The organism is Variovorax pasteuri (genome assembly GCF_051216435.1).
GTDB lineage: Bacteria > Pseudomonadota > Gammaproteobacteria > Burkholderiales > Burkholderiaceae_C > Variovorax.
Map to the genome: position 1 here is coordinate 57672 of NZ_JBPJZS010000017.1, position 40823 is coordinate 98494.

Genomic DNA, 40823 nt, shown 5'->3' on the forward strand with positions numbered 1-40823 from the left:
CCTGGCATGCGGGTGGCGGGGGCTGAGCGGCATGGCCAACCAGGTGTTCGCCAACGGCCGCGAGGTCGCCTGCAAGGCCGGCGCGGGCAAGACCATCTGCGCCACGCCCGACGTGTGCATGACGCCGCCCGAGAACCCCGCCACGCCGCCCGGCGTGCCCGTGCCGTACCCGAACACCGGCCTCGCCTCGGACACCACCGACGGCAGCCGCACGGTGCAGATATCGGGGCAGGAGGTCATGCTGAAGAACAAGTCGTACTTCAAGACCTCGACCGGCGACGAGGCCGGCTGTGCGGCCAAGAAGGGCGTGGTGTCGAGCAAGAACACGGGCAAGGTCTATTTCATCGACTGGTCGATGGACGTGAAGTTCGAGGGAGAGAACGCCGTGCGGCACCTCGACAAGACCACCAACAACCACGGCAGCCCGACCGCCAACGAGTCGATCCCGTGGCCTTTCGTCGACTCGATGGCCGACGCCGAGATCAAGGCCCTGTGCGACAAGGACCGCGCGCAGGAGAAGACCGCCTGCAAGGGCTACAAGAAGAAGGCCGGTGGCCCCGGCAAGGACGTGTGCGAGGAGGCCGGCATCGGCAGTGCGTTCACGCGCGCCAAGGGCGCGACCACCAGCCGCGCGCGCAACGCCAGCGAGGACCCGTGCTCGGCCGCGCGCCGCTGCCGGCTCGCGCCGTACGACGCCGAGCCCAGGGACGGCATCACCGGCTGCTGCCCAGCGCAGACCGGCGACCACATCGTGCCCAAGAGTTCGTTCTTCGTGAGCTCCGTGAAGAACGGCACGAAGATGCCCGGCTGGGAGAACTACGAGATCGGCAAGGCACCCTGCATGTGCACCGAGGGCGGCAGCTGCTCCGGAACGCACGGGCTGCGGCATGCGCACCACAAGACGACGGCAGGGCCAGGGGTGTCGCCCGGGGACCACCGCTCGTTCAACGCCGAGGTTGCGCACTGTGCCGCCGGTGCCAAGGAGGTGGCGCCGCAATGCAGCAAGGAATGCATCGAGGCGCAGCTCCGGCAAGGCCACAAGGGCATGGGCGACCAGCGCAAGGCCGTGAAGTACTCGCCCACCGGCAAGAACGAGATGTCGAAGTTCGCCGAGCTGAAAAAGACAATTGCCGCCGCGCTGGCCAAGTTCGGCTGGGCGGCGCGCTGACTTCAGAAGGAGTTTTCCATGGCCACCCGAGCTTCCGATACACGCGAATTCGTGCGGGGCGCCGCGCGCTTCCACGACCTGGTCTACGTCATCAGCAAGGCCCATTCGCTGGTGGCGCAGGAGATCGCGCACACCAGCCTGGTGGCCGTCGACCAGGGGCGGTGGAGCGATGCTGCCGACACCGAGTGGGACGCGAGCGCCATCGCCATCGCGCGCGGCCCCGAGGAGTGCGTGGTGCTCGTCGGCGAGGACGGCGACGTCGTCACCTACGCAGGCGGCACGACGAGCGAGGAGGCGATCGTGCCGCCGCCCGTGATGATCCGCAACGCGCGCGACATCGCCGGACGCGTATACGCCTGCGGCATGAAGCGCCAGGTGTTCCAGCGGCTCGACGGGCAATGGGTGGACCGCAGCGCGCCGCGCGCCGGCGACACGGAGAAGTACGGCTTCGAGGCCATCGACGGCTTTGCCAGGGACGAGATCTACGCCGTGGGCTGGGGCGGCGAGCTGTGGCAGTACGACGCCGCGGCGTGGGTGCAGCGCGCGAGCCCCACCAACGTGATCCTCACGGCCGTGTGCTGCGCGGGCGACGGCGTCGTCTATGCGGCGGGGCAGGGCGGCGTGATGCTGCGCGGGCGCCACGACGCATGGTCGCTGGTGCAGTGGCAGGACGAAGTCTCCGCCGACCTGTGGGACCTGTGCTGGTTCCAGGACCGGCTCTACGTGGCGACCATGTCCGCGCTCTACACGCTGGACCGCAACGTGCTGGTGCCGGTGGATTTCGGCGGCACCGGCCCGGCCACCTGCTACAGCCTCTCGGTGGCCGAGGGCGTGCTGTGGTCGGTGGGGCGCGCGCATGTGGCGTCGTTCGACGGCACCGCATGGCGCACCTTCGACTGAGCCGGGACCGCACGTCATGAGCGCCATGGCCGATCCGTCCGCTTCCGCATCCGTTTCAGCGTCCGTCTCTGCGTCTGTTCCGGTGGTCGTGTCGCGCCACGCCGAGGAGGCTGCCCTGCTCTGCGGCCAGCGCTTCTTCCTCGTGCGCGCGGGGCACGTCAGGCTGCACCATCTGCGCCGGCTCGACGACCGGCTGGCTGCGCACCTCGACGGGCTCTGCGTGGCGGGCGATGCCGGGCGCCGCGCCACCGACGAGGCGTTGGCGAACCTGGGCCCGGGCGAGGTCTTCGCCTCGTTCGCGCTGGCGCTCGACAACCGCGACGACCGCCGCATCGCGCGCGTGCTGGCGCTGGCCGAGGCCGTGCCCGACGCGCGCGATGCGGCGGCGCTGGCGGTCGGCTGGGTCTCGGCGCAGTCGCTGCGCGGCATCGTCGGCGAGCTGCTGGCGTCGCGCGAGCCGCTGCGCCGCGCCATCGGCATCGCCGCCTGCGACTTTCACCGCGTCGACCCGGGCGGCATGCTGGCCGAAGCGATGGCCGATGCCAGCGCGCCGCTGCGCGCGCAGGCCTTGCAGGCCGCGGGCGACTGCGCACGGCAGGACCTGGCGGCGGGCTGCATCGCCGCGCTCGCGGACGAAGACGCCGCCTGCCGCTTCTGGGCCGCGCGCTCGGCGGTGCTGCTGGGAGAGCGCCACAAGCCCGTGCCCGCGCTGCTGGAGGTGGTGCGCGAACCTGGCGGACCGTGTCGGACGCAGGCGCTGGCGCTGCTGTCGAAGCTCGCGGGCGCTGCGCGCGCCGCACCGCTGCTGCGCACGCTGCTCGCGCACCCGGAGGGCATGCGCGACGCGGTCCGCGCGGTGGGCGCCATCGGCGACGTGCAGGCCGTGCCGTGGCTCATCGAGCGAATGGCCGAGCCTGCGTTCGCGCGGCTGGCGGGCGAAGCCTTCACGACCATCACCGGCGTCGATCTCGCATGGAACGACCTGGAGTGCAAGCCGTCGCAGGACATGCGCGCCGCGGACGCGGACGACCCCGAGGCCGCGGAAGTGGCCATGGACGAAGACGAGGGCCTGCCATGGCCCGACCCCGGCCGGCTGCTGCATTGGTGGGAGGCCAATGCCTCGCGCTACCCCGCGGCCGGCGAGCGCTGCTTCATGGGGCAGCCGCCTTCGTGGCAGCACTGCCTGCGGGTGCTGCGCATGGGCTGCCAGCGCCAGCGCGCGGCGGCGGCGGCGTACCTGTGCCTGCTGCGGCCCGGCACGCAGCTCTTTCCGACGGGCGCGCCCGCATGGCGGCAAGAGCGCTGGCTGGCGCGGATGCCCGGGGAATGAGGCGCACCCGCCGATGGCCGCGAAGTACGTTCTCGCCGCGCTGGCACTCGTCTTCTTCGTGCTGGCCTGCGTGCGCCGCATGCAACGCCCGCGCGCGCCTGACGCCGCCGCGCGCACCTGGCTGTTCATCGCGCTCATCTTCACCGCCGTCGTCGCCTGGCTGCAATGGCATACCTCTTAAGGCGAGATTGCCAACATGCCCTACGGAATGAATACTCCTTGCGAGTTTGTTCGGGCGCATTCAGGCACAGAGCCTTCGGGGGCCGATTCATGATCCATATCGCTGTCATCACCCGGCAAGGCGCTCCGGCGGGGCAGGCCATTGCCGCGGACTTCGGGCCCAGCGGCGGCACCATCGGGCGCGCCGACACCAACACGCTGGTGCTCGACGACCCCGACCGCACCGTGTCGCGCGTGCATGCGCAGGTGCTGTGCCGTGACGGGCACTACTTCGTCATCGACCGCGGCAGCAACGCGATGCAGTGCAACGGCGTGCCGCTGGGCTCGGGCAAGGAAGCGGCGTTGACCGACGGCGCGCGGCTGGTGGTGGGCAGCTTCGAGCTCGCGGTGCGCGTGACGGCTGCCGCCGCGCCGCCGTCGCTGGCCATCCCGAACACGGTGCTTGGAGGGGGCATGGCCGCGCCAGCCGCACCTTCGAGCGACGATCCCTTTGCCGACCTGCTCGCGGGGCTGGGGTCGCCGGCGTCGCCCCCATCTCCGTCATCGCAGGCTGCGGCAACGTCCGCCGCGCACGCCGACGCGCTGCTCTTCCCCGACCCGATGGCCGGCGGCTCGCGCAACGCGCAGGCCGACAGCATCGACCCCTTCGCCAACCTGCTCGGGCCCGCGTCGTCCGCAGCGCCCTCGCGCGGCGCCGGCGCGCTCGACGACTTCTCCGACCTCGGCGCGCCGCCCGCGCACGGCAGGGCCGCGGGCATCGACGACCTGTTCGGTGGCATGGGCAGCGGCGCGGGTGGGGGCATCGGCGGCGACCCGCTCGCGCTGTCGCCGCTGGCCGATCCGCTGCTGCAGCCCAACACCGCCTCCGACGCCGACCCGCTGGCCGCGCTGCAACGCGCGGCGCCGGCCACGTCGTCCGCGCGCGCCGACCACCTGCCGATCGATCAGTTCGGATTCAACCCGCCGAAGGCCATCACCCCGCCCGCGCCTCCCGTGCCGCCCGCGCCCGTCCAGCCTGTCGCGCAGTTCGACGACATGACCGGCCAGCCGATCCGCATCGTCGGTCCCGAGGGCCCGGCCAAGGCCTTCGAGCCATCACCTCCTCCTCCTTCTTCTCCTTCTTCTTCTCCTCCTGTCTACGTGGCGCCACCGCCGCCGGTCCAGCGCCCGGCCGCGCCGCCCGCCCCGCGCACCGCCCCCGACGACGAACTGCTCGCGGCCTTCCTGCGCGGCCTCGCCAGCATGCACCAGCCGCCCGAGCTGCTCACACCGGGCCTGATGGAGCGCATCGGCGCCATGCTGCGCAGCGCCACCGAAGGCACGCTGCAGCTGCTGCTCACGCGCCAGGAGTTCAAGCGCGAGGTGCGCGCCGAGGTCACCATGATCGCGGCGCAGGCCAACAACCCGCTGAAGTTCTCGCCCACGGTCGAGGTGGCGCTGGCGCACCTGCTGGGCCCCGGCGTGCGCGGCTTCATGCCACCCGAGGCCGCGATGCGCGACGCCTTCAACGACCTGCGTGCGCACCAGTTCGGCGTGATGGTGGGCATGCGCGCGGCGCTGGCCCATGTCATCGGCCGCTTCGAGCCGGCGGAGCTGGAGAAGAAGATCAGCGCGAAGACCGCGCTCGACGCCCTTTTCAGCGCCAACCGCAAGGCCAAACTCTGGGACCAGTTCGTGGCGCTGTACGGCGGCATCGCGAGCGAAGCCGAGGACGACTTCCACAACCTCTTCGGCAAGGCCTTCCTGCAGGCCTACGAAGAGCAGATGGCGCGCCTGAAGCACAACGACACCGGCAACCCCCACAGCTGAAGCGAGGCACCCGCTTGGAAATCGAAATCGTCACGCTCTCCCGGCAGGGCGGGCGCAGCTACAACGAGGACGTGCACGGCCACTGGCACGACGAGCGCTACGTCGCCTGCCTGGTGGCCGACGGCGCGGGCGGCCATGGCGGCGGCGACGTGGCGGCGGCCACCGCGCGCGCCAGCGTGCTGGCGGGCTTTGCGGCTGCGCCGGGGCTCGACGAGCCCACGCTGCGCCGGCTGGCGGAGCAGGCCAACCTCGATGTGGTGGCGCGCCAGGCCGAGGGCGGCAAGCTCGCGGGCATGCGCTCGACCCTGGTGTTCGCGGCCATCGACCTGGAGAGCCAGTCGCTGGCCTGGGTGCACAGCGGCGACAGCCGGGCCTACCTGTTTCGCGGCGGCGCCATCGTGGCGCGCACCACCGACCACAGCCTGGTGCAGCAGATGGTGGCCGGCGGCATGCTCGACGAAGAGGGCGCGCGCCTGCATCCGCAGCGCAACATGCTGCTGTCGGCGCTCGGCTCGGTCGAAGAAGCGCCCGAGATCGCCGTGTCGGACCGCATGCGCCTGCTGCCGGGCGACGTGCTGCTGCTGTGCAGCGACGGCGTGTGGGAGCCGCTGGGCGACGAATGCCTCATCGACACGCTGCACGCCTCGCGCACGCCCAGCCAGTGGACCGAGCTGATCGATGCGCAAGTCAAGGCCAACGCCAAGCCGGGCTACGACAACTACACGGCGCTCACGCTGTGGGTGATCGAGGACGACGAGGACGACGTGACCCGGTTGATGCCAGAGAACGCCGCGTCGACCGATTTCTGACTCTCCCCCCGGGAAAATGAAAGGCCTGAAGCGCTCGTCCGATGGACGGACGCTTCAGGCCTTGGCCGTTGCCGGAGCAGCAGGCTGGCAGCCGGTCAGGCGCCACCCGTGGCCGGAACGACCACCGGCGCAACGTAGGTGTACTTGTTGGCCGTCTTCTTGACCCGCTTCAGCGCGCTGCGCAACAACAGCGGCATGTCCTGCCGGTTCGGCAAGTTGGTGTAGTTGTCGATTCCCTGCTTGTCGCAGAGGTTGGCGCAGCCGTTGTTGAGCAGGTCGAGTGCGTAGCGCGTCTTGCTGATCGTGCTGCTCGCGCCCGGCGCCCGGTACGGATCGAAGATGCCGTCCGGCTTCAGGTTTTGTCCGCGTGCGATCGCCTGTTCCTGGAAGTGCACGATGTGCTTCTGCGTGATCGGCCCCTTCTGGCCGTCCACGACGATCACTTCGTTCTCTCCGGGAGGCGGGTCGAAACCGTCGTTGAAGCCGAGCAGCTCGTAGTAGAAGATCCTGAACAGCGCCTGCACCAGCATCACGTCTTCGCGTGTGTTGGAGCCGATCAGGCCGACGGACCAGTCGATGTTGTAGGCCGTGCGCGGATTGCCGCTCGAGCCGATGAATGTGGTGCTGAATGCCATGGCATTGCTCCGGTGAGGACACGTCGGGACCGGCCCCGGGCGCTTGCGCGCCCGATGCCGCACTTTGGCGGGTCCGTCGCCCGTCAGCGGGTTTCGGTGGTCGGCACGTTCCAGCCGAACTTCACTTCGCCGCCAGCCGCGCCCTTGTCGTCCTGCGCCTTGTAGGCGAACTCGATGTCCTTGAACGAGCAGAGCACCTGTTCATGCACGTCGCCGCCCTGCGCGCCGCCGGGGCTCACGCTGGAGATGAAGACTTCCTTCAGGGTGACCTTCAGGTACTCCTGCTGGCCTTCGCCGGCCTTGCGGCAGGTCAGGACCATGTCCTTGAAGTGCTTGCCGCTCACGCAGTTCTTGGCGAGCACCGGAGAGGCTTTGTCGTAGGTGTGCGTGAAGTGGAACTCGCCGGGCGTGGCCTTGCCCTTGCCCGAACCGCCGCCCGAGCCCGCGCCCGACGAGTTGCTCACGTTCCAGGACCACGACGAAATCTCGATCTCGTCCTTGTGATCCTTGTGGGAAGACTCGCCCTTGACGCCGTCGAGCTTGATATGAAAGTCAGAAGACATGTTCCTACTCCTTGGAACCCGATTGCGTTCGGGCGGTTGATGATGATCCAGACGGTTACCTGGGCTGCCGGCGGCCTGCGGTGAAGACCGATGCGCGGCAGCTGTTGATAGAACGAAACGGAAGCCGGAATTTCAAGAAAGATTCAGGCTGTTTTTCATGCTCCGCCCTTGGCGGAAGGCAGCTTCGACACCAGGCGCAGCGAAACCGTGAGGCCTTCGAGCTGGTAGTGCGGGCGCAGGAAGAACTTGGACGTGTAGTAGCCCGGGTTGCCTTCCACTTCCTCGACGACCACTTCGGCGGCAGCCAGGGGCTTTTGCGACTTGGTGATTTCCGAGGAGTTGGCCGGATCGCCGTCCACGTAGTTCATGATCCATTTGTTGAGCCAGCGCTGCATGTCCTCGCGCTCCTTGAAGCTGCCGATCTTGTCGCGCACGATGCACTTGAGGTAGTGCGCAAAGCGGTTGCAGGCAAAGAGGTAGGGCAGGCGCGCCGCCAGGTTGGCGTTGGCCGTGGCGTCCGGGTCGTCGTACTCGGCCGGCTTGTTGAGCGACTGGGCGCCGATGAACGCCGCGAAGTCGGAGTTCTTGCGGTGGATCATCGACAGCAGGCCGGCCTTCGAGAGTTCGGCCTCGCGCCGGTCGCTGATGGCGATCTCGGTGGGGCACTTCTGGTCCACGCCGCCGTCGTCGCTCGGGAAGGTGTGCAGCGGCAGGTTTTCCACCGCGCCGCCCGACTCGATGCCGCGGATGCGCGAACCCCAGCCGTAGAGCTTGTACGAACGGTTGATGTTGGTCGCCATCGCATAGGCCGCATTGGCCCAGGCGTACTTGTTGTGGTCGGCGCCGGCGGTGTCTTCCTCGAAGTCGAACTCTTCCACCGGATTGGTGTTGGCGCCGTAGGGCGTGCGCGCCAGGAAGCGCGGCATGCACATGCCGATGTACTTGGAGTCGTCCGATTCGCGCAGGCTGCGCCAGCCGGCATATTCGGGCGTGAGGAAGATCTTGGTCAGGTCGCGCGGGTTGGCGAGCTCCTGCCACGACTCCATCTGCAGCAGGTTCGGGCTTGCGCCGGTGATGAACGGCGCGTGCGCCGAAGCGGCGATCTTGGCCATCTCGCCGAGCAGTTCCACGTCGGGCGGGCTCTGGTCGAAGTGGTAGTCGCCCACCAGCGCGCCGAAGGGCTCGCCGCCGAACTGGCCGTACTCCTGCTCGTAGATCTTCTTGAACATCGGGCTCTGGTCCCAGGCCGCGCCCTTGAACTTCTTCAGGCTCTTGGCCAGGTCCGTCTTGGAGATGTCCATCACGCGGATCTTCAGGTTCTCGTCGGTCTCGGTGTTGTTCACCATGTAGTGCAGGCCGCGCCACGCACTCTCGAGCTTCTGGTAGTCGGGGTGGTGGATGATCTTGTTCACCTGGTCGGTGAGCTTGGCGTCGATCGCGGCGATCATGGCCTGGATCGACTTGGTCACGTCCTTGCCGATGACGGTGCTGTTGCTCAGCGCCTGCTGCGCCAGCGTGAGCACCGCGGCTTCGACGGCGCTCTTGGCTTCGTCGCTGCGCGGCTTGAATTCCTTTTGCAGCAGCGACGAAAAGTCGCTGCCCGCATACGCGACATCTTTCAGCGCGCTCTGTTCGAGTGCTTCGGCCATGGTGGGTTACTCCTCGTGTACCGGTGGTTCAGGCGAATGGGGTTCAGGCGGCGGGTGCGCTGCCGTCTTCGGGCTTCTTGCTCGCGGCCAGCGTCTGCAGCAGGGCCGGGTCTTCGAGCACCTTGGCGAGCAGGTCTTCGGCGCCGCCCTTGCCGTCCATGTAGGTCACCAGGTTCGACAGCTGCGTGCGCGCCTCGAGCAGCTTGTTCAGCGCCCCCACCTTGCGGGCCACGGCGGCGGGCGAAAAGTCTTCCATGTTCTCGAAGGTGAGCTCGACCTTCAGGTCGCCCTCGCCGGTGAGCGAGTTCTCCACCGCGAACGCGGCGCGCGGCTTCATGGCCTTCATGCGCGAGTCGAAGTTGTCGACGTCGATCTCCAGGAACTTGCGATCGGCCACGGGCGCGAGCGGGTCGGCCGGTTTGCCCGACAGGTCGGCCAGCACGCCCATCACGAAGGGCAGCTGCACCTTCTTCTCGGCGCCGTAGAGCTCCACGTCGTACTCGATCTGGACCCGGGGCGCCCGGTTGCGGGCGATGAATTTCTGACTGCTCTTGGCCATGGAGATGCTCCTTGCGATGTGAATGAGGGGCGGGGGTGGAAGGCGTAGAAGACGTGGAGGACGTGGAAGGGGGGGCTCAGTCGGACGGGCGGCGGCCCGTGACCGTCTCGATGGTGTCCATCGCGTTCGGCGCGAGGTTGGCCATGATCTCGAGGAAGCTCACGCCGATGAGCTTCTTGGCGCGCTCGATCAGGAGCGGGGCGGGGTTGCCGGGCTCGGCCTGCTCGAGGTAGCGGATCACGCGGTCGAGCATCTGCACGGCGTCCTGGCGGTTCTGGATCTCGCCGCGCGCCGCGGCGCGCGGCAAGGAAGCGCCCGCGGCCTGCGGGTCGGCACCGTCCGGGGCGGCGCTGTCCGCCGCCGCGTCGGCCGGCGCACCGCTCGCGGCGGCGCAGGCCTTGTTCAGCACGCGGGCGATGGCGCGCAGCGGATCGAGGTCGACCGCGTCGGCACGGCCGGTGCGCTCGACGACGAGCTTCTGCAGCCGGTCGACGAACCCGGCCACGTCCGCGGCGGCGCGTATCGCTTCGGGCTGCTCGGCCTGGATGGCCTCCAGGCCGCCCTGCACCTGCGCCATCGAGTAGGTGGCCTCGCCGCCGACGGCGGTGAGCGTGTTGTGCGCAATGGCGATGTCGCGCACGCGGACCGGTCCCACGCCGCGCGCCATGCCGACCTGCGCCTCGTACAGGTCGCGCAGGCCCATGGCCTCGTCGGTGAGCGGTGCGAGCGCGTTCAGGCGCATCGTCGGGTCGTTGTCGTCGTCGGCATCGAGCTTTGGATGTATGCCGTCCCAGAAGGTGTCGAGCAACCCGTCGAGCAGCTGCAGCCCGGCGGCGAAGCCGGTCACGCCCTGCAGGTGCGCGGACGCACGCAGCAGCAGCACGGCGGCGCGCACGTCCTTGCTGCGCCGCAGGATGCCTTCGGCCCGCTCGCCGACGTCGCGCCAGTCGGGTTCGACCGCGGGGATCACGGTGTCGCCGAACTGCTGCTCGGCCTTGCCTTGCGCGGCTGCGACGAGCGCCATGAAGTCGGCGTCGTATTCCAGATCGTCGCCGCACGGCGCAGCCTCACCGATGGGCGCGAGCAGTGTGGCTGCAAGTTCTTGGTTCAGCATGTTGCCTGTTCGAGTTCGCTGGTGATAATCAAAGAAGCACCTGAACCGGTCAATGCAACGAAGGGAATAGCATGCGCACGCTGGGTACACACCATTCGTCCTATGAGGCTCTCCTTGCCGCTGCCGCTGCCGCTGCCGCGCGACGCCGCATCGCCGTTCTTGGCCTTGCTGCAGCGGGTCTTCTGATGGCGGGCTGCGCGGCCAAGCCGGTGGTCACCACGGTGGCCGTCACGCTCACGGCCGGCGCCGATGCCAACCCCGATGCACGCGGGCGCGCATCGCCGCTCACGGTGCGCGTGTACGCCATGAAGGCACCGGGCCCGTTCGAAGGCGCCGACTTCTTCTCGCTGTTCGAGAAAGACCAGGCCACGCTCGGCGCCGAACTCGTGCAGCGCGAAGAGGTGCTGCTGCGCCCCGGCGAAAGCAAGAAGCTCGACTTCAACCTGCCGCCCGATGCCAAGTCCATCGGCGTGATGGCGGCCTACCGCGACCTGGACCGCGCGCGCTGGCGCGAGGTGCGGCCCGTGACCACCGGCAAGGCGCAATCGCTCGACGTGAACTTCGGCGCGCGCCAGATGCGCATCGAAACCAAGTAGGCTCGAGAAATAGGCTCGCCCCCAGGCTACGCGCACTTCGTGTCGCTTCTCCTCCCCCCTACCGGGGGCAACACCTGCGGCCCGGCGAAGCCGGTTCCGCGGTGTTCCTTGAATGGCTCCGGGGCATGCCCTTCATGACTGCGCTGCGGACGACGCACGCCCCGGCCGCACCAGCGGCTGGTCGGCGGGGAGGAAGTGCTCGAACAGGTCGTGCACGAACGCGCCGCCGCTGGCCTGCGATGCGCAGGCCGTGAGGTAGAGCCCGCGCCAGCGCGGCGCGCGCGATCCCTTGCCGTGGTGCTCGAACAGCACCTGCGCGAACTGGCGCAGCCCGGGCTGCAGGGCGCGCAGGGCCTCCACGAACTCGTGCACCGCGAGCCGGCCTGCTGTGCCCGGCTGCTCGCGCAGCAGTGCCGCACGCAGCGCATGCAGGTGCTGCGCAAGCGGGTCGAACACGGCATCGAAGCGTTCGCCCGCCGGCGGCTCAAGGGACGCGGAGGGTTCGGTCAACCGGTGGCCCAGCGCCTGCGACAGCACCTCGGGCGGCAGCGCGGCGCGCACCGCCGCATAGCCCGTGAGCTGCTCCAGCCCAGTCACGACGAGGTAGGCGGGCAGCTGCAGGCGCAAGGTGTCGCCGGTCTCGTCGAGCAGGCGGCGCATGCGCGCGGCCAGCGACTTCAGCTCGGCTGCGTCGGCGTGCAGCAGCTCGCTTGCCGCCACGCACGCCACCAGGCCGTTGAGCGGCAGCCGGTCTCGCCGCTCGGCCAGCGCGAGCAGCGACTGCAGCCACAGGCCGCGCAGCGGCGGCGTGCCGGCCGTGTCGCCGACGGCGCCGGGGTGCACTTCGACGGCCACGGTCGCGCCGGTCAGCCACCAGTGCCACCACGTGCCGTCGAAGGGCGCGCCATCGACCGTGGGATCCGGTGCGGGCACGCATTCGCCGTGCGCGGTCGCCAGCAGGCCCTGCAGGTTGGCGGCCGCGTCGCCGAAGAACAGGAACCACGGCACCGGCACGCCGTCCTTCGCCCCTGGCGGCCCGGGCGCGCGCGGTGCGCGCCGCAACGCCTGCCGGGCCTGCGCCATGGCGTCGCGCAGGGCTTCGACGGCGCTTTCGTCGGCGTCGGGGGACGGCATACCGAGCGCGGCGATGCGCTTGAGCAGCACACGGCGCCGCGCGCCACGGCCCGCATCGCGCACCACCGCATACAGCAGGCCGAAGCCGAGCAGGCACAGCGACAGCAGCAGCCAGAAGCGGTGGGCGGGCGACAGCAGGGCGGTCATGTCAGCGCGACACGGTGTCGAGGAACACGAAGTCGGCGATCAGCCGCTCGCTGTTCTTGCTGGCCGCGAGGGCCTCGCGCAGGCGCAGCAGGTAGGCCGAGGCCAGCTCGAAGGGCGGCCGGTCGGCAGCCTCGGCAAAGGGCACCGGCGACGACAGCACCGTGATCAGCACGCTGCCGAAGGGCGGGCTGACCAGCCAGCTCGACGGAATGTCCCGGCCCATCTCCAGCGTTTCGCCGCTGCGCAGCGGCACCGGCGTGTGCCCGGCGTTGAGGTGCATCACCGAGCCGTCGGCGGTGTAGTAGTCGACCCAGATGTAGCTGTCGTGGCGCGGCGCGGTCACCCGCACGCGCACGCTGTCGCCTTCGCGCAGCTTGCCCTCGCGCGCCGACGGCGCGTCCACGTCGAGCCCGTAGGCCTTCTCGCGGTTGCGCGTCTGGTAGGGCTTGAGGATGGCGAACACTTCGCAGTGCGGCCACACGCGCAGGCCGACGTCGAACTGCGGCGCCTGCACGCCGGGCATGCCGCCCACCTCGCGCTCGACGCGCGGCAGGTCGCCGGGCAGCGAGACGAAGCCGCTCACGCGGGTGCGGCCCTGCGCGTCCACGGTGGCGCTGAGGTCGGCGCAGGCGAAGGTCTGCAGCTGCTGCTCGATGCGCTGGCCCAGGCCGGTGGCGACGGCCGGCGGGCCGGTGGACCAGAGCCACAGCAGGTAGAGCAGCGGCAGCATCAACGCCAGTGCGGCGCCGCTGCGCAACAGGGTGCGGTCGCGCCGGCGCGTGTCGACGGGGCCGCGCGGGTCGGGCACGCCGTAGGGTTGCGGGGTGATGCGCTCCTGCGCCAGGCTGCCGGTCGCCGCGGGGTGCAGCGCCAGTTGGCGGCCGTGCAGGTCTTTCAGCTTGCCGAGCTCGCCGCGGTCGCCGTCCTCGAAGTAGTACTGGCCCTTGAAGCCGAGCGCCAGCGCGTGCCAGTAGACCTCGCGCACCGCATCGTCGTCGGCGCCCAGGGCCGAGAGGTGATGGAAGAACTCGCTGTGCGCGTTGTTCGAGTTGAAGAGCTGCACCTGCAGCGCCGGCGTGCCGTTGGCGCCTGGGTGGCGCGCAAGGACTTCGTCGATCCAGGCCACCATGGCGAAGGCCGCCAGCTCGACCTGCGCGGCCGGCGTGCCCTGGGCGTCGGCGGCACCGCGCGCCGCTTCCAGCAGGCGGCGCGCTTCCTGCTGCGCCGCACCGTGCGCAAGCATCGGCATGCCGGCCGCCACCGATGCGTCCAGCGCCAGGCCGAACGAAACGAGGGCGGAAAAACAGTCGTACAGGCGTGCCATGGGCGCTGCCCGCTCAGGCGTGCGTGGCGAAGGATGCCTTGTACCGGCGTCTGCTGCGATGGCACATGCCCATGTCCCCGGTTCCTTCGAGTAGGCGTTCATTCTTTCAACGGGCCCGCCGCAGGCGCCATACCGCTTGGGGCCTATGCCGTTGGTACGGCCGGAGCCCTTGTGGTGCGGGGCATTCGCCGGTATCTTCTGCCGCTGCAAGTGCGCTGCACGCTGGGACACGGGGAACTGCCATGAAAATCCTGATCGCCGACGACCACAGGCTCGTCCTCGAGGCGGTCAAAGCCAAGTTGTCGGAGCTGGAGCCCGGCATCGAATTCGTTCTGGCGATGAGCGTCGACGAATTGCTTGCCGGCGCCACCGACGACCTCGACCTGGCCCTGATCGACCTGAACATGCCCGGCGCCGACGGGCAGGCCCACATCGACGCCATCCGCCGCCGCCATCCGGCCGTGCCGGTGATCGTGCTGTCGGGCTACGAAGACCCGGCCATCATGCGCAGCGCGCTGGAGCGCGGCGTGCTCGGCTTCATTCCCAAGGCCTACTCGCCCGAGGTGATGCTCTCGGCCGTGCGGCTGGTGCTGGCCGGCGGGGTGTACGTGCCGCCGATGATGCTCACGGCGCTGCCGCCGGGCATCGTGGCCGGCGTGTCGCCGCAGGTGGGCGCCGAGCCGCCGGCGCGCAACGGCGGCGGCTTCCAGACGCTGGAGCACCTGCGCAACGTGCTCACCGAGCGCCAGGTCGAGGTGCTGCAGCTGCTGTCGCAGGGCAAGCCCAACAAGCTGATCGGGCGCAGCCTGGGCATCAGCGAGGGCACCGTGAAGATCCACCTGGCCGCGATTTTCCGCGCGCTCAATGTGCGCAACCGCACGGAGGCGGTGGTGGCCGCGCAGGCGCTGACCGAGGCGCAGCAGGCCTAGGCTGCGCGCAGTTCGGCGACCACAGAGGTGGCGCTGCCGGCAGTGCCGCTCGCGCGCATTCCCTCTTTTCTTTGCGCAATGGCCTCGGCCAAAAACTCCGCGTCCCGCGCCACGCCCGAGAAGCGGCCCGACCCCCAGGTGTGCAGCCACGGCAGCCCGAGGAAGTACAGGCCGGCCTCGTTCGTCACGCCGCGCACATGCACCGGCGCGCCGCGGCCGTTGAACACCGGCGCATCGACCCAGGCGAAGTCGGGCGAAAAACCGATGCACCACACCACGCTGGTGATGCCCGCCGCGGCGAGGTCGAGCCGCGTGCGCTCTTCCTGCGGTTCCCATACCGGCGTGTAGACCGACGGCGGCGGTGCCTCGATGCCCTGGGCGGCGATGTGCCGGTCGATGGAGGCGTTGATGCGGTTGTAGGTGTCGTCGGCCGCATCGAGGTTGTCGCGCAGGTTGGGCTGCAGCGCGAAGCAGCCGTCGTCGAAGCCTTCGAGCAGCCCGTAGAGCTCCATGCCTTCGCGCGCGAAGCGCCGCAGGTCGATGTCGCGCCCGCCGTCGCGCCCGGTCACGTAGTGGTTGGTGTTGTCGCGCACGCCCTCGCGCAGCGGGTGCTCGGTGATGGGCATGTCGTAGTACTTCATGTCGGCCAGCCAGTCGACCACTTCGCGGCCGCGGTAGAAGCGCGCGCATCGCGGAGCACGGCCGGTGGCCAGGTGCACCTTGCGTCCGGCCAGGTGCAGGTCTTCGGCAATCTGCGCACCCGACTGGCCGCAGCCCACCACCAGCACGGCGCCTTCGGGCAGCTGCGCCGCGTTGCGGTACTGCGCCGAGTGGAACTGCGCCACGCGGGCCGGCAGCTTCTCGGCCAGGCGCGGCACGATGGGGCGGTGGTAGCCGCCCGAGGCCACCACCACCTGGTCGGCGGTGTAGGTGCCGGCGTCGGTCTGCACGCTGAAGCGCTCACGCTCGCCGGTGCCAGGAACGCGGGAAACCCGCTCGACCGTCACGCCCTCGATGGCCGGCGCCTTCACATGTTCGACGAAGCCGGCGAGCCATTCGTTGATCTGGTCCTTCACCATGAAGCCGTGCGGATCGCTGCCCAGGTAGCCCCAGCCCGGCAGCTGGCACTGCCAGTTGGGCGTGACCAGGCAGAACGAATCCCAGCGCTGCGTGCGCCAGGTGTGGACCAGGCTGCGCTTCTCGATCACCAGGTGGTCGATGCCGCGCTGCTGCAGGCCGTGGCTCAGCGACAGGCCGGCCTGGCCGCCGCCGACGATGACGACGCTGTAGTGGCTGCGCCCGCCGTAGGGAAAGGAGGGGTGGGTGGGATGGGACATGGGGTGCTTCTTTCTCTGAAAGGGGAGGGGCGTCAGTCGAAGGCGACGACGGTGACTTCGGCGTCGGCCCCGTCGGCGGACGGGGCGAAGCGCGCGGCGATGTGCTCGATCTCGGCGAGCTGGTCCATCGCCTGCGAACAGGCGAAGCCGTACTTGGCGCGCACCCGCTCCGAGGCGATGCCCAGCGCCTCGCGGGTGCGCGCCAGAAAGTCGCCCAGGGCGTAGCGCTGGCCGGGTGTCAGGTACTCCCGCACCACCAGCGAAGGCGAATAGCAGCGGGTTTCGCTGGCGTCGGGCCAGCGCACGTGGAAGTGCATCACGGGCATGTCTGGGATTCCTCGAGGGTGGTGCGGTACAGCGCCACGTGGCGCTCGGCGCTGGCTTGCCAGCTGAAGCGCTGGGCGAGGCGTGCGGCGCTGCGCGCGATGCGCTGTGCGTCGCGCGTCGACAGCGCGTGTTGCAGCGCGGCGGCGATGGAGGCGGCATCGGTCGGGTCGGCCCAGCTCACGTCCGTGTCGCCAAGGTATTCGGTGAAGGGTGCGATGCGCGAGGCGACCACCGGTGCGCCGCTGGCCAGGCCCTCGAGCACCACGAGCCCGAAGCCTTCGCGCAGCGAGGGCATGGCGACCACGTCGGCCAGCCGGTAGAGCGAAGGAATGTCCTCGTCGGGCAGCGGGCCGGTCAGGCGCACGGGCTGCAGCGGGCCTTCTTGCAGGCCCAGGGCCTGCATCTGCGCGCCGAAGGCCTGCGCATAGGCCGAGTGATCGAGCAGGCTCGCGCCGCCGGCAATGACCAGCCGTGCCTGCGGATGCGCGGCGCGCAGCAGCGCGAACGCCGCGAGCAGCCGCGCGGTGTTCTTGCGTGCCTCGATGCCGCCCAGGGCCACCACCACCGGCGCGCCGGTGTGGATGCCGAGCCGCTGCGCCAGCACGGCGTCGCGGGCCTGCGCGGTCGGCGAGAAGCGCGCGGCGTCCACGCCGTTGGTCACCTCGTGCGCCGCCACGCCGTACTCGCGCGCCAGGTGCTCGCACCACAGGCGGCTCACGCACAGCACCTGGCTGGCGCGTGCGAAGGCGGTGTGCTGCCACTGCGTGAGTTGCGGCACGTCGAAGGTGTCGAGGTGGTGCACGGTGCGCACGAAGCCGCCGATGTCGCCCGCGTCCTGCAGCTGCGCCAGCGCGTTGCCGCCGATCGAGTCGTGCGTGTGCAGCACGTCGAAGCCTTGGTGCCGCAGCAGGCCGCGCAGGTGCTGCACGAAGGCCGCGATGCGCGAGCGCACCATCTCCACCGTGTCGCGCGGCGTGCCGTGCACCGGCACCAACTCCACCGCGCAAGGCGGCGTGCGAAACAGCTGCTGGCCCGGCGCGGCGGGGGCCAGCACCGTGACGGCGTGGCCGGCCGCGTGCAGCGCCGTGGCCAGCTCCAGCGTGTGCACCACGCCGCCGCGCGGGTTGACGGAGTGCGTGAGCAGGGCGATGCGCAGGGCGCGCTCAGGCATACGTCACCTCGCGGGTGTCGGCGGGCGGCTGGATGAAGGCGTCGCGGCCGAAGTCCCAGAGCAGCGCTTCGTCGCCGGCCTGGCGCAGCCGCACCTGGCGCGTGGCGTCGACCTCGCCGATCACGCCGCAGGCGATGTCGCGCGCGGCAAAGCGCGCCAGCACCGTGGCCACCTGCGCGGGCGCCACGCTCAGCACGAAGCCGTAGCTCGGGAACGACGAGAGCCAGCGCATCAGCGGCACGCCGTCGGGCCGGGGCAGCGCGTCGAGGTCGATGCGCGCGCCCACGCCGGAGCATTCGAGCAGCATCAGGGCCGTGCCCACGGCGCCGGCCATGCTGATGTCCTTGGCCGCGCCGCACAGCCCGTCTTCGGCCAGCAGGGGCAGCAGCTCCAGGTCGGCGCGCAGCCGTGCGGCCGGCGCGCTGGTGGAGGCGTTCCAGTAGGGAAAGGGCTCCTCGTACGCGCCGCGCAGGTCGGCCGCCATCACCAGCAGGTGGCCGGGCTTCGCGTCGAAGCTGGTGAGCAGCTTGCGTGCGTGGCCGAGGATGGCGACGGCCAGCTGCGGTCGCTCGCTGCGGTTGTTGCTGTGCCCGCCCACCACGGGCACGCCGTAGCGCACGGCAGCCTCGGCAAGGCCCCGCAGCACGTCGTCGGCCGGGTTCATTCCGGTGCTCCACAGCGCATCGACCACGGCGGTTGGACGCCCGCCCATCGCGTAGATGTCGCTCACGTTGACCATCACGCCGCAGTAGCCCGCGAACCAGGGCATGCGCACGATGAAGTCTTCGACCAGGCCCTCGATGGCGAACAGCAGGTAGCCGCCGTGCCCGTCGGGAATGGCCGCGCAGTCGTCGCCGATGGGCACGGCCTGGGCGAGCGCGGCATGGCCGCCGGGCAGCGAGCGGCCGAGTGCGGCCACCACGTCGCTGATGTCACGCTTGTGGGCGAAGCCGCGCGTGGCGCGCAGGGCTTCGGCGATGGCGTGGACGTTCGTGGGCTCGGTCATGCCGCCACCTTCGCGCGCGTGACGAAGCCGCTCACGGGGTCGTGGCAGGGCGGATACCAGCCGAGGTCGGCCTGCATGCGCGCATGCGCACGGCCATGCACGTGGGTCTCTTCCAGAAGTTGCCAGCCGAGCTTGCTGAACAGCGGCACGTTCTGCGTCTGCACCTGCGCAAGAAAGGTCTCGCAGCCCAGGGCGTGGGCGCGGGACACGGCCAGCCGGATCAGGGTGGCGCCCAGGTGCCCCTGGCTGCGGAACGCGGGGTGCACGGCCAGCCGCGAACCCCACCATTCGCCCGCTGCCTCGCCGCGGTGGATGCGCACCGTGCCCACCACCTGCTCGGGCATGCCGCCGTTGCACGACATGGCCACCAGCAGCCGCGCATGGTCGTCGGTGGCGTCGCGGTCGTCGCGCGCGAAGATGCCCTGCTCGATGCAGAACACCGCGCGGCGCAGCGCCATGGCCTCGTCCAGCTCCCACTGCTGCGCGGCTTCGCGCACCAGGTACTCGACGGGCGCATAGTGGTCCGCCATTTCGAAGAGGTCGTCGATGCACAGCATGGTCAGCTTTCGCCTTCTTTTTCGTAGACCGACAGCGACGAGCAGGCGCCGCACTTGCCGCAGCCGGCCTTGATGTTGGCCGAGCGCAGGCCCGCCGCCACCACGCGCTGGCCCAGCGGCGCGAGCAGCGACTCCATGAACTCGGGCGTGGGCGCGGGGTGGTCCTCGAGCGGCGTGCCGCTGATCGGCACGAACGGCACGACGAAGGGGTACACGCCGCGCGCCAGCAGCTGGTCGCAGGTGTCGAGGATGGCCTCGCGCGTGTCGCCCAGCCCGGCCAGGATGTAGGTGCTGACCTGCCCGCGCCCGAACACGCCCACCGCCGCCTCGAAGGCGCTCATGTAGCGCGAAACCGGCACGCTGGCCTTGCCCGGCATGAGGCGTTCGCGCACCTCGGGCGTCACCACTTCCAGGTGCATGCCCAGCGTGTCGATGCCCGCGGCCTTCATGCGGTGGAACCACTGGTCGTCGTCGGGCGGCTCGCACTGGCCCTGGATCGGAATGTCGACCGCCGCCTTGATGGCGAAGGCGCTCTCGCAGAGGATGGCCGCGCCCCGGTCGGTGGCGTTGGGCGTGCCGGTGGTCATCACCATGTGCTTCACGCCGTCGAGCAGCACGGCGGCGCGCGCCACCTCGGCCAGCTGCTCGGGCGTCTTGCGCGCGATGGTGCGGCCGGCCGCAAGCGACTGGCCGATCGCGCAGAACTTGCAGCTCTTCCTGCGGCTCTCGTAGCGGATGCAGGTCTGCAGCACGGTGGTGGCCAGCACGTCGCTGCCGTGCAGCGTGGCGATGTGCGAGTAGGGCACGCCGTCGAAGGTCTGCATGGCGTAGAAGCGCGGCTGCTTCGGAAAGCTGATGCTGGCAATGGGGATGCTGCCGCGCATCACGCGGCTCATGCCTTGCGCGTCGGGCGCCTCGGCGGTGAAGGGCGAGTGCCAGGCGGTGGAGGTGTGCACCGGCACCATGATCGTGTGGCCGTCGACCGTCACGGCCTTGTGGTCCGAAGGCCCGGCGCCGCCGCGGCGGCTTGCAACGCCTGCTGACGGGTCAACCAGCCGCAACCCGAAGGACTGGAGCTCGGTCATCAGTTGCCGGTTGTCCTGGGGTGTCGTCGTTGCGGTCGTGGTGGTCATGGTCTGGGCTCCGTTGAACTGAGGGTTGCGTGGCGTGCATCGGCACGGTGGTCTGCGCCGGCCGGTCGTTGATGGCGAGCGACAGCAGCTCGGGCCGCGCGTAGTGGCCGACCGAATCCATCATTCGCTTGCGCTTGGCGATCAGCGCCATGTCGAGGTCGGCCACCACCATGCCTTCACCCTCGGTGAGCGGCGGCGCGAGGTGCTTGCCCTCGGGAGAGACGATGGCCGTGTGGCAGCCGCCGCGCAGCGCCTTCTGCAGGCTGGGGTCGGGCGTGACGCTGCGGATCTGCTCGTCGGTGAGCCAGCCGGTGGCGTTGATGACGAAGCAGCCGGACTCGAGCGCGTGGTGGCGGATGGTCACTTCCATCTGCTCCGCGAAGATCGGTCCGACCAGCGAGCCGGGGAACTGCGCGCAATGGATCTCTTCGTGCTGCGCCATCAGCGCGTAGCGCGCGAGCGGGTTGTAGTGCTCCCAGCAGGCGAGCGCGCCGACACGGCCGACGGCGGTGTCCACCACCTTCAGGCCCGCACCGTCGCCCATGCCCCAGACCATGCGCTCGTGGTACGTGGGCGTGATCTTGCGGCGCTTGAGCGCGAGCGTGCCGTCGGCGTCGAACACCAGCTGCGTGTTGTAGAGGCTGCCGTGGTCGCGCTCGTTCACGCCGAGCACCACCACCATGTGGCGGGCGCGCGCCCGCTCGGCCACGGCCTGCGTGACGGGGCCGGGCACCACCACCGCACGCTCCACCAGCTGCAGGTGCGGCGCACCCTGCAGCACCGGCGGGAGCACGAAGCTGAAGTACGGGTAGTAGGGCACGAAGGTCTCGGGGAACACCGCGATCTGCGCGCCCTTGGCCGCGGCCTCGTCGATGGCGCTGCACACCCGCTCGAGCGTGCCGTCGGGGCGCTCGAAGTCGGGCGCGATCTGGATCGCGGCGGCGCGCACGATGCGGGGGGTGGAAGCCATCTCCTTGTCCTGCCTTACAAGGTCCAGGTGTCGAGGATCACCGCGCCGGCCTTCTTGTGCAGCAGCACGATGTCCAGCACGTCGAGCGGGTTGATGGGCTTGATGCCCTCGATCAGCGCGCCTTCGCCGTGGCCGTACAAAGCCTGCAGTGCGAAGCGGCAGGCGTAGACCTTGCCGCCTTCTTCCATGAACTTGACGATCTGCTTGTTGAAGTTCTGGTGGCCCGGAAAGGCCTCGTCGCCCAGCGTGGGGAAGCCGCGCTGCACGCCCAGCGTCACGCCGGGGCCGTACAGCAGCACCGAGGTGTCGTAGCCCTTGCGCTTCAGGCGCGTGGCCTGCAGCAGGTTGACGAAGCCGATGGAGCCTTCGAAGGCCACGGTGTGGAAGGTGACGAGCGCCTTCTCGCCGGGCTCGGCCTTGACGTCTTCGAACACCTTCTCTTCGTAGTCGACAAGGAACTCGCCTTTTTCGTTGCGGGGGCGGGTGACTTTGGGCATGGGGTACTCCGGGTTGGGTGAGGGGTACGCAGGTCTTGCGTGCCTTTCTCATCGCAGGCGATGTGCCAGCGCCCGGAGGCGGCCGTGCGATCAAGTCGCGATCAATGAGCGGCGGTGCGGGCCGCGTGGCGACAAAATTTTTTGCGGCGCCCGAAATTGCCTGGCTCGGATGGGCTGGTGCAGCCCGTTTCGCACCGCGACGACGCATGTCTCATGCGATCAATGCACCCGATCAATGGGATTGATCGCACCGCATCGAAGCATTCTTCCGGCGTCTTCGCCCTCTGGCGGTTGTGAACCCCGGCGCGATTCCTGCGTGTTGATTGGCGGCCAGATGCAATCAATGAATGCAATCAACTTGCCGGACCCTCCCCGATGCCCACCATCACCGCCCACTGGCGCAGGCAGCTGCGCACCACCGCCAAGCCGGCCTACCTGCTGCTGGCCGACCTGATCGCCGACGACATCAAGACCGGCCGCCTGGGCGTGCGCGACCGCCTGCCCACGCTGCGCGAACTCGCAAGCGAGCTGGAGCTGAACTACACGACGGTGGCGCGCGGCTACGCCGAGGCGCGCAAGCGCGGGTTGATCGACTCGCGCGCGGGCACCGGCACCTTCATCCGCTCGGGCAGCCCCAGCCTGCGCCTGCGCGGCGGCAGCGGCGCCGAGATGACGATGAACATGCCGCCCGAGCCCGACGACGAGCACCTGATGGCGCGGCTGCACGACAGCGCCAGCAAGGCCTTCGCGCAGCTCGATCTTCACGACCTGCTGCGCTACCAGGACTTCGGCGGCACCTCGCACGACCGCGAGGTGGCGATGCAGTGGCTGCGGCCCTTCGTGCCCCATGCGAGCGTGGACCGCATCCTGGTGTGCCCCGGCATCCATGCGGTGCTGACCGCGCTGTTCTCGCAGCTGGCGCGCCCGGGCGAGCTGATCTGCGTGGAGTCGCTCACCTACCCGGGCGTGAAGGCCATCGCGGCGCAGCTGGGTGTGCAGCTGCACGCGCTGCAGATGGACGACGACGGACCCATCGCCGACGCCTTCGAGCACGCCTGCAAGACGCTCAAGCCCAAGGCGCTGTACTGCAACCCCACGCTGCTGAACCCGACCGCGGCCACCGTGTCGCGCGCGCGGCGCGAGGCGCTGGCCGACGTGGCGCTGCGCTACGCGGTGCCGATCATCGAGGACGACGCCTACGGCATGCTGCCGCGCCAGACGCCCGCGTCATTGGCCACGCTGGCGCCGGGGCTCACCTACTACGTGAGCGGGTTTTCCAAGTGCTTCGGCGCCGGGCTGCGCAGCGCGTATGTGTGCTCGCCGACGGTGGTGCAGTCGCAGCGGCTGGCCGGCGCCATGCGCGCGACCACCGTGATGGCCTCGCCGATCACCAATGCATTGACCACGCTGTGGGTGGAAGACGGCAGCACCGAAGAGATGCTGCAGGCGGTGCGCGCCGAGTCGGCGGCGCGGCAGCTGCTGGCCATGCGCTACCTGGGCGACAGCGGGTTGCAGGCGCACCCCGAGGGCTTTCATGCCTGGCTGCCGCTCACGCCCGGTTGGAGCCCGGTGGAGTTCGCGTCGTACCTGCGCACGCAGAACGTGGGGGTGGTGGCGAGTGCGGCCTTTTCCACCGACGGCGACCCGCCCGATGCGGTGCGCATCTGCCTGGGCGGGCCGATGTCGCGCGAACAGTGCGACCAGGCGCTGCGCCTGATTGCGGACACGCTGGCGCATCCGCTGCACCCGCACGCGACGCTGCGCTGAGCCTGCGCGGCGCGGGGCAGCCTGCGCCTGTGCTTCAGCCCGTCATTCGGCCACTGTCGCGACGGCTGCGACAGCGCCCGCAATGCCCGAGAAGCCGGCGGCACCCGCCAGCAGCCTCGCGTCGCGGGTGTTCGCGCCGGCCCGTTCGCGCCATGCCAGGTAGAGCAGGAGCGCGGAGAAGCCGAAGATGCAAAGAGAGATTTCGTTCATGGCGTTTTTCGTCAGCGCTTGGCGAACACGCCGTTCCAGGCGAACACCGAGTTCGGCGCGTTCACATGCCGCAGGCTGGGCTCGGTGCGCACAGGCGACGCTTTCTTGCGCGTCGGTTCGTCGTCGACGCGCAGACCCTTGGCGAGCTGGTCGTCGACCAGGCTCTGCAGCGTGACGGAGCCGAGGAACTCCATCACGTGGTGCTTGGCGGAGGCCCAGAGGGCTTCGGTGGAATAGCAGCCGACTTCGGCCGCGTCCTGCTTGCTGTCGCGCGGGGGGGTGTCGGCGTCCGCCGGAACCTGGCCATCGACCGACGCGAGGATGTCGGCCACGGTGATCTCCGAAGCCCTGCGCGTCAGCGTGTAGCCGCCGCCGGGTCCGCGTGTCGCCTTGATGAGGGCATGCTGGCGCAGCTTGCTGAACAGCAGTTCGAGCGAGGAGCGGGCGATGTGCTGGCGCTGGCTGATCGATGCCAATGGCACGGGGCCGTCCCTCTCGCGCAGCGCGACATCGATCATGGCTGTCAGGGCGAAGCCGCCCTTGGTCGTCAGACGCATGGAGTATTCCTCGTGGATGGGCCTTGCATGGGCAAGGCGGTGAAGGGGTGTCCGGCGCGTTCGCGCGAGACAGGTACGCCCTGTAGGTGTCTGAACGCCGGTAAAAGTTTCCGGCACGGGCCTGGCCGGGTTGCGACGACCAGTGCGCGCATCAACTTCGGCGGCAACTCTCAAATCCCGTTTTGAACTCTTTTGGCATCGACCCCACAACCGGGGATGTCGCAGCACGGTTCAGGAATTGCATTGATTGCATGGGGCTTACCGCAAGCACCAAAAAATGGAGTTCAAAACATGCCTGCCGGCTGTTATATCCACGACGGTTGGTCGTGTGGACGCCGCGCGGCCCCTCAATGTGCAAATCCATCGCGCATTCAGTCGACAGAAACAAATACCTGCGCGGCATAGAGCTCAGGCAGTGCCCAGCCATCGGCGGCCCCAGGTGTAGCCGATCGGCTGACGCCGCCCCTGCCGGCAGAAGCAAGCCGAATTTGCTCTGAATACTCCTCCTAATTCCCATCTAATTTTGAAGTCAGCCAGTGGTCAGTTAAATTAGGAGCGGGAATTGGATGGGCGCTGGCGCCTCCGACTATTAGCAAAGAATTAGCGACGAATTAGCAAAGTGCGGCGCCATTTTTTGACACAAAGACGTCATCCGCAATTCCTACATTTCTCCTCGATGTGGCGTTTTGCATTCAAAACGCACGATGCCCGCAATCCCATGCAGGCCGGTCAAAACCATCCATAACCAACTTCCCGAGATATATGATGATTTTCGAAAGAAGAGTTTTGCTGACGTCATTGACGACAGTTGCGGCTTGCGTGCTCGCCGCTTGTGGGGGAGGGAGTGATGGCAACAGCGGCTTCTTCCCGATCAGCACGCCGCCCGCCAGCACAACCGGCACGACCAGCACGACATTCAGCGGCGTGGTGGCCGCCAGCGGCTACGCGCCTGGAAGCACCACGGGCAACCCGACCCTGAAGGCCGGCTATTACCAGAAGGCAACGGTCTTTGTGGACACCAACGGCAACGGCGTGCTCGACAGCGGCGAGCCGTCGACCGTCACCGATGCCAGCGGCAAGTTCACGCTGACGACCACCAGCACCGGCCCGCTGGTCGCCGACATCGGCACCGGCGCGACCAATACCGCCACCGGCGCCGCCGTGGCCAGCCACCTCATCCTGCGCGCCTCGACCGACCAGATCGCCGACCAGGGCGCGGGCAAGATCGTCATCAGCCCGCTGTCGAGCGAAGCGCAACGCCTGGTGGAAGCCAACGGCAGCAGCTATGCGACCGAAAAGGCCAAGCTCCTCACGCGCCTGAACGGGCCCACCTTCAATCAGGGCACGGCCGCGCTCACCGATCCGCTGGCAGACGTCAACACGCTGAGCGGCGCCAGCCAATATGCGGCGCTGTACGAAGACAACCAGCTGACCAACCGCTACACCTACGCGACGACCAAGCTCGACCGCAAGGACCTGTTCCCCGACAACCTGGCCGTGTTGGGCGGCGACCCGCGCCTGGCCGGCCTGTCGAGCGTGACGCTCACCAATACGGACGGCACCAAGGCCACCCCCACGGGGCCGCAGCAAAAGCAGGCGCCCATCACCTTCGCGCAGGCGCAGCAGGCGGCCTTCAACGTGGAAGGCGTGCCGGCCTACGACAACATCTTCGTCATCGTCGAGGAAAACAAGTCGACCGACGTGATCGTGGGCAACCCGCGAGCCGCGAACATCAACTACATCCTGAACAACTACAACCAGTTGAAGACGTACTACTCGACCGGCAACCCGTCCGAGCCGAACTACACCGCGCTGGGCGGCGGCGATGACTTCGGTATCACTGACGACAACTGGTTCGGTTGCGGCGCCGTCGCGCCTTACGACATCAAGGACGTCGCATTCGCCGGCGGTACGGCATCCGACGGCCAGACCATGCCCGCACAGGACAAGCTCCCGCCGGCGAACAGCAACGCCCGCTCCCATTACCAGCCGACCGATCTCACTTGCGGCGACGCCCCCACCGGCGGCACCGTGCACAACATCCCGGGCAGCAACCTGTTCACGGCGATGTCCAAGGCAGGCCTGACCATCCGCACCTACAGCGAGTCGATGAATCCGGGCCAGGACGTGCGCGCCGACAGCATCGTCGACAACAAGGTCACCGCCACCTACGACTCGAGCAAGCTCAAGGACGCCACCCGACTCGATGGCTCCGCGCCGCCCACCCTCGTCGGCTCTCCCAACTTCGCCGCGCAGGGCGGTCTCTACAAGGTCAAGCACGGCCCGTCGATCGCCTTCCAGGGCGCGCGCAGCCTGCCCGATTTCGTGGCCAACAACCGCACCATCTTCGGCACGCAATACCAGGAGGCGGACTGGCTCAACTCCTCGATCTACCCGGTTCCGAGCGGCTGGATCTACGACCAGTTCGGCAAGGACCTGGCCGCGGGCGACGTGGGCAACATCAACTTCATCGTTCCGGACCAGTGCGACGACATGCACGGCGTGGGCTCCGACACCAGCTGCGCGAACACCAACAACGACGGCCAGGCCGCCGGCACCCTGCGCGCCGACATCTACCTGGGCATGGTGGTCAACAAGATCCGCAGCTCCGCGCTGTGGAAGAACCCGCAAAAGCGCGTGGCGATCGTCGTGATGTACGACGAAGGCGAAGGCGGCAGCAACGGCTCCTGCTGCGGCTGGAACGCGGGCGGCTCGACCTCCGGCGCCGCACCGGTGACCGTGGACGCGAACGGCAAGGCAACGGCCACCAGCCCACCGCCCAACTACGCCGCGGGCAACTTCGGCCACGGCAATTCGATCTTCGGGATCATGTCCAACCAGCAGGACGTGGGCACGGCGAAGAAGCAGGTGGCGGACAGCGATGCCTACAGCCACTTCTCGTTCCTGCGCACGCTGCAGGACATGTTCCAGATCGCCGACCCGGCCGTGGATGCGTCGTACCTGAACCGCACCAAGTACACCGAGGCGTTCATCACCGCCAACATCCTGGCGCTGCCGGAATACCAGAACAGCGCCGACACGCACTTCGACGCGGTGCGGCCGATCAACCATGCGTATGTGATCCCGGCCAACTACACCCAGAAGCTGTACGCGAACGACATCGACGGTGTGCAGGACGCCGCCACGGGCAAGCTGGAAGGCCAGATCACCCCACAAGTCGGTCCTGACGCAAGCCAGACCAACGTCTGGGCGACCCGATAAGCCGAAGAAAGCCGGGCAGAAGCACAAGGGGGGCCATCCGGCCCCCCGATGCCTTTGCGCGGCGCTCGCGAGATGCAACGGTCAATGATGAATCTGGTGATGGACAGGATGGTCCCGCTCGGCATGGCGCTCTCGGTGGCGCTATTGGCATTGGTGGCTTGCCAGGGCAAGAGCCCGGTCGCGACGACAAGCAGCACGAGCGGCAGCGCCGGCCCCCGCACGCCGCCGCTGAGCCTGGGCGCCCAGGTCGGGCAGCTGGCCTTCTTCGACAAGAACCTGTCGAGCGGCAAGAACATGTCGTGCGCGAGCTGCCACGACCCGCAGTACGCCTACGGTCCGCCGAACAGCATCTCGGTACAGCTGGGCTCCGATGTCACGAAGGTTGGCGCGCGCGCCGTGCCTTCGTTGCGCTACAGGGAATCGACGCCGGCCTACAGCGACGACGCGCCGAACCCCGACGGCGTGACCTCCAACTCGCCGGGCGGCGGCTTCATGTGGGATGGCCGCGCCGCGACGCTGGCGGCGCAGGCCGGGATGCCGCTGCTCAACCCGCTCGAGATGAACAACAGCTCGAAGGAAGCGGTCGTGAAGGTGGTTCAGGGCAGCACCTATGCCGGCCTGTTCAAGCAGGCCTTCGGTGCCGACGTGTTCGACAACACCGACGCCGCCTTCGACGCCCTCGGCCGCGCGATCCAGGCGCTGGAGACGGAAGACCTGAGCTTTCACCCGTACAGCAGCAAATACGACCTCCATGTCTTCAACAAGATCGGTGGAACGTTGACGCCGGCCGAGCAGCGCGGCGAAGTTGTGTTTCACAGCACCGGCGTTGCCAACTGCTCGGGCTGCCACTACACGGGCGCCAACTTCAACGGCAACTCCGGCCTGATGACCGACTTCACCTACCAGGCCCTGGGTGCGCCGCGCAACGACAGGTCGATCCCCAACAACCCGGATCCGATTCCGGCCAACGACGACCCGAAATACTTCGACATGGGGCTGTGCGGCCCCTACCGCACCGACCACATGCCCGCCACGCCGGACACGGCCAGCCGGTACTGCGGCATGTTCAAGGTTCCAGGGTTGCGCAACGCGGCGACGCGGGGGGCCTTCTTTCACAACGGCGTGCTCCATTCGCTGGACCAGGTCGTCAACTTCTACAACACGCGGGACACCAACCCGGAGTACTGGTATCCCGCCAGCAACGACGGCACCGGCATGCCGCAGGCCAACCCGGGCTGGGCGCTGCAACCCACCCACGTGCCGGGCGCAACGCTCCGCAAGTACAACGACCTGCCGGCCTCGCAGCAAGGCAGCATCGACGAGGAAGTGCCGATGGGGACCGGCGAGGGCGGCGACAAGACGCTTGCCAGCGGCACGCAGCCGCGCCAGCCCGGTTCCACGCCGGTCATGACCGCGCAGCAGATCACCGACCTGGTCTGCTTCCTGGGCGTGCTGAGCGACGGCTACCAGCCTCCCTCCACCCCACCGACCACCGGCAGGTGCGTGAAGTGAAGACGAACAGAACCCCAGCCCGTGCGCGAGGTGTCGGTGGCGCGGCGTTCCTGCTGATGCTGCTGGCCTCGCTCGCCGGTTGCGACAACGAGCAGGCGCGCTTTGCGAACCGCGACAACTTCACCGCGACGACGAACGATTACCTCGCCCAGCGCGGGCACGTGTGCCTGGCCAAATACGAATGGCCGATCACGGTCGCGGCTGGATCGCACGAAGCCGATGCGCAGCAGATGCCCGTGCTTGAAAAGCTGGGCCTGGTGACCGGCAAGGATGTGGTCGCCACCGCCAAGGACACCAAGGACACCAAGGACACCAAGGACACCAAGGACACCAAGGACACCAAGGACACCAAGGACACCAAGGACACCACGGCGACCGTGCCAGCCCGTGAATACGCGCTGACCGACGCAGGGCGCAAGTACTACCTGCAGGTGCCCGTGGTGATACGTACCACGACGCAGACGCTGACGCATCCGGCCGACTTCTGCGCGGGCACGCTGAGCCTGGATCGCCTGATCGGCTGGGATCCGCCGCAAACACGCGACGGCCGTACCGCGACCTCGCTGCTCTTCACGTACCGCATCGCGCCCGAGCCCTGGGCTGGCACGCCCGAGGTGCTGCAAGCCTTCCCCTTGCTGGCGCGCGCCATCCAGCGCGAAGGAACGATGCAGGTGCGCCTTGGCGTCCACCTGACGCGGCGCGGCTGGGTCGCGGACGAGCTCGATGCGCACTGAGTCCTCGATCGCCACGCCAGGCTTCACGAAGGCCGGTTGGAACCCCCTCACCGGTTGGCGCGACATCGCGCCTGCCATCGATACCGCAAATCAACAAGAGACTCCATGAAGCTGCGCTTTATCAAACTGAGCCGGCGTGCCCGGACTTCGATCAAGGCCCTGTCGGGCATCGCCATGGTCTGCGCGCTGGCCGCATGCGGCACCGGCAACGATGCCAAGGCGCCCACGGCCGACAATCTCGCGGCCCCGCTGGACGACTACCTGGCCCGGAGCGGCGACCTCTGCCTTGCCATGTTCGACTGGCCGATCGACCTGTCCGAAGCCGAGGCCGGTTCAGGTGCGCGCCATGCCGTTCAGTTTCCGGTGATGGAACAGCTGGGCCTGGTGCACAGCACCATCGTTGCCGCACCGAAGAGCGCCGAGAACCCGGACGGCGCAGTCAAGCGATTCGAGCTGACCGAGGCCGGCCGCAAGTTCTACAAGCCGCACGTGCAAGCGGCCCGCGGCACCGAACACGCCAACGACTTCTGCGTGGCTCATCTCAAGCGCGAGAAGATCGTCGACGTCAAGCTCGATGCTTCCGACGCACAACACAAGCTGGCGGTGGTGAGCTACACCTACCAGGTCGACCCGGCGCCGTGGATGCAGAACGCCGACGCGCAGCGCGTGTTCCCGATGGTCACGCGCATCATGAACGGCGCGGGCGGCAAGTTGCAGCTGCGCCAGGGATTCGCGCTCGGCGACAAGGGCTGGGTCGCTCACGCGGGTCCGGTGTGACGCGCTCATGAGCGCCGCGCCAGGGGTGCACCCATGAGCACCGTCGTCCGCTTCTCGCCAGACCTCGGCCGCTGGCTCACGCGCAACCTCGACGCCGGCCAGGCGCCGCAGTCGCTGGTGGCCACGATGCGCGTGCAGGGCATGAACGAGCGGCCCGCGCAGGCCATCGTCGCGGCCTTCGTCGATGCGCGGCAACGCGGTGGGGCCATGCCGGCCGACGCCATCGAACTGCCCGACGAGGCCCCGTCCAGGCCCGCGGCGCGGCTCGCGCCGGGCACGCGAATCCTGGCGGGCGACCGTGAGATCGTCGTGCACTCGCGCGGCGAAGACCCGGTCTTTGCCGCGCTTGGCAACGTCGTGGACGCCGACGAATGCAGGTCCATCATCGACATGGCGCGGCCGCGCCTGAAGCCTTCCACGCTGGTCGATCCGATGAGCGGCCGTGATGTGGTGAGCGACAAGCGCACAAGCTGGGGCATGTTTTTTCGCCTGGGGGAAAACGAACTGGTCGCTCGCCTCGATCGGCGCCTTTCGTTGCTGATGAACCTTCCGCTGGAAAACGGCGAGGGGCTGCAGGTGCTGTACTACCCCACCGGCGCGGGCAGCGAGCCTCACCACGACTATCTGGCACCCACCAACGCCGCCAACCGTGAATCCATCGCGCGAAGCGGTCAGCGCGTGAGCACCCTGGTGACCTATCTGAACGAAGTGCCGGACGGCGGCCAGACCGTCTTCCCGCAACTGGGCCTTGCGGTCTCGCCGATTCGCGGCAATGCCTGCTACTTCGAGTACTGCGATGACAAGGGCCGCGTCGATGCGAGGTCGCTGCACGCCAGCGCGACCGTGACCCGGGGCGAGAAGTGGGTCATGACGAAGTGGATGCGCGAGCGCCGATTCGTGGCCGCCGAGGGTGTGGATCGCCGCTGAAGATCTGTGCTGTTGCATGGCCCGAATTCGGGCCGGCACCTTCTCCTCTCTTTTGGGTCTTCTAGATGTCTTGAACTCCATTTTTCGATGCTCGGTAAAGTACCGAGCAGTTTTTTGAACTCTATTTGTTTGTTTTGAACTCTATTAGCTTCGACCACTCCCGCTTCGACGCCGCTATCGTCGACCTCGACGGCACCATGGTCGACACGCTCGGCGATTTCGCCGAGGCGCTCAACCGCATGCTGCGCGACCTCGAACTGCCGCCGGTGTCGGCTGCCGCCATCGAGCGGATGGTGGGCAAGGGTTCGGAGCACCTGATTCATTCGGCGCTCGTGCATGTGATGACGCCTGCCTGCGCGGCAGGCTCCGATGCGAAGGCGAGGGCGCTGTTCGACCGCGCGTGGGAGCGCTATCAGCACCACTACCTCGACATCAACGGGCAGCACTCGGCTGTGTACCCCGGTGTGATCGAAGGCCTGAAGGCGTTGCGCGCGCGCGGCCTGCGCTTGGCTTGCCTCACCAACAAGCCGGCGTCATTCGCCGAGCCGTTGCTGGCCGCGAAAGGGCTCGATGGATTCTTCGAGCTGGTGTTCGGTGGCGATGCCTTCGAGCGCAAGAAGCCCGATCCGCTGCCGCTCTTGAAGACCTGCGAGGCGCTGGGCACCGCACCCGCGCGCACGCTGATGGTCGGCGACTCGAGCAACGATGCGCGCGCAGCCCGGGCCGCGGGTTGCCCGGTGGTGCTCGTGACCTACGGCTACAACCATGGCGAGCCGGTGCGCAGCGTGGATGCGGACGGCTTCGTGGATTCGCTGGCCGAGCTCTGAAGTCGCCGGCGTTGCCGGTCAGGGCTTGATGCCGAGTAGCGCGTCCTTCAGCTTCCAGTCGGCCGGGTTCGGGCCGAGCCAGATGCGCAGCAGCGCATTGAAGAAGGCCGGCTCCTTCACGGGGTCGGCCTGCGGCACGCCGCGCACGGTGATGAGCGTGCCGGTGCCGGGCAGCCAGTCGATGGTGAAGGTGTCGCCGGTCTTGAGCTGTTTCTGGTCGGCGAACATCTGGCCCATGCGCAGCAGGCCCGGAATGAGGTTGACCATTTCGCTCTTGGGCGAGTTCTCTTCCACGCCCTTGGTGAAGAGCTTGCCCAGCTCGTTGGCGTCGATGTCGCGCAGCATGGTGATCGCCACGCGCTTGGGGCCGGGCGCCGCCAGCGCTTCCTGGGGTGTGGACACCTTCTGGCCCACGTACAGGCCGGCCGTGTAGACCTTGAAGATGGCCTTGTAGCGCACGCCCGCGCCGTTCAGCTGCAGGGCGGTGCCGCGCAGGTCCATGCGGTCTTCGAGCTTGACGCCGGCCACGTCGACCTGCGCGGCGGACGCGCCGAGTGCGGTGGCCAGGCACGCCAGCACGGCGAGACGGGCACACACGGTCGAAAGCGAAAGAGGGGGCACGGGAGTCTCCTTGGAGTTTTGCGAACGGTCGTGCGAATGTATCTTTTTGTTTTACCTGCCAGCCTTCGGGGGAACCCTGAAGAACGCCAATGGCGGCCTTATTGCGCGCGTTCGGCGTTTTCGTGGGCTAAACTCCGCGCTCCATGTTCGTTCATCACATCATTCAAACAGGTGAAGGCAGCCGGGGAGCCTGGCCCTGGCGTAGCCATACTTCGCTGACTGTTTGATTGCACGGCGCACGCCGTGCGCCCGCGGTTCCGGCTCGCCACAGACGCCGGACCACCAGTGAATGACCTTGCCACCGGCCGAAGTCGCGCCGTCTGGCAACTGGAGAACGAATCCGTGATTACCGAACTTGAATTCAAGAGCCTCAGCGCCCAGGGATACAACCGTATTCCGCTGATGGCCGAGGCCTTTGCCGACCTCGAAACCCCCCTGTCCCTGTACCTCAAGCTGGCCCATTCGCAGGGCGGCGGCAAGCACAGCTTCCTGCTCGAATCGGTGGTGGGCGGCGAGCGCTTCGGGCGCTACAGCTTCATCGGCCTGCCCGCGAAGACGCTGCTGCGTGCCTCGGGCTTCGGCGAGGAGGCCGTGACAGAGGTGGTGACCGACGGGCAGGTCGTCGAGACCGCGCGGGGCAACCCGCTCGACTTCGTGGCGGAGTACCAGAAGCGCTTCAAGGTCGCGCTGCGGCCCGGCCTTCCGCGTTTCTGCGGCGGCCTAGCGGGCTACTTCGGCTACGACACGGTGCGCCACATCGAACGCAAGCTCGAGAAGAGCTGCCCGCCCGACACGCTGGGCTGTCCCGACATCCTGCTGCTGCAGTGCGAGGAACTGGCCGTCATCGACAACCTGTCGGGCAAGCTGTACCTCATCGTCTACGCCGACCCGAAGCAGCCCGAAGCCTATGCCGCGGGCAAGCGCCGTCTGCGCGAGTTGAAGGACAAGCTCAAGTACTCGGTGAGTGCGCCCGTCGTCAAGCCCACGCAGGCGCATCCGCCCGAACGCAGCTTCGCCAAGGCCGACTACATCGCGGCCGTGGAGCGCGCCAAGGAAATGATCGCCGCCGGCGACTTCATGCAGGTGCAGGTGGGGCAGCGCATCAGCAAGCGCTACACCGAGTCGCCGCTGTCGCTGTACCGCGCGCTGCGTTCGCTCAACCCCTCGCCGTACATGTACTACTACCACCTGGGCGACTTCCACGTGGTGGGCGCCTCGCCCGAGATCCTGGTGCGCCAGGAGAACACGAGCGACGGCGAACAAAAGATCACCATCCGGCCGCTGGCCGGCACGCGCCCGCGCGGCGCGTCGCTCGAGCTCGACAAGGCCGCGGAAGAAGAGCTCATCAACGACCCGAAGGAGCGCGCCGAGCACGTCATGCTGATCGACCTGGCGCGCAACGACATCGGCCGCATCGCCAAGACCGGCACCGTGAAGGTGACCGAGGCCTTCGCGGTGGAGCGCTACAGCCACGTGATGCACATCGTGAGCAACGTGGAAGGCACGCTGAAGGACGGCATGACCGCCATCGACGTGCTGAAGGCCACGTTCCCGGCGGGCACGCTGACCGGCGCGCCCAAGGTGCATGCGATGGAGCTCATCGACCGGCTGGAGCCCACCAAGCGCGGCCTCTACGGCGGCGCCTGCGGCTACATCAGCTATGCCGGCGACATGGACGTGGCCATTGCCATCCGCACCGGCATCGTGAAGGACCAGATGCTGCACGTGCAGGCCGCGGCCGGCGTGGTGGCCGACTCGGTGCCCGAGCTGGAATGGAAAGAAACAGAGGCCAAGGCACGCGCACTGTTGCGCGCCGCCGAACTGGTCGAGGAAGGCCTGGAATGAGCACTGCACCTGATATTCAGAACGACTTTTCGCACGAGATCATCGGCGCCGCCGTCGAGGTGCAGCGCGTGCTCGGCACGGGGCTCGACGAAGGCGCTTATGCCGCCGCGCTGGCCATCGAACTCGCCGAGCGCGAGATCGGCTTCACGCGCGACGTGGCGCTGTCGGCCAGCTACAAGGGCCGCTCGCTCGGCGATGTGTACCGCGCGGGCTTCGTCATCGAGCAGTCGGTCATCGTGGAACTCAAGGCGGTCGACGTGCTGACCGACCTGCACCGCGCGCAAGTGCTCGCGGCGTTGCGCCTGTCGGGCCTGAAGCTGGGCCTGCTGATCAACTTCAACGTGTTCCCTGTCGTGAAGGGCGTGCACCGGATTGTGAGCAAGCCATGAAACTGCTGATGATCGACAACTACGACAGCTTCACCTACAACATCGTCCAGTACTTCGGCGAGCTGGGTGCGGATGTGCAGGTGCATCGCAACGACGAGATCACGGTGGCGCAGATCGGCGAGCTGATCGCCTCGGGCGTCACGCGGCTCGTGGTGTCGCCGGGGCCCTGCTCGCCGGCGGAGGCGGGCGTGTCCGTGGCGGCCATCGAGGCCTTCGCGGGCAAGCTGCCGATTCTGGGCGTGTGCCTGGGCCACCAGGCCATTGGCGCGGCCTTCGGCGGCAAGATCGTGCGCGCGCAGCAACTGATGCACGGCAAGACCAGCGAGATCACGACCACGTGCGAAGGCGTGTTCGCGGGGCTGCCCGAGAAGTTCGTCGTCAACCGGTATCACTCGCTGGCCATCGAGCGCGAAAGCTGCCCCAAGGACCTGGCCGTCACCGCCTGGACCTATGACGGCGAGATCATGGGGGTGCGGCACACCGGATACGCGCATGAGGTGCGCATCGAAGGCGTGCAGTTCCATCCCGAATCCATCTTGACCGAGCACGGCCACGCCATGCTCAAGAACTTCCTGGACTGAACCACCATGACCGATCGCACCTCCCTCGTCGACCTGCGCAGCGACACCGTCACGCAACCCACGCCTGCGATGCGCGAGGCCATGATGGCGGCGCCGCTGGGCGATGACGTCTTCGGCACCGATCCGAGCATGAACGCGCTGCAGGAAAAGATCGCGGCCTTGCTGGGCTTCGAGGCGGCGCTGTTCGTGCCCACCGGCACGCAGAGCAATCTGTGCGCGATCCTGTCGCATTGCGGCCGCGGCGACGAGTACATCGTCGGCCAGCAGGCGCATTGCTACCGCTGGGAAGGCGGCGGCGCGGCGGTGTTCGGCAGCGTGCAGCCGCAGCCGCTCGACCATGCGAGCGACGGCACGCTGCCGCTCGCGCAGATCGAAGCCGCCATCAAGCCCGACGACGCGCACTTCGCGCGCACGCGGCTGCTGGCGCTGGAGAACACGCTGGGCGGCAAGCTGCTGCCCTTCGAGTACGTGCAGGCCGCGACCGACCTCGCCAAGCGCAAGGGGCTGCAGCGGCATCTGGACGGGGCTCGTCTTTTCAATGCGGCCACGGCGCAGGCTGCACTGAACAACCGCAGCGACATCCGCGCGGAAGCGCGCCGCATCGCGCAGTGCTTCGACAGCGTGTCGGTGTGCTTCAGCAAAGGGCTGGGCGCGCCCATCGGCTCGGCGCTGGTCGGTTCGCGCGAATTCATCGCGCGGGCGCACCGCATTCGCAAGATGGCGGGCGGCGGCATGCGGCAGGCGGGGCTGCTGGCCGCGGCGGCGTCGCATGCGCTCGACCACCATGTCGATCGCCTGGCCGACGACCATGCGCTGGCGCAACGGCTCGCGCAGGGGCTCGAAGGCACCGAAGGGCTGACGGTGGAGGCGCCGCACACGAACATCGTGTTCGCCGATCTCACGGGTGCCGCGCAGGCGCGTTCCTCGGAGCTGATCGCGAGCCTCAACAGCCAGGGCATTTTGGCGACGGGGCTCTACCGCCTGCGCTTCGTGACGCACCTCGATGTCGATGCCGCCGGCGTCGATCGGGCCGTCGCCGCGATCCGCGCCTTCTTCAACGCCTGAGCCCTGCGAGGACGCGATGCCTGATTTGCCCCATCTGCTCGCCTTCATCGCCGCCGGCTGGCTGCTGAACCTCACGCCCGGGCCCGACGTGCTGTACGTCGTGACGAACTCGCTGCGCTCCGGCGTGCGCGCCGGCATCGTGGCGGGGCTGGGCATCACGGCGGGCTGCTTTCTCCACATCTTCGCGGCGGCGGTGGGCGTAGGCACGCTGATGGCGACATCGGCGGCGGCCTTCACCGTGCTCAAGTACGTCGGCGCGGCGTACCTGCTGTACCTGGGCGTGCGCATGGTGCTGTCGCGCCCGGCGCCGGCGGCCGATATTGATCAGGCGGCTGTCGCGGCGGGTGCGCAGCGCAGTCTCAAGGCCGTCTTCATGGGCGGCTTCTGGACCAACGTGCTCAACCCGAAGGTGGCGCTGTTCTTCCTGGCTTTCGTGCCGCAGTTCATCGCGCCGGGCGCCGACGACAAGGCGCTGTACTTCGTGCTGCTGGGCGTGCTGTTCAACCTGAACGCCATTCCCGTGAATGTGGGCTGGGCCTTGGCCGCGGGTTGGATGGCGAAACGCGGCGCGGTGCGCAAGGGCATGCACTGGCTCGACCGTGCGGCCGGCGTTCTTTTCATCGGCTTCGGCCTCAAGCTCGCGTTCACCGACGCGCCCGCCGTTCGCATCGGCCGCTGATTCACTCTCGAGGAGACTTGTCATGATCACCCCCCAGGAAGCGCTGCAGCGCACCATCGAACACCGCGAAGTCTTCCACGACGAGATGCTGCACATCGTGCGCCTCATCATGAGCGGCGAGTGCTCGCCCGTGATGATGGCCGCGCTGATCACCGGCCTGCGCGTGAAGAAGGAAACCATCGGCGAGATCACCGCCGCCGCGCAGGTGATGCGCGAGGTGTCGACCAAGGTACCCGTGAAGGACACCACGCACCTCGTGGACATCGTGGGCACCGGCGGCGACGGCTCGCACACCTTCAACATCTCGACCTGCTCGATGTTCGTCGCGGCCGCCGCGGGCGCCAAGGTGAGCAAGCACGGCGGGCGCAGCGTGTCGAGCAAGTCGGGCAGTGCCGACGTGCTGGAGTCGCTGGGCGTGAACATCAACCTGAAGCCCGAGCAGATTGCACGCTCCATCGAGGAGTGCGGCATCGGCTTCATGTTCGCGCCGAACCACCATCCGGCCATGAAGAACGTGGCGCCGGTGCGCAAGGAGCTCGGCATCAAGACGATCTTCAACATCCTCGGGCCGCTGACCAATCCGGCCGGCGCGCCGAACATCCTGATGGGCGTGTTCCACCCCGACCTCGTGGGCATCCAGGTGCGCGCGCTGCAGCGGCTCGGCGCCGAGCATGCGGTGGTGGTGTACGGGCGCGACGGCATGGACGAGATCTCGCTCGGCGCCGCCACGATGGTGGGCGAGCTGAAAGACGGCGAGATCCGCGAATATGAACTGCACCCCGAGGACTTCGGCTTCCAGATGTCGAGCAACCGCGCGCTGCGCGTGGAGACGCCCGAGCAGTCGAAGACGATGCTGCTGGGGGTGCTCGACAATCAGCCGGGCCCCGCGCTCGACATCGTTTTGCTGAATGCCGGCGCTGCGCTGTATGCGGCGAACGTGGTCGACTCCATCGCCGCAGGTGTGGAGCGCTCGCGCAGCGCCATTGCGTCGGGCGCCGCGAAGGCCAAGCTGGCCGAGCTGGTCAAGGCCTCCACGACCGTCTGAGTCCCCAGTCACCCGAGAGAACACCGAAGTTATGTCCGACATCCTCGACAAGATCGTTGCCGTCAAGCGCCAGGAAGTGGCCGCGGCCTTGAAGCGCGCGCCGCTGGAAGCGGTTCGCTTCGACGCCGAAAGCCGCGTGCTGACGCGCGACTTCGAAGCCGCGCTGCGCGCCAGGATCGCCGCCGGCCACGCCGCGGTGATCGCCGAAGTCAAGAAGGCGAGCCCGAGCAAGGGCGTGCTGCGCGAAGACTTCATTCCGGCGGACATCGCTCAAAGCTACGCCGAAGGCGACGGCATCATCAGCGCCGCCTGCCTCTCGGTGCTGACCGACAAGCAGTTCTTCCAGGGCGGCGTGGACTATCTGAAGCAGGCGCGCGCCTCGTGCGACCTGCCGGTGCTGCGCAAGGACTTCATCATCGATGCGTACCAGGTGTACGAATCGCGTGCGATGGGCGCCGATGCGATCCTGTTGATCGCCGCATGCCTGGACGACGCGCAGATGAAGGACTACGAAGCCATTGCGCGTGGCCTGGGCATGGCGGTGCTTGTCGAGGTGCACGATGCGGCCGAACTCGATCGGGCGCTCAAGCTCAAGACGGCGCTGATCGGGGTCAACAACCGCAATCTGCGCAACTTCGAGGTGTCGATCCAGGCGACCATCGATCTGCTGCCCAGGCTGCCGGCCGACCGCCTGCCGGTGACCGAGTCGGGCATCGCCACGCGCGAAGACGTCGCTACGCTGCGCGCGGCGGGCGTCAATGCCTTCCTGGTCGGCGAGGCGTTCATGCGCGCCAAGGAACCCGGCGAGGCCCTCGCTGCGTTGTTCCAATGAGCCGGCCCGATCAGCTGTCGAGCAGCGACCCGGCGGACTGGCCAGTGGCGCCGGACTGGCAGCCACTGGTCGATGACTTTTTCAGTGGTGCCGTGGGGCAGAAGCTGCGGGGCTTTTTGCGAGAGCGCCTCGATGCCGGCGCCGTGATCTTTCCGCCGCAGCCGCTGCGCGCGCTGGAGCTGACGCCGCCCGACGATGTCCGGGTGGTGATCCTGGGGCAGGACCCTTATCACGGGCGCGGCCAGGCCGAAGGGCTGGCGTTCTCGGTGGCGAGCGGTGTGGCCCTGCCGCCGTCGCTGCGCAACATCTTCAAGGAACTCCAGCGCGACCTGGGCACGCCCCCGCCGCCGTTTCCCGATCCGGGCGGCAGCCTGGTGAAGTGGGCGACCCACGGCGTGCTGCTGCTCAACACCTGCCTGACGGTCGAAGAGTCGCAGCCGGCCAGCCACGCCGGCAAGGGTTGGGAGGTGCTGACGGACGCCGTCATCCGTCATGTTTCGGATGGCGTCAAACCTGTTGTTTTTATGCTATGGGGTGCCCATGCCCAAAGTAAGCGTGCGTTGATTGACGTTAAGCGCCATAAGGTGCTGATGTCGAATCATCCGTCGCCGCTTTCCGCGTTGCGCCCGCCGGTTCCGTTCATCGGCTGCGGACATTTCGGAGAAGCGCGCGCTTGGCGAGAGGCTCAGCGGCCGGAGGCCTGAACTTCGCTGATAATCGAAGGATTCGTCCTCGGGCAGATCTTCCGCATTGTTGTGATGCCGGGATTTCTGGGTAGTCACAAAACCGTGCTATATTTCGAGGTTCGCCGGAGAGGTGGCCGAGTGGTTAATGGCAGCAGACTGTAAATCTGCCCTCTAACGAGTACGCTGGTTCGAATCCAGCCCTCTCCACCAGCGATGAATTTGGTTTCTAAGAGCGATTGGATCTAGCGCTTTGGGTGCCTTGAAGTGCCCCCGATGCGGGAGTAGTTCAATGGTAGAACCCCAGCCTTCCAAGCTGATGACGCGGGTTCGATTCCCGTCTCCCGCTCCAGAGGCCCGGTTTGTTGTTGAGGTGATGTGAATTCGTAACTTTGTTACAAAAGCCCTTTTGGCTCAGTGGTAGAGCACTCCCTTGGTAAGGGAGAGGTCGCGGGTCCGATTCCCGCAAAGGGCACCAGTTTTGGGGGTTGCAGCGGCAGCTTTGCAACCCATCTGCATACGTTGAAAACGTTTTTTTCGGAGTCGAAAAATGGCAAAAGGTAAATTCACCCGCACCAAGCCTCACGTCAACGTGGGCACGATCGGTCACGTCGACCACGGCAAGACCACGCTGACGGCTGCGATCGCTACGGTGCTGTCGGCCAAGTTCGGCGGCGAAGCCAAGGCCTACGACCAGATCGACGCA

The 40823-nt window shown here is 68.1% G+C and carries 44 protein-coding genes and 3 tRNA genes (1 of these 47 only partly in view); 28 read left to right on the forward strand and 19 right to left on the reverse strand.

All coding sequences use genetic code 11. The features are described 5' to 3' along the window. The 7 genes from ACSFBM_RS33290 to ACSFBM_RS33320 form a co-directional block, all read left to right on the forward strand. On the forward strand, positions 1-26 hold the 3' end of the coding sequence (locus ACSFBM_RS33290; RefSeq protein WP_435488209.1) for a hypothetical protein. 1033 nt of this gene lie to the left of the window's left edge; 26 of the gene's 1059 nt are visible here — the last part of the coding sequence; the start codon falls outside the window, past its left edge; its stop codon occupies positions 24-26. Between the two features lie 5 nt (positions 27-31). Further along, the gene (locus ACSFBM_RS33295) at positions 32-1168 is read left to right on the forward strand and encodes a PAAR-like domain-containing protein (protein ID WP_435488210.1); all 1137 of its coding nucleotides are present in this window, start codon (positions 32-34) and stop codon (positions 1166-1168) included. An 18-nt stretch (positions 1169-1186) separates the two neighbouring features. Then, positions 1187-2068, forward strand: coding sequence for a beta propeller repeat protein (locus ACSFBM_RS33300; protein ID WP_435488211.1), 882 nt, complete (start codon positions 1187-1189; stop codon positions 2066-2068). A gap of 16 nt (positions 2069-2084) precedes the next feature. Beyond that, positions 2085-3398 carry a TIGR02270 family protein gene (locus tag ACSFBM_RS33305; protein WP_435488212.1) on the forward strand — a complete coding sequence of 438 codons (1314 nt, stop codon included), beginning with the start codon at positions 2085-2087 and terminating at the stop codon, positions 3396-3398. 13 nt (positions 3399-3411) lie between these two features. After that, positions 3412-3579 carry a hypothetical protein gene (locus ACSFBM_RS33310; protein WP_435488213.1) on the forward strand — a complete coding sequence of 56 codons (168 nt, stop codon included), beginning with the start codon at positions 3412-3414 and terminating at the stop codon, positions 3577-3579. 89 nt (positions 3580-3668) lie between these two features. Next, complete coding sequence (gene tagH / locus ACSFBM_RS33315; RefSeq protein ID WP_435488214.1) at positions 3669-5387, forward strand: type VI secretion system-associated FHA domain protein TagH; 1719 nt, start codon at positions 3669-3671, stop codon at positions 5385-5387. Positions 5388-5401: 14 nt separating this feature from the next. Then, the gene (locus ACSFBM_RS33320; RefSeq protein ID WP_435488215.1) at positions 5402-6196 is read left to right on the forward strand and encodes a PP2C family protein-serine/threonine phosphatase; all 795 of its coding nucleotides are present in this window, start codon (positions 5402-5404) and stop codon (positions 6194-6196) included. Between the two features lie 95 nt (positions 6197-6291). Here the strand turns inward: ACSFBM_RS33320 and ACSFBM_RS33325 are convergent, their stop codons facing one another. The 5 genes from ACSFBM_RS33325 to tssA form a co-directional block, all read right to left on the reverse strand. Next, positions 6292-6831 (reverse strand): peptidoglycan-binding domain-containing protein, encoded by a 540-nt coding sequence (locus tag ACSFBM_RS33325; RefSeq protein WP_435488216.1) that lies wholly within the window; start codon positions 6829-6831, stop codon positions 6292-6294. A gap of 83 nt (positions 6832-6914) precedes the next feature. Continuing rightward, entirely contained in the window at positions 6915-7394 is a 480-nt protein-coding gene (locus tag ACSFBM_RS33330; protein ID WP_435437793.1) for an Hcp family type VI secretion system effector, read from the reverse strand. Positions 7395-7549: 155 nt separating this feature from the next. Further along, positions 7550-9043: a type VI secretion system contractile sheath large subunit gene (gene tssC / locus ACSFBM_RS33335; protein ID WP_435437794.1), complete on the reverse strand. Its 1494-nt coding sequence runs from the start codon at positions 9041-9043 to the stop codon at positions 7550-7552. A 43-nt stretch (positions 9044-9086) separates the two neighbouring features. Then, positions 9087-9602: a type VI secretion system contractile sheath small subunit gene (gene tssB / locus ACSFBM_RS33340; RefSeq protein ID WP_116913974.1), complete on the reverse strand. Its 516-nt coding sequence runs from the start codon at positions 9600-9602 to the stop codon at positions 9087-9089. A 76-nt stretch (positions 9603-9678) separates the two neighbouring features. Beyond that, positions 9679-10716 (reverse strand): type VI secretion system protein TssA, encoded by a 1038-nt coding sequence (gene tssA, locus ACSFBM_RS33345; RefSeq protein WP_435488217.1) that lies wholly within the window; start codon positions 10714-10716, stop codon positions 9679-9681. 71 nt (positions 10717-10787) lie between these two features. On the opposite strand from tssA, the gene tssJ reads away from it, so the two are divergent. Further along, positions 10788-11312: a type VI secretion system lipoprotein TssJ gene (tssJ, locus tag ACSFBM_RS33350; RefSeq protein WP_435488218.1), complete on the forward strand. Its 525-nt coding sequence runs from the start codon at positions 10788-10790 to the stop codon at positions 11310-11312. 132 nt (positions 11313-11444) lie between these two features. Here the strand turns inward: tssJ and ACSFBM_RS33355 are convergent, their stop codons facing one another. Both ACSFBM_RS33355 and ACSFBM_RS33360 read right to left on the reverse strand, forming a co-directional pair. Continuing rightward, entirely contained in the window at positions 11445-12593 is a 1149-nt protein-coding gene (locus ACSFBM_RS33355) for a type VI secretion system protein (protein WP_435488219.1), read from the reverse strand. Between the two features lies 1 nt (position 12594). Continuing rightward, positions 12595-13917: a DotU family type IV/VI secretion system protein gene (locus ACSFBM_RS33360; protein WP_435488220.1), complete on the reverse strand. Its 1323-nt coding sequence runs from the start codon at positions 13915-13917 to the stop codon at positions 12595-12597. 242 nt (positions 13918-14159) lie between these two features. On the opposite strand from ACSFBM_RS33360, the gene ACSFBM_RS33365 reads away from it, so the two are divergent. Continuing rightward, positions 14160-14846 carry a response regulator gene (locus ACSFBM_RS33365; protein ID WP_435488221.1) on the forward strand — a complete coding sequence of 229 codons (687 nt, stop codon included), beginning with the start codon at positions 14160-14162 and terminating at the stop codon, positions 14844-14846. Here ACSFBM_RS33365 and ACSFBM_RS33370 read toward each other — a convergent pair. From ACSFBM_RS33370 to ACSFBM_RS33405, 8 genes are read right to left on the reverse strand one after another with little or no spacing between them, the layout of a single operon-like run. Then, positions 14843-16183 (reverse strand): MSMEG_0569 family flavin-dependent oxidoreductase, encoded by a 1341-nt coding sequence (locus ACSFBM_RS33370; RefSeq protein ID WP_435488222.1) that lies wholly within the window; start codon positions 16181-16183, stop codon positions 14843-14845. The genes ACSFBM_RS33365 and ACSFBM_RS33370 overlap by 4 nt on opposite strands. Positions 16184-16215: 32 nt before the next feature. Continuing rightward, positions 16216-16509 (reverse strand): MSMEG_0570 family nitrogen starvation response protein, encoded by a 294-nt coding sequence (locus ACSFBM_RS33375; RefSeq protein WP_435437801.1) that lies wholly within the window; start codon positions 16507-16509, stop codon positions 16216-16218. Beyond that, positions 16500-17681 (reverse strand): MSMEG_0565 family glycosyltransferase, encoded by a 1182-nt coding sequence (locus ACSFBM_RS33380; RefSeq protein ID WP_435488223.1) that lies wholly within the window; start codon positions 17679-17681, stop codon positions 16500-16502. Before ACSFBM_RS33380 ends, ACSFBM_RS33375 begins: the two co-directional genes overlap by 10 nt. Beyond that, positions 17674-18687, reverse strand: a complete 1014-nt coding sequence (locus ACSFBM_RS33385) for a sll0787 family AIR synthase-like protein (RefSeq protein ID WP_435488224.1) — start codon at positions 18685-18687, stop codon at positions 17674-17676. Before ACSFBM_RS33385 ends, ACSFBM_RS33380 begins: the two co-directional genes overlap by 8 nt. After that, positions 18684-19244 (reverse strand): MSMEG_0567/Sll0786 family nitrogen starvation N-acetyltransferase, encoded by a 561-nt coding sequence (locus ACSFBM_RS33390; protein ID WP_435488225.1) that lies wholly within the window; start codon positions 19242-19244, stop codon positions 18684-18686. The genes ACSFBM_RS33385 and ACSFBM_RS33390 overlap by 4 nt, the downstream gene beginning before the upstream one ends. Positions 19245-19246: 2 nt before the next feature. Beyond that, positions 19247-20329, reverse strand: coding sequence for an MSMEG_0568 family radical SAM protein (locus ACSFBM_RS33395; RefSeq protein WP_435488244.1), 1083 nt, complete (start codon positions 20327-20329; stop codon positions 19247-19249). After that, positions 20292-21347, reverse strand: a complete 1056-nt coding sequence (locus ACSFBM_RS33400; RefSeq protein WP_435488226.1) for a Nit6803 family nitrilase — start codon at positions 21345-21347, stop codon at positions 20292-20294. The genes ACSFBM_RS33395 and ACSFBM_RS33400 overlap by 38 nt, the downstream gene beginning before the upstream one ends. Before the next feature lie 14 nt (positions 21348-21361). After that, complete coding sequence (locus tag ACSFBM_RS33405; protein ID WP_108142592.1) at positions 21362-21844, reverse strand: MSMEG_0572/Sll0783 family nitrogen starvation response protein; 483 nt, start codon at positions 21842-21844, stop codon at positions 21362-21364. Between the two features lie 375 nt (positions 21845-22219). Between ACSFBM_RS33405 and ACSFBM_RS33410 the strand changes: the two genes are divergently transcribed. After that, on the forward strand, positions 22220-23611 hold the full coding sequence (locus tag ACSFBM_RS33410) for an aminotransferase-like domain-containing protein (RefSeq protein ID WP_435488227.1): 1392 nt from the start codon (positions 22220-22222) through the stop codon (positions 23609-23611). 42 nt (positions 23612-23653) lie between these two features. Here the strand turns inward: ACSFBM_RS33410 and ACSFBM_RS33415 are convergent, their stop codons facing one another. The 3 genes from ACSFBM_RS33415 to ACSFBM_RS33425 all read right to left on the reverse strand — a co-directional run bounded on the left by ACSFBM_RS33415 (position 23654) and on the right by ACSFBM_RS33425 (position 25289). Then, positions 23654-23821, reverse strand: a complete 168-nt coding sequence (locus ACSFBM_RS33415; RefSeq protein WP_435488228.1) for a hypothetical protein — start codon at positions 23819-23821, stop codon at positions 23654-23656. Positions 23822-23832: 11 nt separating this feature from the next. Continuing rightward, a complete protein-coding gene (locus ACSFBM_RS33420; RefSeq protein ID WP_435488229.1) occupies positions 23833-24378 on the reverse strand; it encodes an Rrf2 family transcriptional regulator in 546 nt (181 codons plus the stop codon). Positions 24379-25070: 692 nt separating this feature from the next. Continuing rightward, a complete protein-coding gene (locus ACSFBM_RS33425) occupies positions 25071-25289 on the reverse strand; it encodes a hypothetical protein (RefSeq protein WP_435488230.1) in 219 nt (72 codons plus the stop codon). 13 nt (positions 25290-25302) lie between these two features. Here ACSFBM_RS33425 and ACSFBM_RS33430 point away from each other — a divergent pair, with 13 nt between their 5' ends. The 6 genes from ACSFBM_RS33430 to ACSFBM_RS33455 all read left to right on the forward strand — a co-directional run bounded on the left by ACSFBM_RS33430 (position 25303) and on the right by ACSFBM_RS33455 (position 32377). Continuing rightward, positions 25303-27600 carry an alkaline phosphatase family protein gene (locus ACSFBM_RS33430; RefSeq protein WP_435488231.1) on the forward strand — a complete coding sequence of 766 codons (2298 nt, stop codon included), beginning with the start codon at positions 25303-25305 and terminating at the stop codon, positions 27598-27600. Between the two features lie 108 nt (positions 27601-27708). Then, complete coding sequence (locus ACSFBM_RS33435) at positions 27709-29112, forward strand: cytochrome-c peroxidase (RefSeq protein WP_435488245.1); 1404 nt, start codon at positions 27709-27711, stop codon at positions 29110-29112. Then, a complete protein-coding gene (locus ACSFBM_RS33440; protein WP_435488232.1) occupies positions 29109-29846 on the forward strand; it encodes a hypothetical protein in 738 nt (245 codons plus the stop codon). Before ACSFBM_RS33435 ends, ACSFBM_RS33440 begins: the two co-directional genes overlap by 4 nt. Before the next feature lie 105 nt (positions 29847-29951). Further along, positions 29952-30623: a hypothetical protein gene (locus ACSFBM_RS33445; protein WP_435488233.1), complete on the forward strand. Its 672-nt coding sequence runs from the start codon at positions 29952-29954 to the stop codon at positions 30621-30623. Positions 30624-30656: 33 nt separating this feature from the next. Then, a complete protein-coding gene (locus ACSFBM_RS33450) occupies positions 30657-31550 on the forward strand; it encodes a 2OG-Fe(II) oxygenase (protein ID WP_435488234.1) in 894 nt (297 codons plus the stop codon). A 134-nt stretch (positions 31551-31684) separates the two neighbouring features. Then, a complete protein-coding gene (locus tag ACSFBM_RS33455) occupies positions 31685-32377 on the forward strand; it encodes a phosphoglycolate phosphatase (RefSeq protein WP_435488235.1) in 693 nt (230 codons plus the stop codon). Between the two features lie 18 nt (positions 32378-32395). On the opposite strand, the gene ACSFBM_RS33460 is transcribed toward ACSFBM_RS33455, so the two are convergent. Further along, complete coding sequence (locus ACSFBM_RS33460; RefSeq protein ID WP_435488236.1) at positions 32396-32998, reverse strand: chalcone isomerase family protein; 603 nt, start codon at positions 32996-32998, stop codon at positions 32396-32398. 342 nt (positions 32999-33340) lie between these two features. Here ACSFBM_RS33460 and trpE point away from each other — a divergent pair, with 342 nt between their 5' ends. From trpE to ACSFBM_RS33520, 12 genes are all read left to right on the forward strand, one after another. Continuing rightward, complete coding sequence (gene trpE / locus ACSFBM_RS33465) at positions 33341-34843, forward strand: anthranilate synthase component I (RefSeq protein ID WP_435488237.1); 1503 nt, start codon at positions 33341-33343, stop codon at positions 34841-34843. Continuing rightward, positions 34840-35232 (forward strand): GxxExxY protein, encoded by a 393-nt coding sequence (locus ACSFBM_RS33470; RefSeq protein WP_354359134.1) that lies wholly within the window; start codon positions 34840-34842, stop codon positions 35230-35232. Before trpE ends, ACSFBM_RS33470 begins: the two co-directional genes overlap by 4 nt. Continuing rightward, positions 35229-35813, forward strand: coding sequence for an aminodeoxychorismate/anthranilate synthase component II (locus tag ACSFBM_RS33475; RefSeq protein ID WP_435488238.1), 585 nt, complete (start codon positions 35229-35231; stop codon positions 35811-35813). Before ACSFBM_RS33470 ends, ACSFBM_RS33475 begins: the two co-directional genes overlap by 4 nt. A gap of 6 nt (positions 35814-35819) precedes the next feature. Beyond that, positions 35820-36878: a low-specificity L-threonine aldolase gene (gene ltaE / locus ACSFBM_RS33480; protein WP_435488239.1), complete on the forward strand. Its 1059-nt coding sequence runs from the start codon at positions 35820-35822 to the stop codon at positions 36876-36878. 16 nt (positions 36879-36894) lie between these two features. Continuing rightward, positions 36895-37557 (forward strand): LysE family translocator, encoded by a 663-nt coding sequence (locus ACSFBM_RS33485; RefSeq protein ID WP_435488240.1) that lies wholly within the window; start codon positions 36895-36897, stop codon positions 37555-37557. Between the two features lie 22 nt (positions 37558-37579). Continuing rightward, entirely contained in the window at positions 37580-38602 is a 1023-nt protein-coding gene (gene trpD / locus ACSFBM_RS33490) for an anthranilate phosphoribosyltransferase (protein WP_435488241.1), read from the forward strand. A gap of 31 nt (positions 38603-38633) precedes the next feature. Then, positions 38634-39434: an indole-3-glycerol phosphate synthase TrpC gene (gene trpC, locus ACSFBM_RS33495; protein WP_435488242.1), complete on the forward strand. Its 801-nt coding sequence runs from the start codon at positions 38634-38636 to the stop codon at positions 39432-39434. Beyond that, positions 39431-40138, forward strand: coding sequence for a uracil-DNA glycosylase (locus ACSFBM_RS33500; protein WP_435488243.1), 708 nt, complete (start codon positions 39431-39433; stop codon positions 40136-40138). Before trpC ends, ACSFBM_RS33500 begins: the two co-directional genes overlap by 4 nt. 106 nt (positions 40139-40244) lie before the next feature. After that, positions 40245-40330 (forward strand) — tRNA-Tyr (locus tag ACSFBM_RS33505). A gap of 65 nt (positions 40331-40395) precedes the next feature. Continuing rightward, positions 40396-40469 (forward strand) — tRNA-Gly (locus ACSFBM_RS33510). Between the two features lie 51 nt (positions 40470-40520). Beyond that, positions 40521-40595 (forward strand) — tRNA-Thr (locus ACSFBM_RS33515). A gap of 72 nt (positions 40596-40667) precedes the next feature. Further along, a partial coding sequence (locus ACSFBM_RS33520) for a GTP-binding protein (RefSeq protein WP_435488097.1) occupies positions 40668-40823 on the forward strand: 156 nt, incomplete at its 3' end.

Excerpts from the sequence above, each read along its gene's own strand:
- ACSFBM_RS33395 (WP_435488244.1), bottom strand. The coding sequence starts at position 20,329 with ATGACCGAGCTCCAGTCCTTCGGGTTGCGGCTGGTTGACCCGTCAGCA.
- ACSFBM_RS33355 (WP_435488219.1), bottom strand. The coding sequence starts at position 12,593 with ATGACCGCCCTGCTGTCGCCCGCCCACCGCTTCTGGCTGCTGCTGTCG.
- ACSFBM_RS33360 (WP_435488220.1), bottom strand. The coding sequence starts at position 13,917 with ATGGCACGCCTGTACGACTGTTTTTCCGCCCTCGTTTCGTTCGGCCTG.
- ACSFBM_RS33410 (WP_435488227.1), top strand. The coding sequence starts at position 22,220 with ATGCCCACCATCACCGCCCACTGGCGCAGGCAGCTGCGCACCACCGCC.
- ACSFBM_RS33305 (WP_435488212.1), top strand. The coding sequence starts at position 2,085 with ATGAGCGCCATGGCCGATCCGTCCGCTTCCGCATCCGTTTCAGCGTCC.
- ACSFBM_RS33295 (WP_435488210.1), top strand. The coding sequence starts at position 32 with ATGGCCAACCAGGTGTTCGCCAACGGCCGCGAGGTCGCCTGCAAGGCC.
- ACSFBM_RS33325 (WP_435488216.1), bottom strand. The coding sequence starts at position 6,831 with ATGGCATTCAGCACCACATTCATCGGCTCGAGCGGCAATCCGCGCACG.
- ACSFBM_RS33405 (WP_108142592.1), bottom strand. The coding sequence starts at position 21,844 with ATGCCCAAAGTCACCCGCCCCCGCAACGAAAAAGGCGAGTTCCTTGTC.
- ACSFBM_RS33300 (WP_435488211.1), top strand. The coding sequence starts at position 1,187 with ATGGCCACCCGAGCTTCCGATACACGCGAATTCGTGCGGGGCGCCGCG.
- ACSFBM_RS33450 (WP_435488234.1), top strand. The coding sequence starts at position 30,657 with ATGAGCACCGTCGTCCGCTTCTCGCCAGACCTCGGCCGCTGGCTCACG.
- ACSFBM_RS33445 (WP_435488233.1), top strand. The coding sequence starts at position 29,952 with ATGAAGCTGCGCTTTATCAAACTGAGCCGGCGTGCCCGGACTTCGATC.
- ACSFBM_RS33365 (WP_435488221.1), top strand. The coding sequence starts at position 14,160 with ATGAAAATCCTGATCGCCGACGACCACAGGCTCGTCCTCGAGGCGGTC.
- ACSFBM_RS33415 (WP_435488228.1), bottom strand. The coding sequence starts at position 23,821 with ATGAACGAAATCTCTCTTTGCATCTTCGGCTTCTCCGCGCTCCTGCTC.
- ACSFBM_RS33485 (WP_435488240.1), top strand. The coding sequence starts at position 36,895 with ATGCCTGATTTGCCCCATCTGCTCGCCTTCATCGCCGCCGGCTGGCTG.
- ACSFBM_RS33500 (WP_435488243.1), top strand. The coding sequence starts at position 39,431 with ATGAGCCGGCCCGATCAGCTGTCGAGCAGCGACCCGGCGGACTGGCCA.
- ACSFBM_RS33470 (WP_354359134.1), top strand. The coding sequence starts at position 34,840 with ATGAGCACTGCACCTGATATTCAGAACGACTTTTCGCACGAGATCATC.
- ACSFBM_RS33385 (WP_435488224.1), bottom strand. The coding sequence starts at position 18,687 with ATGACCGAGCCCACGAACGTCCACGCCATCGCCGAAGCCCTGCGCGCC.
- ACSFBM_RS33435 (WP_435488245.1), top strand. The coding sequence starts at position 27,709 with ATGGTCCCGCTCGGCATGGCGCTCTCGGTGGCGCTATTGGCATTGGTG.
- tssA (WP_435488217.1), bottom strand. The coding sequence starts at position 10,716 with ATGCTGAACCAAGAACTTGCAGCCACACTGCTCGCGCCCATCGGTGAG.
- ACSFBM_RS33420 (WP_435488229.1), bottom strand. The coding sequence starts at position 24,378 with ATGCGTCTGACGACCAAGGGCGGCTTCGCCCTGACAGCCATGATCGAT.
- ACSFBM_RS33370 (WP_435488222.1), bottom strand. The coding sequence starts at position 16,183 with ATGTCCCATCCCACCCACCCCTCCTTTCCCTACGGCGGGCGCAGCCAC.
- trpD (WP_435488241.1), top strand. The coding sequence starts at position 37,580 with ATGATCACCCCCCAGGAAGCGCTGCAGCGCACCATCGAACACCGCGAA.
- ACSFBM_RS33375 (WP_435437801.1), bottom strand. The coding sequence starts at position 16,509 with ATGCCCGTGATGCACTTCCACGTGCGCTGGCCCGACGCCAGCGAAACC.
- ACSFBM_RS33330 (WP_435437793.1), bottom strand. The coding sequence starts at position 7,394 with ATGTCTTCTGACTTTCATATCAAGCTCGACGGCGTCAAGGGCGAGTCT.
- ACSFBM_RS33400 (WP_435488226.1), bottom strand. The coding sequence starts at position 21,347 with ATGGCTTCCACCCCCCGCATCGTGCGCGCCGCCGCGATCCAGATCGCG.
- ACSFBM_RS33310 (WP_435488213.1), top strand. The coding sequence starts at position 3,412 with ATGGCCGCGAAGTACGTTCTCGCCGCGCTGGCACTCGTCTTCTTCGTG.
- tagH (WP_435488214.1), top strand. The coding sequence starts at position 3,669 with ATGATCCATATCGCTGTCATCACCCGGCAAGGCGCTCCGGCGGGGCAG.
- ltaE (WP_435488239.1), top strand. The coding sequence starts at position 35,820 with ATGACCGATCGCACCTCCCTCGTCGACCTGCGCAGCGACACCGTCACG.
- tssJ (WP_435488218.1), top strand. The coding sequence starts at position 10,788 with ATGCGCACGCTGGGTACACACCATTCGTCCTATGAGGCTCTCCTTGCC.
- tssC (WP_435437794.1), bottom strand. The coding sequence starts at position 9,043 with ATGGCCGAAGCACTCGAACAGAGCGCGCTGAAAGATGTCGCGTATGCG.
- ACSFBM_RS33390 (WP_435488225.1), bottom strand. The coding sequence starts at position 19,244 with ATGCTGTGCATCGACGACCTCTTCGAAATGGCGGACCACTATGCGCCC.
- ACSFBM_RS33380 (WP_435488223.1), bottom strand. The coding sequence starts at position 17,681 with ATGCCTGAGCGCGCCCTGCGCATCGCCCTGCTCACGCACTCCGTCAAC.
- trpC (WP_435488242.1), top strand. The coding sequence starts at position 38,634 with ATGTCCGACATCCTCGACAAGATCGTTGCCGTCAAGCGCCAGGAAGTG.
- tssB (WP_116913974.1), bottom strand. The coding sequence starts at position 9,602 with ATGGCCAAGAGCAGTCAGAAATTCATCGCCCGCAACCGGGCGCCCCGG.
- ACSFBM_RS33475 (WP_435488238.1), top strand. The coding sequence starts at position 35,229 with ATGAAACTGCTGATGATCGACAACTACGACAGCTTCACCTACAACATC.